Here is a 55071-nt window from a genome sequence, read left to right as displayed (position 1 = left end):
TCCCAGCGCTGGATGGTGCAGTGTGGCTCCTTCAAAGGCACGGACCAGGCCGAATCGGTACGCGCTGGCCTGGCATTTGAAGGTTTTGAAAGCCGGATTACCACCGGCGGTGGCTGGAATCGCGTGGTGATTGGTCCCTATAAAGATCGCGCCACCGCTGACAGCACCCTGAAACGCCTGCGCAGTTCCGGTCACTCCAGCTGCATTCCGCTCTCCGTCGGGGGTTGAAACCCGTCAAACCCGCCCCATATCTGTTTGCATGAACCTCCGCGCCCGGTGCGCGGAGCCTTTTTCCGAATGCAACAAGGGGTCTGCCCGTGACAACAATAGTAAGTGTACGACGCAACGGCCAGGTAGTGATTGGCGGTGATGGCCAGGCTACGCTGGGCAATACCGTAATGAAAGGCAACGTTAAAAAAGTGCGTCGTTTATACAACGATAAAGTGATCGCTGGCTTTGCTGGCGGCACTGCAGATGCCTTCACCCTGTTTGAACTCTTCGAACGTAAACTGGAAATGCATCAGGGTCACCTGGTGAAAGCGGCGGTTGAGCTGGCCAAAGACTGGCGTACTGACCGTATGCTGCGCCGCCTTGAAGCATTACTGGCGGTCGCCGATGAGTCCGCGTCGCTGATCATCAGCGGCAACGGTGATGTCATCCAGCCTGAAAATGATCTGATCGCCATCGGTTCCGGTGGTCCTTTCGCCCAGGCAGCAGCTCGTGCGCTGCTGGAAAATACCGAAATGGGCGCACGCGACATCGTCGAGAAATCGCTGAACATCGCGGGTGATATCTGCATCTACACTAACCATAACGTTAATTTCGAAGAATTAACTTCCAGGGCGTAAGGATTAAAACATGTCTGAGATGACTCCACGCGAAATCGTCAGCGAGCTGAACCGTTTTATCATTGGCCAGGACAGCGCTAAGCGCGCCGTGGCTATTGCGCTGCGCAACCGCTGGCGCCGCATGCAGCTTGACGAAGAGCTGCGCCATGAAGTGACACCTAAAAACATTCTGATGATCGGTCCGACCGGTGTCGGTAAAACCGAGATCGCCCGTCGGCTGGCTAAACTGGCCAACGCGCCGTTTATCAAAGTCGAAGCGACGAAGTTCACCGAAGTGGGCTATGTCGGTAAAGAAGTGGACTCAATCATCCGCGATCTGACTGACTCAGCGATTAAAATGGTGCGCAGTCAGGCGATTGAAAAGAACAAATACCGTGCTGAAGAGATGGCGGAAGAGCGCATTCTTGATGTGCTGATCCCACCGGCAAAAAATAACTGGGGCCAGCCAGAGCAGGCACCGGAGCCGTCAGCCGCTCGTCAGTCTTTCCGCAAAAAACTGCGTGAAGGCCAGCTGGATGATAAAGAGATTGAGATCGACCTGGCCGCCAGCGGTCCGGGCGTTGAGATCATGGCCCCTCCGGGCATGGAAGAGATGACCAGCCAGCTGCAGTCGATGTTCCAGAACCTCGGCGGTCAGAAACAGAAACCACGCAAGCTGAAGATCAAAGAAGCGATGAAGCTGCTGGTGGAAGAAGAAGCGGCCAAACTGGTGAACCCGGAAGAGCTGAAGCAGGAAGCGATTGAGGCGGTCGAGCAGCACGGTATCGTGTTTATCGATGAGATCGACAAAATCTGTAAGCGCGGCGGCCAGAATGCCGGCGGCCCGGATGTCTCACGCGAAGGGGTTCAGCGCGACCTGCTGCCGCTGGTTGAAGGCTGTACGGTTTCAACCAAACACGGCATGGTGAAAACTGACCACATTCTGTTTATTGCTTCAGGGGCTTTCCAGGTGGCCAGTCCATCCGATCTGATCCCGGAACTGCAGGGTCGTCTGCCCATTCGTGTCGAACTGCAGGCGCTGACGGTGAATGATTTCGAGCGCATCCTGACTGAACCCAACGCGTCTGTCACCGTGCAATATAAAGCGCTGATGAACACCGAAGGCGTTAATATCGACTTTACCGACGACGGTATCCGTCGTATCGCTGAAGCGGCCTGGCAGGTCAACGAAACCACCGAAAACATCGGTGCGCGTCGTCTGCATACGGTGCTGGAACGTCTGATGGAGGATATCTCCTATGACGCCAGCGATCGCCACGGCGAATCGGTCACCATTGATGCTGACTATGTTGGTAAGCATCTGGATGAACTGGTGGCGGATGAAGACCTGAGCCGCTTCATCCTGTAATCGAGCCGATCAGTATTTTTCTACAGCCCAGCCATCCGGTTGGGCTTTTTTATGCATGCTCTTGATGCAACGCTGCTTTTTTCCACTGATGATTTTGCCAACAATCAGCATAAAGCGATATACTTACCGCTCCTGTGGCAAACAGACGAAACCCTTATGAAATACGATACATCTGAACTCTGCGACATCTACCATGAAGAAGTGAATGTTGTTGAACCGCTTTTTTCAAATTTTGGTGGGCGCACTTCATTCGGTGGTCAGATTACCACAGTGAAATGCTTTGAAGACAACGGTTTACTTTACGACCTGCTGGAAGAAAACGGCCGTGGTCGGGTGCTGGTGATTGATGGTGGCGGCTCGGTACGTCGCGCACTGGTCGACGCACAACTGGCGCGTCTGGCAGCCACCAATGAGTGGGAAGGCCTGGTGATCTACGGTTCAGTCCGTCAGGTTGATGAGCTGGAAGAGCTGGAGATCGGCATCCAGGCCATCGCGGCGATTCCGGCGGGCGCAGCCGGTGAAGGGATTGGTGAGAGCGATGTGCGCGTCAATTTCGGCGGCGTTACCTTCTTCTCTGGCGACCATCTCTATGCCGATAACACCGGCATCATCCTGTCAGAAGACGCGCTGGACCTCGAATAACGCCAGCAATGAAAAACGGGTGCCTTAGCACCCGTTTTTCACGTCAGTTGAGGCTTCAAACCTCTTCCATTTTTCCCAGCAATGCACGCAGACGTTCCTGCCATACGTGTTGCTCTTCTTTCAGGTGCTGATTTTCACGCATCAGCGCGTCGTGGTTGCCCGCGACTTGTTGCGCATCGTTACGCAGTGAGTTGTTCTGCTCTTTCAGCTCTTCGATTTCCATCTGCAACAGGGTGATGGTATCAATCGCCTGCTGTACTTTCGCTTCCAGTTTCTCAAACACTTCAAATGACATCTTTCTGACCTCTCCTAAATTCCTGCAAGGCGTTGATGATGCCAGCGTAAGCCAGCAACGTTGTCCCGATTGTATGTAGCCTCACCCCGCAAGTCCAGCAACGCGGGCGCACCGGGCGCAGTCTGTAACACTTTTCAGCCAATCCCTAAGATTCCGCTGCGCTTATTGCGGCTGCGCTTTTGCTGCCCGTGCCCACTACCGCAATCCGGGCCGAATGATGATTAAGGAAAACCGAAACACGCGAAAACGCGCATTTTTATGACACAGTACACAAAAAATGATTTCGCTATTTCTCGTTTATGTTCGTTAACGATAAATTCACATTAGCCCTACAATAAAGCTGGGTGACTCATGGACTGAGAACAAAAACTGATAAAATTTAACCTCGCTTCAGGAACAATTATTATGAGTCAGACAACTAACACGCTTAAAGGTCAGTGTATTGCCGAATTCCTGGGGACCGGCTTGATCATTTTCTTTGGTGCAGGCTGTGTGGCTGCGCTGAAACTCGCCGGTGCCGCCTTCGGTCAGTGGGAAATCTGTATTATCTGGGGCCTGGGTGTTTCCATGGCTGCCTACCTTACCGCTGGCATTTCAGGTGCGCATCTGAATCCGGCGATTACCGTTGCACTGTGCTTGTTCGCTAATTTTGAAGGACGTAAAGTCGTACCCTACATCGTTTCACAGGTGGCCGGAGCCTTCTGTGCTGCGGCGCTGGTCTACGGCCTCTACTACAGCCTGTTTATCGACTATGAGCAGAGCCATCAGATGGTGCGCGGCACCGTTGAAAGTCTCGACCTGGCAGGCATCTTCTCTACCTACCCTAACCCGCACATCGGCGTGGGCCAGGCTTTCCTGGTTGAGATGGTGATCACCGCAGTATTAATGGCGGTCATCATGGGCCTGACGGATGACGGCAACGGCATTCCACGCGGTCCGCTGGCGCCGCTGTTGATCGGCCTGCTGGTGGCGATTATTGGTGGCGCGATGGGTCCCCTGACCGGCTTCGCCCTCAATCCGGCACGTGATTTCGGACCCAAGATCTTCGCATGGCTGGCAGGCTGGGGTAACGTGGCCTTTACCGGCGGTCGTGACATTCCTTACTTCCTCGTGCCGATTTTTGGCCCGCTGGTTGGCGCCTGCCTGGGTGCAGTCGGTTATCGTGTACTGATTGCCCGCTACCTGCCAGGTACCGCTCAGGAACCGGCCAGTGTTCCAGCAGAAAAACCGGTTGCGCGCGCTCAGCAGCGTAAAGCGTAAGTTTCACCTTTTATCATCAGGACTGAATTTATGACTACCACCGATAAAAAATATATTGTCGCGCTCGATCAGGGCACAACCAGTTCACGCGCCGTCGTTCTCGACCACGACTCCAATATCGTCGCGGTATCGCAGCGCGAATTCACCCAGATCTACCCGAAAGCGGGCTGGGTTGAACATGATCCGATGGATATCTGGGCGTCACAAAGCTCAACGCTGGTTGAAGTGCTGGCACATGCCGACATCCGCTCTGATGAGATTGCGGCAATCGGTATCACCAACCAGCGCGAAACCGCTATCGTCTGGGAAAAAGAGACCGGCAAGCCGATTTACAACGCCATCGTCTGGCAGGATCCCCGCACCGCTGACTACTGTCACAAACTGAAGAAAGAGGGTCTGGAAGAGTATATCCAGCACACCACCGGTCTGGTGATTAACCCTTATTTCTCCGGAACCAAAGTGAAGTGGATCCTGGATCACGTTGAAGGCTCGCGTGAGCGTGCGAAACGTGGCGAGCTGCTGTTCGGTACCGTCGATACCTGGCTGGTCTGGAAAATGACCCAGGGACGGGTGCATATCACCGACTATACCAACGCCTCCCGTACTATGATGTTTAACATCCACAAGCTGGAGTGGGATCAGCGTATGCTGGATATCCTGGATATCCCGCGTGAAATGCTGCCGGAAGTGAAGTCCTCTTCTGAAGTCTATGGTCAGACCAACATCGGCGGTAAAGGCGGTACACGTATTCCTATCGCCGGTATTGCCGGTGACCAGCAGGCGGCGCTGTATGGCCAGCTCTGTGTACAGCCTGGCATGGCGAAAAACACCTACGGTACCGGCTGCTTTATGCTGATGAACACCGGCACCGAAGCGGTCACCTCCACGCACGGACTGCTGACCACGATTGCCTGTGGCCCGCGCGGTGAAGTGAACTATGCACTGGAAGGGGCTGTGTTTATCGGTGGTGCCTCTATTCAGTGGCTGCGCGATGAGATGAAGCTGATCAGTGAAGCTGCTGACTCTGAATACTTCGCCATGAAGGTGAAAGATACCAACGGCGTTTACATGGTGCCTGCTTTCACCGGTCTGGGCGCGCCTTACTGGGACCCGTATGCCCGTGGTGCTATCTTCGGCCTGACCCGTGGTGCCAACGCTAACCACATCATCCGTGCGACGCTGGAATCAATCGCTTATCAGACGCGTGACGTGCTGGAAGCGATGCAGAATGATGCTAACACTCGCCTGCAGGCGCTGCGTGTCGATGGTGGTGCGGTTTCCAACAACTTCCTGATGCAGTTCCAGTCTGACATCCTCGGCACCCGTGTTGAGCGTCCGGAAGTGCGTGAAGTCACCGCGCTGGGTTCGGCTTATCTGGCGGGTCTGGCGGTCGGCTTCTGGCAGGATCTGGATGAAGTCCGCTCGAAAGCGGTCATCGAGCGTGAATTCCGTCCAAGCCTGGAAACCACCGAACGTAACTTCCGTTATGCCGGCTGGAAGAAAGCCGTTGCCCGCGCGCAGGCGTGGGAAGAACAAGAGTAAGATCAAAGCCCGCGACCGTTGCTGTCGCGGGCCCTTTTCCCCGCCATGCTGCCCCGCTGTGTTACACTGCCTGCCTGTTTTTTGTCAGGTAGATGCCATGAAACGAGAACTTGCGATTGAATTTTCCCGCGTAACCGAAGCTGCCGCACTGGCAGGCTATCACTGGTTAGGACGAGGCGACAAAAATGCGGCCGACGGTGCCGCTGTCCATGCCATGCGCCACGTACTCAACTCGATTGAAATTGACGGTCAGATTGTGATCGGTGAAGGCGAAATCGATGAAGCGCCGATGCTCTATATCGGTGAGAAAGTCGGCACCGGTCGCGGCGATGCTGTCGATATCGCGGTCGATCCGATCGAGGGTACCCGAATGACCGCCCTTGGTCAGGCGAACGCCCTGGCGGTCATGGCGGTCGGCGACAAGGGCAGCTTTCTCCATGCGCCCGACATGTACATGGAAAAGCTGATTGTTGGTCCGGCAGCGCGCGGAGAGATCAACCTCGACCTGCCGCTGGAAACTAACCTGCGCAATATCGCGATAGCGATGAATAAACCGCTGGCGCAGTTAACCGTGTCGATTCTGGCGAAGCCGCGTCATGACGCTGTGATCGCCCAGCTGCAACAGCTGGCGTGCGGGTCTTTACCTTCCCCGATGGCGACGTGGCAGCCTCTATTCTGACCTGCATGCCGGACAGCGAAGTGGATGTGATGTATGGCATCGGCGGCGCACCGGAAGGCGTAGTCTCCGCGGCGGTGATCCGCGCGCTGGATGGGGATATGCAGGGCCGGTTGCTGGCGCGTCACCACGTGAAAGGTGACAGCGCTGAAAACCGTCTACTCGGCGAGCAGGAGCTGCAGCGCTGTGCGGAGATGGGCATTGAAGCGGGTAAAGTGCTGGTGCTGGATGAGATGGCGCGCAACGACAATGTGGTGTTTGCCGCCACCGGCATTACCAGTGGCGACCTGCTGAAGGGCATTACGCGTCAGGGCAATATCGCCACCAGTGAAACCCTGCTGATTCGCGGTAAGTCGCGCACCATTCGCCGCATCCAGTCGATTCACTACCTCGACCGTAAAGATCCGGCGCTGCATCCGTTTATCCTGTAACCGGCTGGTTGCCGCGCTCCGGCTGACGTGAGAGCGGCAACCAGCACAGCAGCATCACCAGCGCGGTAAAGAACATCAGCATACCGAGGCTGAACTGATCGCGTTGCGGCATCAGCGCCGATAACCACGCTACCAGCCCGGAGCCGAGATTCTGCATCCCGCCAATCAGCGCGCCCGCGCTGCCCGCCAGCCAGGCGTAGGGTTCCATTGCGCCCGACGTCGCCAGTGGAAACAGCATCCCTGCGCCAAAGAAGAACAGCGCAGCCGGCACCAGTAGCGTCCAGATATTCATTACGCCGAACCAGGCCGGGATCCACATCAGCACGCCCGCCAGCAGGCAGCTATTCACGCCCCACCACATCAGGCTGTGCCAGGAGCCCTGCTCGCGGCCAGCGAACCAGGCACCAAAAAAGGCGGCAGGAATCGGCAGGATAAACAGAATACTGACGGTCAGGCTGTTCAGGCCGAGCACGCCACCCAGCAACACACCACAGCTCGATTCAAACACCGCAATGCCCGCCAGCGCGCCAATCAGCAACACAATGTAGCGGACAAAATTGACGTCGCTGAGCAAGCGGACATAGCGTTTAAAGAACGGCGTCACTTCGGCACTGTAGGGTCGGGTTTCCGGCAGCCAGCGCGCCATCGAGCCGGTCACGGCCAGGCAGAGCAGCAACAGGAAGGCGAAGCAGGCATGCCAGCCAAACAGCTGAGTCAGCAGTGCGCCAATCACCGGTGCCAGCAGCGGGCTGACCAGAATCCCCATATTAAGCAGGCTGTTGGCACGGCGCAGCGCGTGTCCCTCGTAGAGATCGCGCGGCATGGTACGGGCCATCACGCCCGCAACGCCGGTTCCCAGTCCCTGCACCGCGCTGCCAAGCACCAGCATATCAAGCGACGTGGCCATCAACGCGGTGATCGCGCCGATCATAAAGATCATCATGCCCGCCAGGATCACCGGCCGGCGTCCAACGCTGTCTGACAACGGACCATAGATCAGCTGCGATCCGCCATAGGTCATTAAATAGGCCGCCATCACTCGCTGCAGCGCACCATCGCGTACGTGCAGTGCGTCAGCCATCGCGGCCATTGCCGGGACATAGATGGTCTGCGCCATCTGTCCGACCGCCACCAGCACAATCAGCATCACCAGCAAAGGGCGGTTTTCCAGTTTATTCTTCATGATTGAGTAACATATCGGTCTGAGAAAAGGGGTTAAAACAGCTGTTAACCGGCTGAATGCTTCGTTATGGCGGGAAAAATATCAGGATTAAATGACAAAGCGAGAGGATGCCAAAAAGGACCGGACTTGCGCCCGTCAAGTTTATGCGCCAGCTTGTAAAGGTAACGCAACAGTTTGTCGATTAGAGCCTTTGTCCGGAGGCAGGGTAGCAATCTCGCGGCGCAGTCGCGAAAATAGCCATCTGCCTGAATAATCAACAACCAGGGAGTGATTATGGCCGAGTGGGTCAATGCTGAAGTGAAGGAAGTGAAAAACTGGACGGATGCGCTGTTCAGCCTTCGGGTTCAGGCGCCCGTTGATCCCTTTATCGCCGGGCAATTTGCCAAGCTGGCGTTAGAAATCGACGGCGAACGTGTGCAGCGCGCTTACTCCTATGTTAATGCGCCAAAAGATGACCTGCTGGAGTTCTATCTGGTCACGGTACCGGAAGGCAAACTCAGCCCCCATCTGCACGCGCTGCGGCCGGGCGATCAGGTGATGGTCACCAAAGAGGCGGCGGGGTTCTTTGTGCTGGATGAAGTGCCCGACTGCCAGACCTTGTGGATGCTGGCGACCGGCACCGCCATCGGTCCCTATCTGTCAATGCTTCAGCAAGGCGAAGGGCTGGATCGGTTTGAAAATATCGTGCTGGTTCATGCGGCACGTTACGCGGCCGACCTGAGTTTTTTGCCGCTGATGCAGCAGTTACAACAGACTTATCACGACAAGCTGCATATTCAGACGGTGGTCAGTCGCGAACAGATCGCCGGTTCGCTCACCGGTCGCGTGCCTGCGCTGATTGAAAACGGCGAGCTGGAACGCGCAGTGGGATTATCGCTGGATGCTGACAGCAGCCATGTGATGCTGTGCGGCAATCCGCAGATGGTGCGTGATACCCAGCAATTGCTTAAGGAGACGCGCGAGATGCGTAAACACCTGAAGCGTAAGCCGGGTCATATCACCAGCGAACATTACTGGTGAGCCGCCTGCCAGTAACGCACGGGCAGCGCCGCGGCACCAAACCGGTTATCGCCGGGGGTGCCGCGAAACACGCCGAGATCGAGCAGTAATCCCGCCAGTATCACAAACGGAATGGCGCGTCCCACCAGCCACGGCAGGATGCCCTCTAACATGCTCCAGTTCCCCGCCACCAGCAGCCAGGCGACGATCAGTAAAAATCCCCAGTAGCCGCGACGGTTACGATCGTGCAGGCGCTTCACCAGCACCGCGCTGGCGGGCCACAGCAGGCAAACCACGCCAAACGCAGCCATCTGCGTATCGAGCCAGTCGTTACCTGCCAGAACGAATAATAAGGTAGTGGTCAGCAGCCACACGGCCTGCCAGATCCAGAAATCACGTCGCCCCAGCCGGCCCCGATAAGAAAAACACCATTGTTGTAACGTCATGCATTATCACCCCGGAGAAATTAAAGCCGCCGCGCTTTTGACCTCGCGGATAAAAACCGTTCTAATTTGGGCCTGAGTTTACTGGTTAGGGTCGACAAAATGAAGAATTTGCCTGGCGCATTGCTGTTATCGCTTGCGCTGACGGTTCCGGCATTTGCCGCCGATCCGCAACCGCAGGATCGTGCCGATGCACTGCCCGCGGCGCCCTATCTGCTGGCGGGCGCGCCTACCTTTGATATGACTATCGGCCAGTTTCGTGAAAAGTATAATCTGGCAAACCCGGCGCTGCCGCTGCAGGAATATCGCGCCATCGATAATCGGGGTGATAAAAGCAATCTGACGCGCGCCGCCAGCAAAATTAATGAAACCCTGTATGCCTCCACGGCGCTGGAGCCGGGTACCGGCAAAATCAAAACGTTGCAGATTACCTGGCTGCCGTTGCCAGGTCCGGATCAGAGCGCATCACAGGAGAAAGCACTGGCTTATATGACCGCCTCGCTGCGTTTCTTTGTGCCGGGATTAAGCGCGGAAGAGGGGCGTAAAAAGCTGGATGGATTGCTGAAAGAAGGTAAGGAATCGCCCTACTATGCTCACGTCGAAGGCGCGTTGCGTTTTGTGGTGGCTGACAACGGCGATAAGGGCTTAACCTTTGCCATTGAACCGGTCAAACTGGCACTCGCGACCCCCTGATGATGTGGGCAAAAATGACGAAAAGCAAAGCCATCGCCACATTTGATCTCTATACTGTCTGGCAGACAACGCTGCCAGCTGGCAGCGATTTTTCATGTATCGCGTTATGCGGAGGATAGAATGCGACATCCACTGGTTATGGGTAACTGGAAGTTGAATGGCAGCAAGCAGATGACAGCCGAACTGATCGACGGTCTGCGCAGGGAACTGTCCGGCGTTGATGGGTGTGGCGTTGCCATTGCACCGCCAGCCCTCTATCTCGAGCAGGCGAAACATGCCATCTCTGGTAGCCACATCGCACTGGGTGCGCAGAACGTAGACGTTAACCTGTCTGGCGCCTTCACCGGTGAAGTTTCTGCCGAGATGCTGAAAGATATCGGTGCGAAATACATCATCATCGGTCACTCCGAACGCCGCACCTACCATAAAGAAAGCGACGAATTCATTGCGAAGAAATATGCAGTGCTGAAGTCTGTGGGTCTGGTACCGGTGCTGTGCATTGGCGAAACCGAAGCGGAAAACGAAGCGGGTCAAACCGAAGAAGTTTGCGCGCGTCAGCTGGATGCCGTGCTGGAAACGCAGGGCGCCGAAGCGTTTAAAGACGCGGTTATCGCTTATGAGCCCGTCTGGGCTATCGGTACCGGCAAATCCGCGACCCCTGCGCAGGCGCAAGCGGTGCACAAATTTATTCGTGATCACATCGCGAAGAAAGATGCAGCGATCGCTGAACAGGTCATCATTCAGTATGGCGGTTCGGTTAACGACAAAAATGCCGCTGAGCTGTTCACCCAGCCCGACATTGATGGCGCGCTGGTTGGCGGTGCGTCACTGAAAGCCGATGCGTTTGCCGTGATTGTTAAAGCAGCCGCTGCGGCAAAAAATGCCTAAGCGTTAACGTATCCATCCTGAGGGCGGCTGATTAAGCCGCCTTTTTTATTGGCGGGATTAACTGGCAGTCATGATCCTGTACCTCTTCCGCCGAACCGCGGTTCAGCAATAGCCAGTTACGCTCAATCGCCATCAGCACCAGCCGCCCATCGGGCAAACTCGCCAGCGCCAGACCATATTTCCCCATCGCCGTTCGCGCCTGTGGCACCTCATCCGCCAGGCGGATAAAAACACTTTGCTGTGCCAGTTCTGCTGGCGTCAGCGCACGCAACCCGTAGCGATGATTTCGCAGCATGGCCGTCTGCCACTGTGCATTAAGTTGCGGTGTCAGCTGATCAAGCTGCTGGCGGATATCCGGCCGTAAACAGGAGAGGTGAATATGGAGCTGGTTCTGAGTTCGCCCATACTGCGCATTGATCGCCAGTGACAGCACCCGGTCGTTAATCGGCGAGCCGTGTCGTTGCGCCAGTAGCTGGCGCTCACGCCAGCCGAAGGCAAAATAGTTGGGCGTGGCGGCATTGATTAACTGCGGGCTTTCCATGCCGCTGATTTTATCGAGCGGGATCAGCAGATATTGCAGCGGACCGTGAATATCTTTCAGCGTGGCGTAGCGATGTTGCAGATCGACCCGCTGGCAGGGTGCCGGTTCACCACGACTCTGCTGATTGGGAAGACATTGCTCGCTGACAATGTGCCACAGCGCATCAGCGTTCTTTTTGAAATGAAGAGCGGCAATCAGCATACTTCCAATCACCACTACCAGCAGAAATGTAATCAGACCGACTGCACGATGTCCTGACTGCATAACAACGATCTCTGTGTGGTTCAGCAGCCTGCATCCTCGCCTGGCGATAAGCGAATGTCACGGAGAATTGTCGGAGTGAGCTAAAGCATGGAGGTGAGAGAGGCGGCCAGCGCTGGATGCACCGGCCGCAGAGGTCAGGGTTTCATTACCTGGTCGTAGCTGCCACCGTCGGCAAAGTGCGCTTTTTGTGCCTGCGCCCAGCCACCGAATTTATCCTGAATGGTAAACAGTTTCACGGGCGCAAAGGTGCTGGCAAATTTTTTCGCCACTTCAGCGTCACGAGGACGATAGTAGTTCTGCGCGGCGATAGTCTGGCCTTCTGGCGAGTAGAGATATTTCAGGTAGGCATCCGCCACCTTACGTGTACCCTTCTCATCTACCACTTTGTCGACCACTGACACGGTTGGCTCAGCCAGAATAGATTCGCTCGGAGTAACAATCTCGAACTTGTCCTTACCCAGCTTATTGACCGCCAGATAGGCTTCGTTTTCCCAGGCGATCAGTACATCACCGATACCGCGCTCAACAAAGGTATTGGTTGCGCCGCGTGCGCCGGAATCCTGTACTTCAACGTTTTTGAACAGCGCCCGAACGTAGGCCAGCGCTTTAGCCTGATCGCCGTTATTGTGATCCAGGGCCCAGCCCCAGGCGGCCAGATAGTTCCAGCGCGCGCCACCCGAGGTTTTCGGGTTCGGCGTAATCACCGATACGCCCGGCTTGATCAGATCGCTCCAGTCATGAATCCCTTTGGGATTGTCTTTACGTACCAGGAAGACGATGGTCGAGGTATAAGGTGCGGAGTTGTCGGGCAGCCGCTGAAGCCAGTTTTTGTCGATACGGCCGCGCTCGGCAATTGCATCCACATCGGACTGCAACGCCAGTGTCACCACATCGGCACGAATGCCGTTGATAACGGACGTTGCCTGCTTACCGGAACCGCCATGAGACTGACGGACCACGACGTTATCGCCGGTTTCCTGCTTATAGTGCGCACTGAATGCTTTGTTGTATTGCTCATACAACTCACGTGTCGGATCGTAGGAAACGTTTAATAACTGAATGTCTTTCGCCAGTACGCTGGTAGAGGCCAGCAACAGGGTGATTCCGATACTCCACTTGTTCATTACGCACTCTCCCAATGTCGTTATGGGCTAAGCGTGACATAAACCATTACAGAGCTAAAAGAATTAAAAATAAACTGTTATAACCGTGAGGAATATACTAGCGGGCAGATCGGGCGTGCTGTGCTGCACGCCCGGAGAGGGGATCAGTAGAGCTGTTTAGCGGTATCCAGCCAGTCGCGCTTGAATGGACGCTTCATATTCTCAATCGCGTCGATGATGTCGTGATGCACCATCTTCTCATTCTGGATGCCAACGCAACGTCCGCCGTAACCCTGCATCAGCAGTTCAATTGAGTAGGCACCCATGCGTGATGCCAGAATACGGTCATAAGCACAAGGCGCGCCGCCACGCTGAATGTGGCCCAGCACGGTTGAACGGGTTTCGCGTTTAGTTTCGGTTTCGATGAAGCGCGCCAAATCGTCGATATCACAGATATGTTCGGTGATCGCGACGATAGCGTGCTTTTTACCTTTGGCGATGCCAGCTTTAATTTCCGCCACCAGCTCTTCACGGGTGTAAGGAATTTCCGGCAGCACGATAAATTCGCAACCGCCCGCAATCGCTGCCGCCAGCGTCAGGTCACCGCAATAGCGGCCCATCACTTCAACAATCGAAATACGCTGATGTGATGAAGAGGTATCACGCAGACGGTCAATCGCCTCAACCACCGTTTCCAGCGCGGTGAAATAGCCGATGGTGTAATCAGTACCGGCGACGTCGTTATCAATGGTGCCAGGCAGACCAATGCACGGGAAGCCCATCTCGGTCAGGCGTTTGGCGCCCATGTAAGAACCATCCCCACCAATGACCACCAGCGCATCGATGCCGCGCTTTTTCATGTTTTCAATCGCAACCTGTCGGACATCTTCATTACGGAATTCAGGGAAACGTGCAGAACCCAGGAAAGTGCCGCCGCGATTGATCATGTCGGAGACGCTATAGCGATCGAGGTTGATCATGCGATCTTCATACAAACCCAGGTAACCGTCATAGATCCCAAAAACTTCCAGTCCTTCACTCAGCGCGGAACGTACCACTCCACGAATAGCTGCGTTCATGCCTGGGGCGTCACCGCCGCTGGTCAATACACCAATTTTTTTGATCATGACAACCTCTGGATTGTTCAAAACTAAGGGTTAATCCTGCCTGTCGATCGCTGCTGAACATCATTCCTGCGATTAGCGCGACACGTGATGGCAGATAGTATATCAAAGGCTTGCTGCTGAATTGATTCAGGTCAGACAACTTTTCACTATTTTTTGCAGCAATATTAGCGTTACGTCAGGCCTTTCGTATCAGTCTGATTCATTTAAGTTAAAAACCTAAAGAATCTTCTCTCTCAAACGGTACCACAGAACAGGGATCCTGATGGATAATTACGTCCGAACCGGGAAATTGTTTGCGTAGCGCTTTTTCAACCTGGTCGGCGATGCGATGCGCCTGCACCAGCGGCAGCTGATCCTCCAGCTCCAGGTGCAGCTGGATAAATTTGGTCGGTCCGGACTGGCGGGTGCGCAAATCATGTACGCCCTGCACCTGCGGCCAATGCGTCGCCAGGGTCAGAATCTGTTGCCGTTCTTCTTCCGGTAGCGCGCGATCCAGCAGCGACTGTACTGCCTCATACCCCATACGCAGCGCGCTGTAGAGAATGAAGACACCGATGCCCAGCGCAAACAGCGCATCAGCCCGGACGAAGCCGTAGCCGCTCAGCACCAGCGCGATCAGTATGGCACCATTCATAATTACATCTGATTGATAGTGCAGCATATCTGCCCGAATCGCCTGACTGCGGGTTTTGCGTACCACCCAGCGCTGAAATGCCACCAGAATCAGAGTCGAAGTCAGTGCCAACACGGTCACCACGATACCGACGCCAGGCGCACGGAGTACGTTTGGTGAAGCGAGATGTTGCAGACCGGTCAGAAACAGAAATAGCGCGGAGCCCGAGATAAACATGCTTTGCGCCAGCGCCGCCAGCGACTCCGCTTTGCCGTGTCCGAACGTGTGGTTTTCGTCTGCTGGCTGCAGCGCATATCGCACCACCAGCAGGTTGGTCAGCGAGGCAGCGATATCGACCAGTGAATCGACCAGCGCTGCCAGCAAACTCACTGAACCGGTGTACCACCAGGCGAAAATTTTCACGATTAGCAGTACCGAGGCAAGAATCGTCGCAGCCAGAGCAGCACGCTTTACCAGTCGGCCATAAGAGGGTTGCATGCCAGGTTCCGTATGCAGCATCAATAGTGATGCGCACCCAAATGAAAGAGTGGCTAAAGTTTAACACCGCCTTCAGAAGACCGCTTAATTGTGATCAATGGGGAGAGTATTGGTTGGGGAAGGAAACGCGATGATAAAAACAAGCCCCGGCCACAGCAGGAGGACGGGGCAAAGTGCTTAACACACCAGGGCCAGCAGTATTTCATTTGCCAGCCGCGTCAAAGGGTAGAACAGCAATTATTTTTTGCCGCCTTTTTTCCCTGCTTCTGATGCTTTTTCACGATCGTTTTTGAAATTTCCGCCGCCACTGTTCTGACCGCCTTTTTTACCGGCTTCAGATGCTTTTTGCGGATTTTCTGCGAAATTACCTGAACCACCACGATGCTCTGCCATAACTTACTCCGTTAATTGATTCATTCAGGACGACATAATGTGGTTGTTGCTCCCTGATACTTCGCGAAGACACTTCATTTCCCTGCAGTGACAGGATTAAGTGTAGTCGCTGGACCTGAGCCAGCAAGCGCAACGCGGGGAATGCAGGCCGTTGAAAAACGGAATGAATCTGGCGTCTCCAGGCGGTATATAGCTATTTTTCAATCAGTTAAATAATCTGTCTTCACGCTTAACCCTACCGTTCTGCTTAAACACAGATGCCACGCTTAAAAGCGCAAATACGGTGATGTTCGGCAAGAAAGAATGGGTAAGCGCTAACAAAATGACAGGTTTATTGCGGAGTGATGATTATTATCAAAACCAAAAAACTTAAAAAAAGATAAAAAACCCGCATCTGCGGAGTCTTGTTCAATCCTTCAGAAAGCAACTGACGCCCTGGTGTTCATCTAGCGCCCACACTCCGATGACTTCATAAAGCTTAATATCGCTTCATAATTTTTTAAGTCTATGATTCACAAGAAGGCGACGTTAATCCCGGATAAAAAAAACCCCCGCATCATGCGGGGGAAGACAGGGATGGTGTCTATGGCAAGGAAAACAGGGATACTATGTTACTGGTTACTGCTGGTACTACTCACTGCTTGCAGCGATGATGCTGACTGCAAATTTGATAAGTGGCGCAACTCGTTGAGTCGCTGCTGGTAATTCTTCTGCAACGTCGCCTGCTGGGCTGGCGTGAGCAGATGAAACATTTGATTCTGTACACGCGCCATCTCGACCTGTTGTTCAACCTGAACTCTGGCGATGTTTTCCGCCTTCTCGCGGATGGCCGTTTCGTTAAATGTGTCTGCAGTCACTAACTCATGCAGAGCGGCGATATCATCAAGACGGACCGCCGGACGTTCGTGTCGGGCCTGTTGCATCAGGTCACGCATCTGTTGACGCTGCTGTTCGGTCAACTCGATGCCCTCGAACATGTGGCTTTGCGGATTTTGCGTCATACTGCCTGTCGGTAATCCGCCATGATGCATCTCGTCAATCGTCGTCGTATCTTTAGCACCTGCGCTGGCGAGACTAAGAGCCATCGCTGAGGCAAGGACGACGGCGGTTAATGTGCGCATCGTTTACTCCAGTTCGTTCCGTTTTGCGATTCAACGAGAGCCAGTGTACGGCGATAGCTGCAAACATCCGTCAGGGGGTGTAAAACTACGTAAAGCGATGGATGGGTGCGCCAGGAACACGCTATTTTGCCTGCGGAGGGCTACAAAAATGAATAAAATCCTGTTGGTAGATGATGACCGCGAATTAACTTCGCTTTTAAAAGAACTGTTAGAAATGGAAGGGTTTGAAGTGGTGGTAGCCAGCGACGGTGAACAAGCGCTGAGCCTGCTCGATAACTCAATTGACCTGCTTTTACTGGATGTCATGATGCCGAAAAAGAACGGCATCGACACCCTGAAAGAACTACGACAGCAACATCAGACACCGGTCATCATGCTGACTGCACGCGGCAGCGAGTTGGATCGCGTTCTGGGCCTCGAACTGGGCGCCGATGACTATCTGCCTAAGCCGTTTAACGATCGCGAACTGGTGGCCCGTATCCGTGCCATTTTGCGCCGCTCCAACTGGAGTGAGCAGCAGCAGCAGCACGACAACAGCTCACCCACGCTGGAGGTCGATTGCCTGCGCCTTAATCCCGGTCGCCAGGAAGCCAGCTTTGATGATGTGACGCTGGATCTCACCGGCACCGAATTCACTCTACTCTATCTGCTGGCACAGCACCTGGGTCAGGTGGTGTCGCGTGAACATCTGAGCCAGGAAGTGTTGGGCAAGCGCCTGACGCCGTTTGACCGGGCGATTGACATGCACATCTCCAACCTGCGCCGTAAACTGCCTGAACGTCGTGATGGCCATCCCTGGTTCAAAACCTTACGTGGACGAGGCTACCTGATGGTCTCGGCATCATGATTGGCAGTCTGACCACCCGCATTTTCGCCATCTTCTGGTTAACCCTGGCGCTGGTGCTGATGCTGGTGCTGATGGTGCCCAAACTCGATTCACGACAGATGACCTCTCTGCTGGAAAGTGAACAGCGGCAGGGTACGATGATCGAGCAGCATGTTGAAGCTGAACTGTCACAGGATCCCCCTAACGATCTGATGTGGTGGCGCCGCTTATTTCGTGCGGTAGAAAAATGGGCACCGCCGGGTCAGCGGCTGCTGTTAGTGACCAGCGAAGGCCGGGTGATCGGCGCGCAACATAATGAAATGCAGGTTATCCGCAATTTTATCGGCCAGTCCGATAATGCGGATCATCCGCAGAAGAAGAAATATGGTCGGGTTGAACTGGTCGGGCCGTTTGCAGTGCGGGATGGCGAAGATAACTACCAGCTCTACATGATCCGCCCGGCCAACAGTTCCCAGCTCGATTTCGTCAACCTGTTGTTTGACCGTCCCTTACTGCTGCTGATCGTGACGATGCTGATTAGCTCGCCGCTGCTGTTGTGGCTGGCATGGAGCCTGGCGCGTCCGGCACGTAAGCTGAAATACGCCGCCGATGAAGTGGCCAGCGGTAACCTGCGTCAGCATCCGGAACTGGAATCAGGCCCGCAGGAATTTCTGGCCGCTGGCTCCAGCTTTAATCAGATGGTGAGTGCGCTGGAGCGAATGATGACCGGTCAGCAACGCCTGCTGTCAGATATCAGCCATGAACTTCGCACCCCGCTTACCCGCCTGCAGCTGGCGACAGCGCTGTTGCGTCGTCGTCAGGGCGAAGGCAAAGAGCTGGAGCGCATTGAGATGGAAGCGCAGCGTCTGGATGGCATGATCAACGACCTGCTGGTGCTGTCACGTACTCAGCATAAGAATGCGCTGGTCAGCGAGGCGATGAAGGCCAATCAGCTGTGGAATGGGGTGCTGGAAGATGCCCGCTTCGAAGCCGAACAGATGGGCAAGAAGATGGACATTCCTTATCCACCCGGTCCGTGGCCGCTCTACGGCAACCCGCACGCACTGGAGAGTGCGCTGGAGAATATCGTGCGCAATGCGCTGCGCTATTCGCACAACCACATCAGCGTCAGCTTCTCAGTCGATATCTCCGGCATCACGGTGCATGTCGATGATGATGGACCTGGCGTCAGCCGGAAGATCGCGAACAGATTTTCCGGCCGTTTTACCGCACGGATGAAGCGCGCGATCGTGAATCAGGTGGCACCGGCCTGGGTCTGGCGATCGTCGAAACGGCAGTGCAGCAACATCGTGGCTGGGTCAAAGCCGACGATAGCCCGCTTGGCGGTCTGCGCCTGACGATCTGGTTACCGCTCTACTCCTCCGGACGACAATAATTTGCTATGCTTCGGCCCTCGTTATCGGGGGCCTTATGCTTAACATTGTGTTGTTTGAACCTGAAATCCCGCCGAATACCGGCAATATCATTCGTCTGTGTGCCAATACCGGCTTTCAGCTTCACCTGATTGAGCCGCTCGGCTTTGCCTGGGATGATAAGCGCTTACGGCGCGCGGGTCTGGATTACCACGAATTTACCGCTATCAAATTCCATGCTGACTATCAGGCATTTCTGACAGCAGAGTCACCTGCGCGCCTGTTTGCGCTGACCACCAAAGGCACGCCCGCGCACAGCGCAGTGCAGTATCAGGCCGGGGATTATTTACTGTTTGGTCCGGAAAGCCGCGGGCTGCCAGCTGAGATTTTGCAGGCCTTGCCAGCGCAGCAGAAGATTCGTATACCGATGCAGGCCGAAAGCCGCAGCATGAATCTGTCGAATGCAGTCTCGGTGGTGGTGTATGAAGCGTGGCGCCAGCTGGGTTACGCTGGCGCACTGATTAAAGATTAGATGCCGTCGCCAAACTGAAAGCCCGCCAGGCTGCCATTAAAATGCTGATCCATGTCCATTGATGGCTTATCACTGCCTGGCTTACCGACGATGCGTGCAGGCACGCCGGCGGCAGTGGTGTGCGGTGGCACAGGCTGCAATACCACCGAACCGGCACCGATTTTCGCGCCGCGTCCGACTTCAATGTTGCCGAGAATTTTTGCCCCGGCACCAATCATCACCCCTTCACGGATTTTTGGATGGCGATCGCCGCTGGTTTTGCCAGTTCCGCCGAGCGTCACCGACTGCAGGATCGAGACATCATTCTCAACCACCGCGGTTTCACCAATCACAATGCCGGTCGCATGGTCGAGCATGATGCCGTGACCAATATTGGCCGCGGGATGAATATCGACCGCAAACGAGACAGAAATTTCATTCTGCAGATAGACTGCCAGCGCCCGACGCCCTTCGTTCCATAGCCAGTGGCCGATACGATACGCCTGCAGGGCATGGAAGCCCTTAAGATAGAGCAGTGGCGTCGAGTATTTATCGACGGCCGGATCGCGCTGACGCACTGCCTGAATATCACAGGCAGCGGAGAGGATCATTGAAGGGTCCTGACGATAGGCTTCTTCAATAATTTCCCGGATGGCGATAGCGGGCATAATCGGGTTAGCCAGCTTGTTGGCCAGCATATAACTCAACGCACTACCGAGATTCTCATGCTTAAGCAATGTCGCGTGGTAAAAGCTGGCCAGCATCGGCTCACAATCAGCCAGGGCTCGCGCTTCAGCTTTAATATTATTCCAGACCAGTTCTAACTCATCAGACGACATTGCTGTTTTCTCCCGATAAAAAAAGCGCCTGAATGGGCGCTACAGGTGATGACGCTACGCTTCCTGCTTTAGCTATTGCTGTTTTCGTCCTTCCTTGTCCGCCCCAGCAGGCTTAATGCTGCATCCCGCGCGGGTTTTTCGCAATACAGCACCTGATAAATCTGCTCGGTAATGGGCATTTCCACGCCAACTCGTGCAGCTAATGCTTTGACTTCTTTAGTGTTTCGGTAGCCTTCTACAACTTGTCCGATAATGCGTTGTGCGCTATCTACATCCTCGCCTTGTCCCAGCATCATGCCAAAACGACGGTTGCGTGACTGATTATCGGTACAGGTCAGCACCAGATCGCCCAGACCCGCCATGCCCATAAAGGTGGTGGGATCGGCCCCCAGTGCAGCGCCTAAGCGGCTCATCTCTGCCAGACCGCGGGTAATTAATGCGGTACGCGCATTAGCGCCAAACCCTATGCCATCGGAGATACCGGCACCGATGGCAATGACGTTTTTCACTGCCCCGCCCAGCTGTACGCCGATAAAGTCAGGGTTGTTGTAGACGCGGAAACTTTTGCCACAGTGCAACTTCTGCTGCAGGTCGTCAGCAAACTGCGCATCGGTGGCGGCCAGTGCAATCGCGGTAGGCAAACCTGCCGCCAGCTCTTTCGCGAAGGTCGGGCCGGAGATCACCGCCAGCGGAATCGACTCGCCAACGATCTCTCGTGCCACATCCTGCAGCAGGCGTCCGGTCTCTTTTTCCAGCCCTTTGGTGGCCCAGACAATGCGCGAATCCGCACGTAATTCCGGCTTAATCTGTTGCAGCACATCACCAAAGACGTGACTCGGCACCACAATCAACAGATCGCGGCTGGCCGCAATGGCTTTTGCCAGGTCAGGTTCAAGGGAGAGATTGTCGGGGAACGGCACGTCGGGCAGGAAAGCGGTGTTACAACGGTCAGACTCAAGTTGCGCCAGATGCGCCGGGTTATGTCCCCACAGCAGCACCGGATGGCCGTTACGGGCCAGGGTAATCGCCAAAGCGGTGCCGTACGAGCCGGCACCGATGACGCTAATCGAAGCGTGAGTAGTCATCAGGCATCCTGATGTGGTTCAGCGCCTTCTTCACCTTGCTGCTGCTGCAGGTAGTTCATAAACAGCGCATCAAAGTTAACCGGCGCCAGGTTCAGCTGCGGGAAAGTACCACGAGAAACCAGGCTGGTAATGCATTCACGTGCATACGGGAACAGAATGTTCGGGCAGTAAGCGCCCAGGCAATGTGCCATCTGCGTGCCTTCGATACCGCTGATGGTGAAAATACCGGCCTGCTGAACTTCACACAGGAAAGCGGTCTCTTCACCCACGGTCGCGGTTACAGTCACACGCAGCACGACTTCATAGACTTCGTCAGCCAGTTGAGAAGATGCAGTATCCAGATCCAGTTTGACGTCCGGCTCCCACTCTTTCTGGAAAACCTGCGGCGCGTTAGGCGCTTCAAACGAGATATCTTTGGTGTAGACGCGCTGAATCTGGAATTGCATTTCGTTAGTGTTGTGTTCTGACATGTGACCAGGTCCTATAAGTGAGAATATCCGGCGTAAACTTACGCCTGCAGTAAGGGATCTAAACCTTCGCGATTATCGAGTGCGAATAAGTCATTGCAGCCGCCAATGTGCTGCGCATCAATGAAAATCTGAGGCACGGTCGTGCGGCCGCTGCGCTTGATCATCTCTTCACGTTTCGCCATGTCGCCATCGATGGGGATCTCCTGGAACGAAACGCCTTTTTGCGTCAACAGCGCCTTTGCCCGGTGGCAGTAAGGACAGGTTGCTTTGGTGTACATCTCAACATTTGCCATGATTAGCACCTCAGTAAGATTATTTACCGCGAATTAACGGCAGATTTTCACCGCTCCAGCCGCTGATGCCGTCTTTCAGCACCGAAACCTGAGTGAAGCCAGCGGCACTCAGATGGGCAGCAGGATCGGCCGCGCTTTGTCCGGTCGCACATACCACAATGATGGGCTGCGCTTTATGCTTTTCCAGCTCGCCTAAGTTGCCTTTTTAATCTCTGCGGCTGCCACATTCAGCGCACCAGAGATATGCCCTCTGCGAAAATCGTCGCGCGAACGCACGTCTACAACTACCGCGTCCTCTTTGTTAATCAGGCGGGTTGCTTCACCGCGGCTGATGGTTTTTACCTTAGAGAACATTCCTTTAACGGTAGTCACAATCACCAGAATGAGTAAAGCGACCCACGCCAGACTGAGGATGGGGTGATTGCTTGCAAACTGCATAATTTCTTGCATGAGGGGTAACGACTCCAGACCGGGCTAATAAGCTAAAACAAGGGTTCTGAGTATACCTGCGCCACCTCTCATGTACAGATGCTAAGCGGCGAGAGTGGCAATTTGAGTGTCATTTTCCAAAAAAATCTGGCGAAAGCGCAAAAATGACGTAACGCTTAGGCGGTGTCCTGAAAAAACCGGACATAACTGGAAAAGCAAATGCCGGTGCGGTTTGCTGGTAAGCGGCGGTTCATCGTGGAATAATCATTGGCCTATGAAGGGAAAAACAACCGTTTCGCACACAAGGACCCGTCGCAACGGCCATAACCTGCCGTTGTCCACACATCTGTCCAGTCTCTCCCTTAGCCTGCTTTGTGCGGGCGTACTGTTATTGCCAGCCGCTGCGCAGAGTGCAGATGACAGCAAATCTCAGCTGCAGTCTATTCAGCAAAACATCGCCGAAAAAGAAAAAAGCGTCAAAGCGCAAAAGCTGCAGCGCAGCAAGCTGCTGGATCAGTTACAGAGCCAGGAAAAAATTATCGCTCAGGCCAGTCGTCAGCTGCGTGAAACCCGCAATAGCCTGACAGCCCTGAATAATGAAATCACCCAGCTCGCCGCCTCGATCGCCCGGCTTGAAAAACAGCAGGGACAACAGGAAAAGCTGCTTTCGCAACAGCTCGATGCTGCATTTCGCCAGGGTCAGCATAATGGCCTGCAACTGCTGCTCGGTGGCGAAGAGAGCCAGCGCAGCGAGCGCATCCTGGCCTATTTTGGTTACCTGAATGCCGCGCGCCAGCAAAGCATTGAGGCACTACAGCAGACACGGCAGGATTTGAATCAGCAGCGTGCCTCGCTGGAGCAGAAACAGCAGCAGCAGAAGAGCCTGCTGACCCAGCAGCAAAGCCAGCAGCAGAAACTGCAGCAGGCGAGCGCAGCACGTAAGAAAACCCTGACTTCTCTGGAAAGCGCACTGGAAAAAGATCAGGCCGATCTGGTGGAGATGCGCCAGAACGAAACCCGCCTGCAGGACAAAATCGCCCGGGCAGAACGTGAAGCACGCGAACGTGCCGCCCGCGAAGCGCGTGAGGCGGAAAAAGTCCGTCAGCGCCAGGCGCAGGCGAAAGCCAAAGGCTCGCGTTATCAGCCCACCCAGAGTGAACGTGAACTGGTCGCCCGGACTGGCGGCTTAGGTCGCGCCGGCGGCCAGGCCTTGTGGCCGGTACGCGGGCGTATCGAACATCGCTTTGGCGAACAGTTACAGGGTGAACTGCGCTGGAAAGGGCTGGTGATTGATGCGCGGGAAGGCACCGAGGTGAAAGCCATCGCCGACGGTCGCGTGCTGATGGCCGACTGGTTGCAGGGCTATGGTCTGGTGGTGGTACTGGAGCATGGTAAAGGCGATATGAGTCTGTATGGCTATAACCAGAGTGCGCTGGTCACGGTAGGTGCCCAGGTGAAAGCCGGTCAGCCGATCGCGCTGGTCGGCACCAGCGGTGGCCGTGGCACCCCATCGCTCTATTTTGAAATCCGACGTCAGGGCCAGGCCGTCAACCCACTGCCGTGGTTAGGAAAATAAGTTTTGCTGCAACTTCGAAAAATCTCCGTACTGCTGAGTAGCCTGCTGCTCAGCTACGCTGCCCACGCGGGCAAACTCGCGATTGTGATTGATGATGTCGGCTATCGCCCGACCGAAGAAAATAAGGTTCTGCAGATGCCACAGGCGATTTCGGTTGCCGTGCTGCCCAATGCGCCGCACGCGCATGAAATGGCCAGCAAAGCGCATCAGATGGGGCATGAAGTGCTGATCCATCTGCCGATGGCGCCGCTCAGCAAGCAGCCGCTGGAGAAAGATACCTTAACGCCGGAGATGAGCAGCGAAGAGGTGGCGCGCATCATGCGCAATGCGGTTAACAACGTGCCTTATGCGGTGGGTCTCAATAACCATATGGGCAGCAGAATGACTTCCAGCCTGCCCGGCATGCAGAAGGTGATGCAGGCGCTTAACCACTACAACCTCTACTTCCTCGATAGCATGACGATTGCTAACAGTCAGGCTGTCCCGGCCGCAGTGGGGACCCAGGTCAAAGTGCTGAAACGCAGAGTGTTTCTTGATGACAGCCAGGATATTAACGCCATTCGTCAGCAGTTCAGCCGTGCGGTGAGACTGGCGCAGCGTGATGGATACGCCATCGCGATTGGTCATCCGCATCCCAACACGGTACGCGTGCTGCAACAGATGTTACCGACGCTGCCAGCGGAGATTACCTTAGTCCGGCCCAGCCAGTTGCTGAACGAACCGTTGCATAACGGCTCTCGCACGCCAGTCACGCCGCAAAAGCCCACCACACCGCGCTTCCAGCCGCCTGGGCTGTGTAAGCCAAAGCAGCCGCTGACGCCGGTCCCGGCGATTCATGCACTGAATGTCGTCAGCGAAAGCGTGGCCCGGAGTCCGTTGTTTAAGCAGGTAAAAAGTCTGTTCTGAATGTGCGATGAATGCTAAGTCTGCAGCTTAGCGTTCAATTCTATGCAGAAATTACTATAATCCCGGGTCGGGCCATGAGCTGCTGTGTGGAATATTGAGACGGATGACGATTAATAAACAAAAAATTCTGCTGCTGGATAACGGCAGAGAATGGGGTGGCGGCACCAACAGTATGCTGGAGCTGCTGAAGCGTATTGATCGTCAGAAATTCGATATCACCTGCTGCTTTTACCACAACTACAGCCGTGGCAACGACGAAACCATTGAGTCCGCGTTGCTGGCCCTGGATATTCCGGTATTTTTCATTCCGCAGATTAAACAACCGCGCTGGGCTAAAGTCGTCAAAGAAGTGATGCGCGCCCTGCTGTTTTTTAATAAAAAATTCAAGAAGCGTGCTATCGACCTGGTTGATGAGCGCTGGCGCGTCATCCCCAACGCCAGCAAAATCAATTCGCTGCTACAGCTGGGTAATTACGACATTCTTTACATGAACAACCAGCCCAGCACCAACGTTGAAGGCTATCTGGCAGCACGTGGTCTGAATGTCGCCGTGGTGCAGCACTGCCGTATCGATCCGCTACTGGAGCCGCGACTGGTCAGCATGGTAAATCAGGATTGTCAGGCGGTGATCGCGGTATCTGAGGGTGTGAACGCCACGTTACGCAAGCACGGCGTCAATGCGGCTCGCTGTTTTACCGTCAGCAACGCCATCGATATTCACCAGCCGCTGCCCGACCGCCTTGAAGTGCGTCAGCGCTTTAAACTGGCGCCCAACACCTTTGTGTTTGGCTCGATTGGCTCGCTGATATTACGTAAATCTAATCATCATATCCTGCAGGCGCTGGGACGTTTCAAACGCGCTCATCCGGACGCTGACTGGAAAATGATGATTGTTGGCGCCGGTCCCGAACTCCAGCAGCTGTTGCAGCTGGCGACGGCGGAAAATATTCAGCACCATGTAGTGTTTACCGGTTTTCAGAATAACGCGCTGGATTATCTCACCGCCCTCGATACTTTTATCCTGGCGTCGCGCAGCGAAGGCCTGCCCCGCGTGGTGCTGGAAGCGATGCTGGTGAACACCGCCGTGGTCGGTTCACGCGTGGTCGGCACTGCCGAATTGATCAGTCATGATGAAACCGGGTTGCTGTTTGATTACGGCAATGTGGTGCAACTGACCCAGCATCTTACGGCGCTGTGGCAGGATGCGGATTTACGTCAGCGACTGATCAATGCGGCAGGCAAGCGCGTGCGTGAACAATACGCTATTGAAACCTATGTCAGCGGCGTCGAGACTATTCTCCAGAGCGTCGTCAGAGAAAAACCCCATGTTTAATTTTTTAAATCCTCGCTATCGCCATATCCGGGCGCGCCATAATCTGCCCTACGATCAGGCGGGCGTTCAGGGTGATGTCACGGTCACCTCGGTAGTGATCCCCTGCACCGGCGCGGATTACATCGAAGAAGCGAAGCTGAGCGCCTCGTTTGCCGCGCGCTTTGCGACCCAGGCGGAAGAGATTGTGATCGTCAGCGATCAGCCCGCCGCCGCCTTTGGCGAGCTGCCTGCGAAAACCCGGATTGCCACGCTGGAAGTGCCGCATCGCGAAGAAAACTATCGCTATAAGCAGATCTATCGCAGCCGGTTAATCAAGCTGCAGGCGCCGCTGCAGGCCAGAGGCGACGGTATTCTGATGATCGATTCTGACCTCAACCTGCTTAAGATGCCTGACATCCGGATGAGGCCAGGCCATCTCTACTCCAGCTTCCGCCAGGGAAAAATGATTGCCAAGCTGGAAGGCGCGCCTGAAGAAGCGATCCCGGCTTATTACCTGCCCAGCATCCGACCTTACCTGGTCGACCACGTCAATGGCGCTTATCTGGCGGCAACGCGTGCAGTCTGGCAGCGTATTTCTCCTCTGTGGCTGACCCTGTTCAATGACACCTGGAACTTAATGAATGACAGCCAGCCGCCCACTGACCAGCTGCCGCTGGCGGTGTTGCTGGACATGCTGGATCTTAAAACCGTGAATCTGGGTGAATGGGCCAACTGGCCGGTTTCGAAGAAAATGGGCGGCCAGTCCGCCGTGATCCCGGCGGAAGTGGTCGGCGCGCATGGCGGCTTTCCGCTGTCGGAATGGCAAAAATACCTTCGTGATCCCCGTCAGCCGCTGACGTTCAAAGGTCAGGATTACACCCGTAAGGTGCGCTACCTGACCGACGAAGAGAAAAAGCAGGCATAACAACGCGGCCGCAACACGGCGGCCGTTTTTTTAATCCCAGTTCAGGATCACTTTTCCTGAACGCCCGGAACGCATTTCATCAAAGCCCTGCTGAAAATCATCAATCCCATAGCGATGGGTAATAATCGGCGTTAAGTCGAGGCCGGACTGAATCAGCGCCGCCATTTTATACCAGGTCTCAAACATCTCACGGCCATAGATCCCCTTAATGAACAGCCCCTTAAAGATCACCAGATTCCAGTCGATGGCCATTTCACCCGGAGGGATACCCAGCAGCGCGATGCGTCCGCCGTGGTTCATCACCTCCAGCAGCGAGCGGAAAGCAGGCGGTGCGCCTGACATCTCCAGTCCGACATCAAATCCTTCGGTCATCCCCAGCGACTGCATCACCTCACGCAGATCCTCTTTCGCCACGTTCACTGCCCGGGTGACGCCCATTTTTTGCGCCAGCGACAGCCGGTATTCATTGATGTCGGTAATCACCACATTGCGCGCGCCAACATGACGACAGACCGCCGCCGCCATAATGCCGATCGGGCCGGCACCGGAGATCAGTACATCTTCGCCGACCAGGTCAAACGACAACGCGGTATGTACCGCATTGCCGAACGGATCAAAAATCGCCGCCAGCTCATCGGAAATGTTGTCAGGAATTTTGAACGCGTTAAATGCCGGGATGACCAGATATTCAGCAAAACAGCCCTGACGGTTAACGCCCACGCCGACGGTATTGCGGCAAAGATGAGTCCGTCCGGCGCGGCAGTTACGGCAGTGACCACAGGTGATGTGGCCTTCGCCTGACACCCGATCACCCACCGTAAAGCCTTTAACTTCCTGCCCGATCGCGACCACTTCACCGACATACTCATGACCCACAATCATCGGCACCGGAATGGTTTTACGCGACCAGTCGTCCCAGTTGTAGATATGCACGTCAGTGCCGCAGATAGCCGTTTTGCGGATCTTTATCAGCAGGTCGTTATGGCCCGGCTCAGGAATGGGCGCGTCGGTCACCATCCAGATGCCCGCTTCTGGTTTGAGTTTGGCGAGTGCTTTCATGGTTGATTCCTCAGGCGATGACGCCCAGTTGTTTGCCGATACGGGTAAACGCCGCCACTGCGCGTTCGAGCTGCTGCTGGCTGTGCGCCGCAGAAATCTGGGTGCGGATACGCGCCTGGCCTTTGGGTACCACCGGATAGAAGAAGCCGGTGACATAGATGCCTTCCTGTTGCAGCAGGCGGGCAAACTCCTGTGCCACGCTGGCTTCACCCAGCATCACCGGAATAATGGCGTGGTCGGCACCGGCCAGCGTAAAGCCCGCCGCGCTCATCTGCTCACGGAAGAAGCGGGCGTTGTCCCACAACCGCTGACGCAGCCCGTCGCCTTCACTTAACAGATCAAGTACCCTCAGTGACGCAGCAACAATTGCCGGTGCCAGCGAGTTGGAAAAGAGATAAGGCCGCGAACGCTGACGCAGCCACTCCACCACTTCCGCTTTCGCCGCGGTGTAGCCGCCTGACGCGCCGCCCAGCGCTTTGCCCAGCGTGCCGGTGATGATGTCGACACGGCCCATTACCTCGCAATATTCGTGAGTCCCGCGGCCGGCATTGCCGACAAAGCCCACCGCATGCGAATCATCCACCATCACCAGCGCCGAGAATTCATCGGCCAGGTCGCAGATTGCCCGCAGGTTAGCAATCACGCCATCCATTGAGAACACGCCATCTGTCGCAATCAGAATATGACGGGCACCGTTAGTACGCGCCTCCTGTAAACGTGCACGTAGCTGCGCCATATCGTTATTGGCGTAGCGATAGCGCTGCGCTTTGCAGAGCCGGACGCCGTCAATGATTGAGGCGTGGTTCAGGGCATCAGAAATAATGGCATCCTGGGCATCCAGCAGGGTTTCAAACAAGCCGCCATTGGCATCGAAACAGGAGGAGTAAAGGATCGCATCCTCCATACCGAGAAATTCCGCCAGCCGTTTTTCCAGCAGCTTGTGGCTGTCCTGAGTACCGCAGATGAAGCGCACCGAGGCCATGCCAAATCCGTGCGAGTCCATACCCTCTTTCGCCGCCTGAATCAGTGCGGGATGGTTGGCTAATCCCAGGTAGTTGTTGGCACAGAAGTTAATCACCGCCGGGTCGCTGCCGACCGCGATTTCCGTCTGCTGGGCAGAGGTGATAATCCGCTCCTGTTTAAACAGGCCTTCCTGACGTGCAGTATCGAGTTGCTGACGAAGTTGTTGATAAAATTGCGCGGGCATTATTGCTCTCCTCAGATGGCAAAAATTTGGCACATCTTACTGAAGAGACAGCTTCACCACGATAAATCACCCAACAGAATGTCATTTTTGCAGGATAGTTCACGCCCTGGCGAATACCGCACAAATCGTTACAGAGTCATCTGGCTGTCTGCACCCTGATGAAATGTTATGATGTGAAGTATTCGTGTGTGAAACCTCCTGTTTCACCCCACAACGTTGAAGGTAACAACATGATTATCGTAACTGGCGGCGCAGGAATGATTGGCAGCAACATCGTCAAAGCGCTGAACGATCGCGGTCACACCGACATTCTGGTGGTGGATAATCTGAAGGATGGCACCAAGTTTGCCAACTTAGTCGATCTGGATATCGTCGACTACATGGACAAAGAAGAGTTCCTGATGAGCGTGATAGCGGGCGATGATTTAGGCCCGATCGAAGCGGTGTTTCATCAGGGTGCCTGCTCTGCCACCACCGAGTGGGATGGCAAGTACATGATGGAGAATAACTATCAGTACTCGAAAGAGCTGCTGCACTTCTGTCTTGAGCGCGAGATCCCGTTCCTTTATGCCTCTTCAGCAGCCACCTACGGCGGCCGCAACGAGAATTTTATCGAAGAACGCCAGTATGAGCAGCCGCTTAACGTTTACGGCTACTCGAAAATGCTGTTCGATCACTATGTCCGTCAGATGCTGCCGGAAGCCAATTCTCCGGTGTGCGGTTTCCGCTATTTCAACGTCTACGGACCGCGTGAAGGCCACAAAGGCAGCATGGCAAGCGTCGCCTTCCATCTCAATACGCAAATCAGCAACGATGAAAATCCAAAACTGTTCGAAGGCAGCGACGGTTTTAAACGTGATTTTATCCATGTGGATGATGTGGCAGCAGTTAATCTGTGGTGCTGGGAGAACGGCATTTCCGGCATCTATAACTGCGGTACCGGCCGCGCTGAGTCCTTCCAGGAAGTGGCGGATGCGGTGCTGAAGTTCCATCAGAAAGGCCAGATTGAGTACATTCCGTTCCCGGAAAAACTTAAAGGCCGCTATCAGGCCTATACCCAGGCGGATCTCACTAAGCTGCGTGCCGCTGGCTACGATAAGCCATTTAAAACGGTGGCACAGGGCGTCGCTGAATATATGGTCTGGCTCAACCGTAACGCATAAAGGAAGCAGCTCCGGCGATGAAAATTCTGGTAATCGGCCCATCGTGGGTCGGCGATATGATGATGTCGCAAAGTCTCTATCGCACCCTTAAGGCCGAACATCCCGATGCGGTGATTGATGTGATGGCTCCGGCCTGGTGTCGTCCCCTGCTGTCACGTATGCCGGAAGTGAATCAGGCGCTGGCGATGCCGCTTGGACATGGTGCGCTGGAGATTGGCGAGCGTCGTCGATTAGGCAAAACGCTGCGCGCCAGTCACTACGACCGTGCCTATGTGCTGCCGAACTCCTTCAAGTCGGCGCTGGTGCCGTTCTTCGCCGGGATAAAACGTCGCGTCGGCTGGCGCGGCGAAATGCGCTATGGCCTGCTCAACGATCTTCGGGTGCTCAATAAAGCGGCCTTTCCGCTGATGGTTGAGCGCTACGTCGCGCTGGGCTACGACACGCCAGTCGAATCGGCACAGCAGCTGCCGCAACCGCTGCTGTGGCCGAAGCTGCAGGTAGAGGAGCAGGAAAAGATAGAGACCGCCGCGCAATTTCAGCTGTCGGCGTCGCGTCCGATCATCGGTTTTTGCCCAGGCGCCGAATTTGGCCCGGCAAAACGCTGGCCGCACTATCACTACGCTGCGCTGGCACAGCAGCTGATCGCGGAAGGTTTTCAGATAGTACTGTTTGGTTCGGCCAAAGATCGGCCGACCGGTGAAGAGATTATCGCTGCGCTGCCGGAAGAAGCTCGCGCGCATTGCCGGAATCTGGCCGGGGAAACCCAACTGGAACAGGCGGTGATTCTGCTGGCGCAGTGCCGGGCAGTAGTCAGTAACGACTCCGGCCTGATGCACATCGCCGCCGCGTTGGATCGTCCGCTGGTGGCCCTGTATGGTCCCAGCAGCCCGGACTTTACGCCCCCCCTTGCCCGACAGGCGCGGGTGATCCGCCTGATTAGCGGCTATCACAAAGTGCGTAAAGGTGACGCTGAGCAGGGCTACCATCAGAGCCTGATCGACATCCAGCCCGAACGTGTGCATCAGACCCTTACCGAATTACTCGACGCACCGCAGGAGGTGCCATGCACGTCCTGATCGTTAAAACGTCCTCAATGGGCGACGTGCTGCATTCGCTGCCGGCGCTGACCGATGCAATGCACGCCATTCCCGGCATCCGCTTTGACTGGGTGGTGGAAGAGAATTTTTCCCAGATCCCTGGCTGGCATCCCGCCGTGGATAAGGTGCTGCCGGTCGCGATTCGTCGCTGGCGTAAACACTGGTTTGGCAGTCAGCAGCGTGAAGAGCGCGTGCAGTTTAAGCGCGCGTTACAGTCACGTGAGTACGATATCGTGATTGATGCGCAGGGGCTGATTAAAAGCGCGGCGCTGGTGACCCGGTTGTCAAAGGGTATTAAGCATGGCCTGGATAGCCGCAGTGCGCGTGAACCGTTTGCCAGCTGGTGGTATGACGTCCGCCATGAGGTCAGCAAGCAACAGCACGCCGTCGAGCGTACGCGCGAACTGTTTGCCAAAAGTCTCGGCTATGAGAAACCGCCCAGCCAGGGCGACTATGCAATAGCCGGGCACTTCCTGCATCATCTGCCGGCCGATGCGCAGCACTATCTGGTGTTTCTGCACGCCACCACGCGTGACAATAAGCACTGGCCCGAGTCGCACTGGCGGCAGCTGATTGAATGGGCGCAGCCGAGTGGATTGCGGGTGAAGCTGCCGTGGGGCGCGGAGCATGAGCATCAGCGTGCGCTGCGACTGGCGGAAGGGTTTGAGCATGTCGACGTGCTGCCTAAGCTAACGCTGGAAGCGATCGCTCAGCAACTGGCTGGCGCGCGTGCGGTGGTATCCGTCGATACCGGACTCAGCCATCTGACCGCGGCGCTGGATCGCCCTAACCTGACGCTGTATGGTCCGACCGATCCGGGGTTGATTGGCGGTTACGGGCAGAACCAACAGGCGCTGAGCGCCCCGAATCATAATCTGACGGAGCTGACTGCCGACGCGGTGGCAGAGAAACTGCAGGCCGTTATTACGGAAAACAGGCCATGAACTATGTGTTGATCTATCTGCTGCTGGTGCCGTTTCGCACGCTGATGCGGCTGTTTTACCGGCCGACCGGGCGTAATCTAATCATCCAGACGGCAAAAATCGGTGATTTCATTAATATCACGCCGATGCTGCGCGCGCTGGGTCAGTCCGAATTATTAATCAGTAAGGCGGTAGAACCGCTGGTGCGCCATGATGATACCGTCAGCCGCTATTTTCTGATCGAAGAGGCGAAGCGCAGCTTCTTTGCCAAGCTTAAACTGGCGTTCACCCTGATGAACCGCTACGACAATGTTTATCTGGTGCAGCCCAACAGCGTAAACCTGTTTTTGCATCGCTGTGTAACGCGCCGAACAAACAGTTTCTGCGCACCTATGTGCGTAAGTCCTACCACGCGGTGTTCTATCGCCGCGCCAGCGGCATTGTGGATCATGCTAAAACCGATTTAACCCTCGACAGCTACCTGAAACTGATTAATCGCGAGTACCGCTATACCGATTTTCCTAAGCACGCCACGTCGCCGCTATGGCAACCGCCCGCGCCGCCTGCTGCGCTGCTGACTCCGCGTGAAGGCATTAAAATCGGCATCAGTATCTCCGCTGGCAACCGGGCGAAAACTATTCCCGCCAGTGTCTGGCGGCAGCTGATGGAAGCGCTGGCCGACCTGCCCTGTACCTTTTATGTGTTCGGGCCGCCTGCTGAACAGCCGTGGCTGGATGAATTGCTGAGCTTAACCGGCCCGAAAGAAAATATCGTGAGCCTGATTGGTGAGCTAAAACTGGAAGAGGTGCCCTGGGCCATCGCGCAGATGGATTTCTATATCTCTTCTGATTCTGGTAATGCTTATATTGCTGACGCCCAGCAGATACCGTTAATCGTGCTTTACGGCCCGTGTGATATCAGAGAACAGCGCCCGGTTCATAATGCACTGTTTATCGGACCCGATAATATTGCTGCAACGTCGTTCATTTTTGCCGCCCCTTATGCGTTTGATCAGCCAGCTGAAAAATTATTCGGGCTGGATCACGATAAACTGACTAGAATACAAACGTTTATTACTCATAATCTGGAATAGTGAAGCGTAATGGCAATTACCCCTGTTGCTGATGCTGTTCAGCAAAGTAAGCTTCTGGTCAACACGCTCTCTGATACGGATGTAAATCCCGTGCACGTTGCCTTTGGCATCAACCACGCCTATGCGCGTGGTCTTGGCATTACGTTATATTCACTACTCAGCCATCATCCTGATACCGCTTTCCACGTCCATATCTTTTCAGACTCGCTAAGCGAACAGGATGTTGAAAAATTACGCTCGCTGGCAGTCGGTCATCGGCTGGCGATTACGCTGCACATTTTCAATAGTGTCTGGGTCGATCAGTTGCCGGCGGTCGGACGCTACCCAAAAAGCATCCATTATCGTTTTCTGATCCCCGAAACCGTGGCGCACTTCAGCGATCGGGTGATCTACATCGACGCCGATACGCTGGTGGTGGGTGACTATTCGCCGTTATTCACCCTGGATATTGCCGATTACACGCTGTGTGCCTGTAACGACACGCCACGGGCGCGACAGAATCAGTGTCCGAAGCTCGGTCTCCAGGGCAACAACTACTTCAACTCCGGCTTTATGCTGATCAATATTCCACGCTGGATGGCGCGTCAGACCACGGCCCGCATTACCGAGGTGCTCGTCACCCGCGGAGGGGAGTTTGGTTTTCCCGATCAGGATGCGTTGAACATTGTGCTGGAAGATGAAGTACTGATCCTGCCGGAGCGTTATAACCACATTTACGACATCATCGCGAACAAGGTATGGCACCGCTTCCAGGTTCCGAACGATACCGTGATGATTCACTACACCGGTAAATGCAAACCCTGGCATGCCTGGGGCGGTAGCGATCTTTCGTTGCTCTATTACGACTATTACCAGCGCTCACCCTGGGCTTCACAGTCGCTTGATTTACCAGAACATTATAAAGAGATGAAGCGGTTCGCGCAGATTAAGTGGTATCAGAAGCAATATGCGGAAAGCGTCAGCTGGATGATGAACTATGTCCGGCACAAGTTTCTCGGTTAGCGCGGCGCGGTCATTTTTTGATACCGGTTGTGTCACCTGTCGTATCTGTGGCGTGACGGGCGTTCGCTATTCCACGTTTCAGGCATACCGCTTCAGGGAAAAAGGGATTCTGCGTGCGTTTTTGTTAACAATTCCGGTGATTTACTTCAGCATGGGCGACAGACAGTTTTATAATCGTCAATCACCCTATTTTATTTTGCTGGCCTGGACCTGGTTATGATGATGAGGCAAACCCCTTTCGCTTTTCACTCTGCGCGAGTACAAACGCTGTCATGAGTGCCCTTCCCCTGTTGAGTATCATTACCCCGATGTATAACGCGGGCAGCATGTTTGATCAGTTCATGCAATCGCTGCTGGCGCAAACGCTGACGTCGCTGGAGATCATCATTGTCGATGACGGCTCTACCGACGGTTCCGGTGAGCGCGCCGACTATTACGCCCAACATCACTCGCAGGTTCGCGTCATTCATCAGGAAAACGGCGGCGTCTCACGCGCGCGTAATGCCGGCCTGGCGATCGCGCAGGGGAAATATGTCACCTTTCCGGATGCGGATGACACCATGAACCCGGAGATGTATCAGACGCTGGTGACACTGGCGGAAACTGACGATCTGGATGCCGCACAGTGCAATGCCGAATGGTATTTCAAACATAGTCAGCGGGTGAAGCCGCTGATTCCGCTGGACCGTTTGCGCAGTACCCCGGTACTAAGCGGTCCCGACTGGCTGAACACCGCGCTGAAAACCCACCGCTACATGCATGTGGTCTGGCTGGGCATTTACCGTCGTGCGCTGATTGAACAGCATCAGCTACTGTTTGAACCGGGTCTGCATCACCAGGATATTCCCTGGACGACCGAATTCATGCTGCTGGCAAAACGGGTGCGTTACACCGACGCAGTGCTCTATCGCTACTACATGCATGACGCCTCAATCAGCAACCGCAAGCGCACCGGCCAGCGTAACGTCGAATATCAGCGCCATTATCTGAAGATTGCCCGTTTGCTGGAGGATCTGAATCACCGCTATCGTGGCCGGGTAAAGATCTACCCATCATTCCATTATCAGGTGACGCACGAAGCACTCAGCGTCTGTCATAGCGTACGACGTGAGCCGGATAACGAGGCACGTCAGGCGATCATCACCGATCTGTTCGCCAGCCAGACGCATCGGCGGATGTTGCGCAATGCCCGCGGGATTAAGCAGTGGTACCAACTGCTGTTGTGGCTGAGTCGCCTCTATCGCTGGCGTAACAAATAACCCTTGAGGCTGGCTTTATCCTAAAAAGGGTTTGCCCTACAATCGGTTCACTAAAATTTGAGAACAATTGTTTATGGCCAGTCCGACTCCAGCAAACGTCTCTCCGCAAAACATATTGCTTATTAAGCTGCGCCATCATGGCGACATGCTGCTGACGACGCCGGCGATTAACGCGCTTCGTCAGCGTTATCCGCAGGCCAGTATCGACGTGTTGCTCTATCAGGAAACGCGCCCGATGCTGGAAGCGCATCCGGATATCCGCCATCTGCACGTCATCGACCGTAAATGGAAGCAGCAAGGCGGCTGGCGCAAGCTGGGTCATGAAATTGACCTGATTCGTGCGGTACGGGGTTGTCATTACGATCTGGTAATTAATCTTGCCGATCAATGGCGTGCCGCCCTGATTACCCTTCTTTCTGCTGCGCCGCTGCGCATCGGTTTCGCCTTTAAAAAGCGCGATAACCTGCTGTGGCGCCTGTGCCATAACCGGCTGGTGCCCACTCACGATCACAACAAGCTGCACACCGTGGAGCAGAATATGTCCGCGCTGGCACCGCTAGGCATCAGCAGCGAGGGGGCCCGGGTATCGATGCACTACAGCGCTGCCGATCAACAAAACGTGCTCGCCAGACTGGCGGAGAAGCAGATCGCTTCACCGTTTATCGTGGTGCAGCCGACGTCACGCTGGGGTTTCAAATGCTGGGAAGAAGAGAGCGTTGCCGCCACCATCGATCTGCTGGCGCAGCCACAACGTCCGGTCATCCTGACCGCCGGGCCGGATAAACACGAACTGGCGATGATCGCGCGCATTCAGGCGCTGTGTACCTCGCCGCATGTGGTGTCACTGGCAGGCCAGTTCACCCTGCCGCAGCTGGCGGCGCTGATCGACCATGCCAGGTTGTTTATTGGCGTCGACTCTGCCCCGATGCATATGGCGGCAGCACTGGATACGCCCTGCATCGCGCTGTTTGGTCCGACCAAACTGCAGCACTGGCGTCCCTGGGGCGACAATAATCATGTCATCTGGGCGGGCGATTATGGTCCACTGCCTTCACCGGATTCGATTGATACCAAAACTGATCAGCGTTATCTCTCTGCTATCCCGGTTAAGGATGTAGTCGCGGCGGCAAGGAGCTATCTGAATGAGTAAGTTACGGCTGGCGATTGTCCGGCAAAAATACCGGCCTGACGGCGGAGCAGAGCGCTTTATCTCACGCGCGCTGGAGGCGCTGGGTAGCGAGCAGCTCGATCTCAACATCATTACCCGTAGCTGGCAGGGCACGCCAAATCCGGACTGGCATCTGCATATCTGTAACCCATCGAAGCTGGGCCGTGTCTCTCGCGAGCGCGGTTTTGCCCTTGCGGCACGCGCCTGCTGGGAACGGGAAAAGTTCGATATCGTGCAAAGCCATGAGCGTATCGCTGGCTGTGACATCTTTCGCGCTGGTGATGGCGTTCACCGTGTCTGGCTGGAGCAGCGAGCACGCATTGTTTCACCTATGCAGCGCCTGAGCGCCCGTCTCAGCCCGTACCATCGCTATGTGCTGCAGGCGGAAGCAGAGATGTTCAATTCACCGACGCTGAAAGCGGTGATCTGTAATTCAGAGATGGTGAAACGCGACATTTTGCGTTGCTTCTCGCTCGGCGCCGAAAAAATCCACGTCATTCATAACGCCATCGACGCCAGCCGTTTTCAGCCCGCGACGGAAGCCACACGCCACGCGACTCGTCAGCAGTTATCGCTGCCCGATAGCGCGACCGTGCTGATCTATGTTGGCTCCGGGTTTGAGCGTAAAGGGCTGAAAGCGGCGATTGAAGCGCTGGCTGGCAGCAATCGTTATCTGATTGTGGTCGGTCAGGATAAACAGCTGCAGCGCTATCAGCAGCTGGCGAATCAGCACAACTGCCTGGATCGTCTGCGGTTTGTCGGCGTGCAGCAGGATGTGCAGCCGTTTTACCATGCGGCCGATGGGCTACTGCTGCCTACGCTCTACGATCCTTTCCCGAATGTGGTGCTGGAAGCAATGGCCTGTGGCTTGCCGGTGATCACCAGTACCGGTTGCGGCGGCGCGGAATTTATTACTGCCGGTCAGGAAGGTTTCGTTTGTGATGCGCTGGATATCGATGGACTGCGTCAGGCGATTCAGGCAATACCGGCGCTTTGTGACGACTCACGTATGGGTGAAGCCGCGCGGCGCAGAATTGAGCCTTATGGGCCACAGCGACTGGCAGAGTCGCTGACATCGTTGTATCAGCACGTGCTGCGAAGCAACTGACAATGTGGGATGAGTGGATGCAGGGTTTCTGATAACATGCCGCCATCTGATTTTAATCTGTTTTTAGACGCGAACATGTCGTAACGGTAACTATGACGACTATTTACACCGCACTGCTCTATCTTATTCAGCCACTGATTTGGCTGCGCCTGTGGCTGCGCGGTCGCAAAGCGCCCGCCTACCGCAAACGCTGGGCGGAGCGTTACGGCTATTGTGTCGGCAAAGTAAAGCCAGACGGCATTGTGTTGCACTCGGTCTCGGTCGGCGAAACGCTGGCGGCGATCCCGTTAGTGCGTGCGTTGCGTCATCGTTATCCTACTCTGCCCATCACCGTGACGACCATGACGCCAACCGGTTCAGAACGAGCGCAGTCTGCGTTTGGCAAAGATGTGCACCATGTTTACCTGCCCTATGATCTGCCGGGCTCGATTAATCGTTTCCTTGATACGGTCAACCCAAGACTGGTGATCATCATGGAAACCGAGCTGTGGCCCAATATCATCCGCATTCTCCACCAGCGCAATATTCCGCTGGTGATCGCCAATGCCCGTCTTTCGGCCCGTTCCGCCAAAGGCTACCGTAAGCTGGGCAAATTCATGCGCAGGCTGTTACAAAGCATCACCCTGATTGCGGCGCAGAATAGCGAAGATGGTGACCGGTTCCTCGAACTGGGCCTCAAGCGCTCCCATCTGGCGATTACCGGCAGCCTGAAATTTGATATTTCGGTGACGCCAGAGCTGGCGGCCAGAGCCGTCACCCTGCGCCGTCAATGGGCGCCGCGCCGCCCGGTATGGATTGCGACCAGCACTCATGAAGGCGAAGAGGCGATCGTGCTGGATGCGCACCGCCGGTTACTGCAGTCTTTCCCGGACCTGCTACTGATTCTGGTACCCCGTCATCCTGAGCGCTTCAACGATGCCCGTGAACTGACGCAACAGCGCAACTTCAGCTTCATCCTGCGCAGCAGCGGCGAGATTCCGTCCGGTTCAACTCAGGTGGTGATTGGCGACTCAATGGGCGAACTGATGCTGCTGTATGGCATTGCCGACCTGGCATTTGTCGGTGGCAGCCTGGTTGAACGAGGCGGTCATAACCCTCTGGAGCCCGCCGCACATGCGATTCCGGTACTGATGGGACCGCACACCTGGAACTTCAAAGATATCTGCAGCAAACTGCAGGAAGGCCAGGGGCTGATTACCGTCACCGACGTGATTTCGCTGGAAAAAGAGGTCACCAACCTGCTGCAGGATGATGATTATCGCCGCTACTACGGACGTCACGCGGTGGACGTGTTGCACCAGAATCAGGGCGCATTGCAACGCCTGCTACAGTTACTCGAACCTCATCTGCCGCCACGGTCCCACTGATGCCAACTCGCCAACGTCTCTCGGTAGTGATGATCGCCAAAAATGAAGCGGAACTGTTGCCTGACTGCCTGGCGTCGGTCAGCTGGGCCGATGAAATTGTGGTACTGGATTCCGGCAGCGAGGATAACAGCGTGGCGATTGCCACTCAGGCTGGCGCTAAGGTGTACCGCAACGATGACTGGCAGGGTTATGGCGTACAGCGCCAGCGCGCCCAGCAGTATGCCAGCGGCGACATGATATTGATGATCGATGCCGATGAGCGCGTCACGCCTGAACTGCGCGCGGCCATTGAGCAGGTATTGATCGCCCCACCCAGCCGCACGGTTTACAGTCTGGGCCGCAGCAACCTCTTCCTCGGGCGTTTTATGCGCCATAGCGGCTGGTATCCTGACCGTGTCATGCGGCTCTATCCGCCAACGCTGCATTACAACGGCAATCTGGTGCATGAATCGCTCAACGCCGAAGACGCGCCAGTGGTGGCACTGAAAGGGGATTTACAACACCTCACCTGTCGCGATTTGGTCGCCTTTCAGCGTAAGCAGCTAGCCTATGCGGAAGCCTGGGCGACTGAGCGTCACCAGCGCGGTAAACGCTGCGGCCTGTTTTCTATCTTCAGCCATACGCTGGGAGCATTTGTGAAAACCCTGCTGCTGCGCGCCGGTTTTCTGGATGGCAAACAGGGCTGGATCCTGGCAGTGGTTAACGCACAATATACCTTTAACAAATATTCGGCGCTGTGGGCGCTGAATCACGCTTCGGCAGAAGGGCGAGCATGACCACTAAAGCCATCTATCCCGGCACCTTTGATCCTATTACGCTGGGACACCTTGATATTGTCACCCGGGCCGCACAGATGTTTGATCGGGTCGTTCTGGCGATTGCCGCCAGCCCCAGCAAAAAACCGATGTTCAGCCTGGACGAGCGCGTAGCGCTGGCGAGCCAGGTTGTGGCGCATCTGCCTGGGGTTGAGGTGGTCGGATTCAGTGATTTAATGGTGAATTTTGCCCGCGAACAGCAGGCTAATGTGCTGGTCCGTGGACTGCGCGCGGTGTCAGATTTTGAATATGAAATGCAGCTGGCGCATATGAATCGTCACCTGCTGCCGACGCTGGAGAGCGTGTTCCTGATGCCGTCGGAAGGCTTCTCTTTTGTCTCCTCTTCGCTGGTTAAAGAGGTGGCGCGTCACGGCGGTGATGTCACTGCCTTCCTGCCCGCGCCAGTCCATCAGGCGTTGCTGGCGAAATTAGCTTAGTGCTGACAGTTCGGGCACCAGTAAGTGCTGCGTTGCCCGTGTCTGCCGCTGACTATCGGCGTGCCACACGCCCGGCATGGCTCCCCGGCCCGGCCATAAACCTGCAGCTGCTGCGCAAAATAGCCCGGTTTACCGTCGCTTTGCAAGAAGTCACGTAGTGTGGTTCCGCCCTGTTCGATTGAACGCAATAACACCGCCTTAATGGTATTTGCCAGCAGCTCAGCCTCTGGCTGCGACAGACTTCCGGCCGGTCGATCGGGCAGGATCCCGGCGGTAAACAGTGACTCGCTGGCGTAAATATTGCCGACGCCGACCACCACTTTATTATCCATCAGCCATTGCTTGATCAGCGTGCGTTTGCCACGCGACTTTTCGAACAGATACGTTCCATCAAACTGGTCACTGAGCGGCTCCGGTCCAAGATGCGCCAGCACGTTGCTGCCGGCCAGATCGCTGCTCCACAGCCAGGCACCGAAGCGGCGCGGATCGGTATAGCGCAACACTTTGCCGTTGCTCATCACCAGATCAACATGATCATGCGTGGCGGCAGGCAGCTCTTCGGGCAGCACGCGTAAACTACCGGACATGCCGAGATGGATGATGATCCAGCCATGTGGCAACTCCAGCAGCAGGTATTTTGCGCGGCGCTGCACACTGAGCACCGGCTGATCGCTCAGCGACAGGATCTCCTGCGATACCGGCCAGCGCAGACGTGAATTACGCACCACGGCGTGAAGGATGGTTTCACCGACCAAATGCGGCTCGATACCGCGACGGCTGGTTTCAACCTCTGGTAACTCTGGCATAACCTCTCCTCAGCGTATTGCACAAACAAAAAACCCGGCCGGAGCCGGGTTTTTAGCAGAACACTAAAATTACTTAATTTTAGCTTCTTTGTAGATCACATGCTGACGTACAACCGGATCGAACTTTTTCAGTTCCAGCTTCTCTGGTTTAGTACGTTTGTTCTTCGTGGTGGTATAGAAGTGACCTGTACCAGCAGAGGAAACCAGCTTGATCTTCTCACGAATACCTTTAGCCATGATTCAGTTCCTTAGTACGATTAGTACTTCTCACCACGGGCACGCATGTCGGCTAACACCGTATCAATGCCCTTTTTATCAATAATACGCATACCTTTTACAGATACACGCAGAGTAACGAAGCGCTTCTCGCTCTCAACCCAAAAACGGTGTGAGTGCAGGTTCGGAAGGAAACGGCGTTTCGTCGCGTTCATTGCGTGGGAACGGTTGTTACCGGTCACCGGACGCTTTCCAGTTACCTGGCAGACTCGTGACATGTCTATTCTCCAAAAATCAAATCAGCTCGAGCTTTAAAAATTAGGTTTTGGCCGCCTCGTCAGGCTTGCAGCCCGCCAGGCGAGTTCCATGGAACCCGCTAAGCTGGCCTAACCGCCAAACCCGAGATTCTCAAAGGTGGCGTAGTATACGCCGCTCAGCCCAAGTGCTCAAGTCCCGAACAGATAAAGATCCCGAATGATCGGGTAAAAAGCCGCCACCTGGCGCGATTTTTTCCTGAGTTAAAGCCAGCCTCGCTCAGCAAAGGAGACATATTGGCCATGACCTATCACCAGATGATCGAGCAGACGAATGTCGAGCAACTGGCAGGCTTCACCCACTTTTCGGGTGACATCGCGGTCTGCCCGGCTCGGTTCTGCCATACCGGAAGGGTGATTGTGCGCCAGAATCAGGGCGGCGGCATTCGCTTTGAGCGCCTCACGCACAATCTCGCGCGGGTGGACCTCAACACTGTTAATTGAGCCCGAGAACATTTTTTTCGCCACCAGCACGCGATGCTGATTATCAAGAAACAGCACCATAAAAATCTCACGTTCCTGATGCGCTAACAGACTCTGCAGATAGTGTCGCGTGATCTGAGGATTCTCCATGGTGCTCTCACGAGCCAGCTGGCTGGCGAAAAAGCGCTTCGCCAGTTCTGCAATGGCGTGCAGCTGTGCCAGCTTGGCATCACCCACACCCTTGATACCGCGGAAGGCCTCTTTGCTGGCGGTCATGATGTGATAGAGCGAGCCAAACTCCTGCAGTATCTGTTGCGCCAGCGCCATTACATTCTGCCCCGGCGTGCCGGTGCGCAGAAATAAGGCCAGCAGCTCAATGTCACTCAGCGCCGGTGCGCCTTGTTGCTGCAGCTTCTCCCGCGGTGCCATATTTTTCATCTGCAATCTCCCTGAAGCGAACCTTAGGGTGACGTATCCGGCAGCACGCCACCATCGGCAGCGTGACTTTTTTCGAGATGGCTCGCAAACGCAGGCAGTGAAAAGGCGTGTCACCGGTTTTGTGATAAAGTCCGTGCATTCGCCGCCGCAGGCGGCAGACAGCTTAGTGAGGCCAGCATCATGATGGGATTAGCCGGTAAAAAAATTCTTCTTGGCGTGAGCGGCGGTATTGCTGCCTATAAAGCACCTGAGCTGGTGCGGCGCCTGCGCGATCGCGGCGCCGATGTCCGCGTGATGATGACGGACGGGGCGAAAGCCTTTATTACGCCGCTCAGCCTGCAGGCTGTGTCCGGCTATCCGGTATTTAACGATCTGCTCGACCCGGCAGCAGAAGCGGCAATGGGACATATTGAGCTGGCGAAATGGGCTGATTTAATCGTGCTGGCTCCGGCCACCGCCGACCTGATTGCCCGAATTACCGCCGGCATGGCCAACGATCTGGTGACTACCGCCGTGTTAGCGACTGCGGCACCGGTTGCGGTGGTGCCAGCCATGAATCAACAGATGTATCGCGCAGCCGTCACCCAGCACAACCTGCAGGTGCTTCAGCAGCGTGGCGTATTGATTTGGGGACCGGACAGCGGCAGCCAGGCCTGTGGCGATGTCGGACCAGGCCGGATGCTGGACCCGCTGGCGATTGTGGACCATGCGGTAGAGTGGGCCGCTCCCGTCAACGATCTGCAACATCTCAACATTATGATTACCGCCGGACCGACCCGCGAGGCGCTGGACCCGGTGCGTTATATCTCTAACCACAGCTCCGGTAAGATGGGCTTTGCTATTGCGGCGGCAGCGGCGCGTCGCGGGGCAACGGTCACGCTGGTCAGCGGACCGGTGACGCTGTCTGCGCCGGCTGGCGTAAAACGGGTTGATGTCACCAGCGCGCTGGAGATGCAGGCGGCGGTGATGAGCGAGATAGACAGACAACATATTTTCATTGCAAGCGCAGCCGTGGCAGACTACCGGGCAGCCGATATTGCGGCCGAAAAAATCAAGAAACAGGGCGGCGATGATAACGTCACGCTGCAACTGATAAAGAATCCCGATATTGTTGCCGGCGTCGCCGCGTTACAGGAGCACCGGCCCTTCGTGGTTGGATTTGCCGCTGAAACCCAGAATGTGGAAGAATACGCCCGGCAAAAACGGGTGCGCAAGAATCTGGATCTGATCTGCGCTAACGACGTTGCTAAAGCCGGACAAGGGTTCAATAGCGACACCAATGCTCTTCACCTTTTTTGGCAGGATGGAGAAAAGCGCTTACCGCTCAGCGATAAGACTCTCCTTGGCCAACAATTATTAGACGAGATTGTCAGCCGTTATGATGAAAAAAATAGACGTTAAAATCCTGGATGCGCGCGTCGGCAAAGAATTTCCGTTGCCGACCTACGCCACCTCGGGTTCCGCTGGGTTAGATTTACGCGCCTGTATCGACGATGTTCTCGACATCGCGCCAGGCACCACCACGCTGGTTCCAACTGGCCTGGCCATTCACATTGCCGATCCCGACCTGGCTGCGGTGATTCTGCCTCGCTCGGGCCTTGGCCATAAGCACGGCATTGTACTGGGTAACCTGGTGGGACTGATTGACTCCGATTATCAGGGACAGCTCATGGTCTCGGTCTGGAATCGCGGTCAGGAAAGCTTCTCGCTGCAGCCGGGCGATCGCATGGCACAACTGGTCTTTGTACCGGTGGTGCAGGCCGAATTTAATCTGGTTGAAGACTTCGACGCCAGCTTGCGCGGCGAAGGCGGCTTCGGTCACTCAGGCCGTCAATAACCAACGCTACCGATTTTCACTTACGCCAATTATTTTTTTCTCATCGCCATAAGACCTGTGCTTATGGCAGATGCGTAGGTGTTGCCTGTTTAAGGTGAATTTCAGGGGTCTTTAAGGTCATGGCAGAAAAAAAAGTCGCGAAGCGAAATCGTCGCGAAGAGATTTTGCAGGCGCTGGCGCAAATGCTGGAGTCGGGTGATGGCAGTCAACGCATTACCACGGCCAAACTGGCAGCCACGGTCGGCGTGTCAGAAGCGGCGCTCTATCGTCACTTCCCCAGTAAAACACGGATGTTCGACAGCCTGATTGAGTTTATCGAAGACAGTCTGATTACCCGCATCAATCTGATCCTGAAAGATGAGAAAGAGACCATGACGCGCCTGCGTCTGATCGTGCAACTGATTCTGGGATTTGGTGAGCGTAATCCGGGGCTGACGCGGATACTGACCGGCCATGCGCTGATGTTTGAGCAGGATCGCCTGCAGGGTCGCATCAATCAGCTGTTCGAGCGGATTGAAGTGCAGCTGCGTCAGGTGATGCGTGAGCGCAAAATGCGTGAAGGCGAAGGCTTTCAGGCTGACGAAACGCTGCTGGCAAGTCAGCTGCTGGCGTTTTGTGAAGGCTTGCTGTCGCGCTATGTCCGTTCGGAGTTCCGCTTTAGTCCGACCGCAGACTTCGAGGCTCGCTGGCCGCTGATTGCCGCTCAGCTGGCATAACGAGAAGGCGGGCATCGCGCCCGCCTTCTGTGTCAGATACCGTAGGCTTTTTGATATGCCCGAACCTGGGCCAGGTGGTCGGCCATCTCCGGTTTCTCTTCCAGCCACGTAATCAGGTCAGTCAGGGTAATGATCGCCGTCACGGTACAGTGATAGTCGCGCTCCACTTCCTGAATCGCTGACATCTCTCCGCGCCCACGTTCCTGGCGATCAAGCGAAACCAGCACGCCGGCCAGCGTCGCCTTGTGCGCATTGATAATATCCATCGACTCACGAATCGCGGTCCCGGCGGTGATCACATCATCTACCAGCATCACTTTGCCCTGCAGGGGACTGCCGACCAGTAACCCGCCTTCACCGTGATCTTTGGCCTCTTTACGGTTAAAGCAGTAAGGCACGTCGCGGTCGTGATGATCGGCCAGCGCCACCGCCGTGGTAGTGGCAATCGGAATTCCTTTGTAGGCCGGACCAAACAGCAGATCGAAATCGACGCCGCCATCCACCAGCGCCTGCGCGTAGAAGCGTCCCAGCAGCGCTAAATCCCGTCCGCTGTTAAACAGACCGGCATTAAAGAAATAGGGGCTTTTACGCCCGGACTTTAAAGTGAACTCACCGAACTTCAGCACCTGCTTGTTCAGGGCGAATTCAATAAACTGACGCTGCCAGGCTTTCATTTCTCACTCCTCAAATAAAGAAAAGGCGACTCTGTGGTCGCCTGTTACATCAATTTTCCAGTGCCGCTTTCTGCGCCTGAATTAACTCTTCAATTCCGCCGCGTGCCAGCGCCAGTAGCGTCAGCAGCTCTTCGTGGCTGAACGGCTCGCCTTCTGCGGTGCCCTGCACCTCAATCATGCGGCCATCTTCCATCATCACCACGTTCATGTCGGTTTCTGCCGCGGAGTCTTCAACGTATTCCAGATCGCACAGCGCTTCGCCCTTGACGATGCCGACTGAAATGGCCGCCACCATCCCTTTCATCGGGTTGGCCTTCAGCTTGCCGCTGGCAACCAGCTTGTTCAGCGCATCGGCCAGCGCCACGCAGGCACCGGTAATAGAGGCGGTGCGGGTGCCGCCATCGGCCTGAATAACGTCACAGTCGAGTGTAATGGTAAATTCACCCAGCGCTTTTAAATCCACTGCGGCACGCAGCGAACGGGCGATCAGGCGCTGAATTTCCAGCGTACGTCCACCCTGTTTGCCTTTTGCGGCTTCACGCGCCATGCGGCTGTGGGTCGAGCGCGGCAGCATGCCATACTCGGCGGTAACCCAGCCCTGGCCCTGGCCTTTAAGAAAACGCGGAACCCCTTCGTCTACGGAGGCAGTGCAGAGCACTTTGGTTTCGCCGAATTCCACCAGAACGGAACCCTCTGCGTGTTTGGTGTAATTGCGGGTCAATGTGACTGGGCGCACCTGTTGTGCGCTACGGCCTGCTGGACGCATGGGTAATCTCCGGCTTGCTAATGATTGGCTGCGCATTATACGGACTTCCTTGCCCGCTGTCTCTTACGCCTGCCCGCCGCATCATCAGATGAAATTCACCGCTGACTGTGGCTAAATGCGCGTTCCTTTCATTCTGATTAAAAAAACTATGGCCGCCATTCTTCATTTCCTGCTGGCGCTGGGGGTGATTTTCGCCCTTGCGCTGCTGGTCAGTCATGACCGTAAACAGATTCGCCTGCGCTTTATCATTCAGCTGATTGTGGTGGAAGCCGCGCTCGGTTGGTTCTTTCTTCATTCGGCCAGTGGTCTGGCGCTGGTGGGTTCGGTGGCGGGTTTCTTTGAGACGCTGCTCGGCTTTGCCGCTCAGGGTACAGAGTTCGTGTTTGGCGGAATGAGCAAACAGGGACTGGCGTTTATTTTCCTTGGCGTCCTCTGCCCGATTGTCTTTATCTCCGCCTTAATCGGGATATTGCAGCACTGGCGCATCCTGCCGCTGCTGATTCGACTGGTCGGTACCCTGCTGTCGAAAATTAACGGTATGGGTAAGCTGGAGTCGTTTAACGCCGTCAGTACGCTGATCCTCGGCCAGTCGGAAAACTTCATCGCTTATAAAGGGATTCTGGGCGATATTCCGCCGCGCCGGCTTTACACCATGGCGGCGACCGCGATGTCCACCGTCTCGCTGTCAATTGTCGGTGCTTACATGTCGATGATTGAACCAAAGTATGTGGTTGCAGCATTGCTGCTTAACATGTTCAGCACCTTTATTATCCTGTCGATCATCAATCCGATGAAAAACCAGGATGAGCAGCCTATCGCGCTGGATAAACTGCATGAAGAGCAGAGCTTCTTTGAGATGCTGGGCGAGTACATTCTGGCAGGGTTTAAAGTTGCGATGATCATTCTGGCAATGCTGATCGGTTTTATTGCACTGATCGCGGCCGTGAATGCGCTGTTTGCCGCCCTGTTCGGTTACAGCTTCCAGCAACTGCTCGGCTATCTGTTCTATCCTTTTGCCTGGCTGATTGGCATTCCGAAGGCCGACGCGCTGCAGGCAGCCAGCATCATGGCGACCAAACTGGTGGCCAATGAGTTTGTGGCGATGATTGAGCTGCAGAAAGTGGCCTCAGGCATGAGCGCGCGCGGACTGGGTATTCTGTCGGTGTTTCTGGTCTCTTTCGCTAACTTCGCCTCTATCGGCATTGTCGCGGGTGCCATTAAGGGGCTGAACGAGCAGCAGGGCAACGTGGTATCACGTTTTGGCTGGAAGCTGGTCTACGGCTCGACGCTGGTGAGCCTGCTGTCGGCCGCTTTTGCCGGTCTGTTTATCTGATCATCAACGGCGGCACCCTGCCGCCGTTTCCCGCCTCAGAATCCCACGCATACCGGCGCATCGATCCGCATGACCGACTCCTGACCAAAGCGCTTTTTATACAGCGTACGTAACGCTTCGATATGATTATTCACGGCCGGATCAAAACGGTGGATCAGCATCAGCGCTTTGCTGTTTTCCCGTGCCAGCTGGCCATTTTCGCCCAGCCACTGACCTTTAGCATCATAGACTGACAGCCCGTCCCTGAAGCGCGGCGTGACCTCTTTATCGACGAAATTCATCCACTCAAGTGAACTCACTGTCCCGCCTTGTGGCTTACTCAGACCAAACCACAGCGTGGTCTGCATCATAACGTCGCCACCGGCACAAATGGGTTGGGGTTTGGTTGGCGGGGCAGGCGGTGTCTGGCAACCCGCCAGCACCAGCACCAGCGCAACAGGAAAAGCAATAACGCGAGACATCGATCCGCCTCCTCAGAAAATGGGCCAGCCGCCATCATAAGTGCCTGTCGGATAAAGCGGAAATGATTCGTTATTCCGCTGTCAGACGCTTATGCCTGTTATGCCGTGGCTGCCCTCGCTATACTTCACCCCATCTTTCCGAAAATGAGTATCGCTTATGATCCGCAGTATGACCGCTTATGCCCGCCGCGAAGCCAAAGGCGAATGGGGCAGCGCCGCCTGGGAGCTGCGTTCCGTGAACCAACGTTATCTGGAAACCTACATCCGTCTGCCGGAGCAGTTCCGCGGGCTGGAGCCGGTGATCCGCGAGCGCATTCGCCAGCGTCTGACGCGCGGCAAGATTGAGTGCAACCTGCGTTATGATGCCGATCCCAGCGCCCAGGGCGAACTGATGCTGAACGAAGCACTGGCGAAGCAGCTGGTGCAGGCGGCTAACTGGGTGAAGATGCAAAGTGATGAAGGCGCGATTAATCCGCTGGATATTCTGCGCTGGCCGGGCGTGATGTCTGCTCAGGAGCAGGACCTGGACGTGATCAATCAGCAGTTACTGCAGGCGCTGGATGGCGCGCTGGATGATTTCATTGCGGCACGCGAAAGCGAAGGTACGGCACTGAAAGAGATGATTGAGCAGCGTCTGGAAGGCGTCTCACAGGAAGTGAGTAAAGTTCGCGCGCAGATGCCTGAAGTGATCAAATGGCAGCGTGAGCGGCTGGTCGCCAAACTGGAAGACGCCGAAGTGCAGCTGGAAAATAATCGCCTTGAGCAGGAACTGGTGATGATGGCGCAGCGTGTTGATGTCTCTGAAGAGCTGGATCGACTGGATGCTCATGTGAAAGAGACCTACAACATCCTGAAGAAGAAAGAGGCGGTGGGTCGCCGTCTGGACTTCATGATGCAGGAATTTAACCGCGAGTCGAATACGCTGGCATCGAAGTCAATCAATGCAGAAATCACCACCTCCGCGATTGAGCTCAAGGTGCTGATTGAGCAGATGCGCGAGCAGATTCAGAATATCGAGTAATTTCTCACTTACTTTCATATGATGTCATAACAACAATAAAACCCGTGACTTACGGGTTTTATTGTCTCATTAAGAATCATCACTTCTCGCAAAACCTCGCGCTTTTACTGTACCATCTGATGTACCAATTACCCTTTTACCGTTATCGGTTTGGTACAAGCAGGCAGAATGGGAAAGCTAACAGACATACAGATAAAAGCCTGGCTCAAGTCTCAGGAACGGTTTGAAGGACGCTCTGACGGAAACGGATTGTACCTTTGCTACCGCAAAGAGTTCTCAATACCCAAATGGCGCTTTCGCTACAGCTACGGAGGCAAAGCCCGTGCGATGTGGATCGGTTCGTATGGGGATCTATCCTTAGCAAAAGCGCGCGAACGGGCCAGAGAACTATCGGCAAGAGTAGCTTTAGGCTATGACGTCGCCGGAGAGAAGCAGGAGCGTAAAGCCTCCACGCTTGCCAAAATCGAGAAAGAGAAGAACGCTCGTCGTGTTTCTGACCTTGCGATTGAGTACTACGAGAAACAAATTGTTGGACGCTGGAAACACCCCGATATCCTTCGCAGGCGCATTGAAAAAGATATCAATCCTCACATAGGCAACATAAAGGTTGAAGACGTTAAGCCTGTTGATATTGATAAAATGTTGCAGAGCATTGTTCAACGCGGCGCGCCAACTATCGCTAATGATGTATTACGTTGGATAAAGCGCATATTCAACTATGGTATAAAACGTCACTATTTGAGTGTTAACCCAGCGGCAGCCTTTGATAACAATGATGCAGGTGGCCAGGAAAAACCCAGAGATCGTTTTCTTTCAAAAGAAGAAATTACGTTACTTTTCCGCGCGATGAAAATAGCTAAAGGATTTAGCCGACAGAATGAAATAACTTTTAAATTACTTTTACTTCTTTGCTGCCGGAAAATGGAACTGTGCTCAGCCAAATGGGAAGACTTTAATCTTGAAGAGGGTGTGTGGCATTTGAAAAACACTAAAAATGGCGACAACCTGGATATCCCTCTTCCTGAATTATCTTTGGTTTGGCTGAATGAGCTTAAGCAACTGTCTTTAGGCAGTGAATGGGTTCTCCCTGCAAGAAAGATGCAAAATAGGATGATACCTCACATTGCAGAAAGCACTCTTCCCGTAGCGCTGGCAAAGCTTAAACCGCATATGGAGGAAGTTGAAGGCTTTACTATCCACGACTTCAGGCGAACCGCCAGAACACATCTGGCCTTTTTAGGTATCGACCCAGTGGTGGCAGAGCGTTGTCTTAACCATCGCATTAAAGGCGTTGAAGGTATCTACAATAGACATAATTACTTTAATGAAAGAAAATTAGCGCTTAATAAACTAGCTGATTTTCTGGCTAAAATAGAGGCGAAGTTATAATGCATTTTAGTTTCTCAAAAGGTAGCTCCATTGAAAGGCTAGTCCACTACCCTCAAGTTGAAATAAAGGAATTGGCTAGAGCATTAGCCAATGTTGATCCTAACCTTAGAAACGATGAGTTACCGAAAGATAAAAACAGTATTATCAGTGATTATTGTGTATATCTAATTAGAGTTAACAGGAATTTACACGCTATCCTTAAATCACAAGGAAAGCAAAAGGAACTGGATATACTTTATCCTAAAACAATCGCGACCAATAGCCCCATAGAGGCAAACATCCTTTTCTCATCTTGTTTCATTCTTCTTGAAAAAGATGTAACTCCCGATGTTTTGATTGAAAGATGCACTCAAGCCTTGAGTCAAACATATAAAAAGTATGGTGAATCACTCATTTTTCAGTGTGGCGGCGAAAAGGCAGTTTTAATCGCTAAAGAAAATGCTCAGGACAAGCGTGGTGCCCACAAGAAAAACGAGGAGAATGCATCTCTTCATAAAATTATAGGTTTGCTCGCGATCAATCTCGCTATGGAAAAATCAGCCAGTGGATCGACAAAGTGGATTAACAATGCTGGTTCCCCAAGCATCGAACCTTTGCACAGATTGTTGAGCGATTATGCGAAATCTAATGGCATAAGCCAAAAAGGAATGGGTAAATCTTCTTTTTACGACAAGCTGAGAGCATCTCTTAACTCACTTTATGATGAGGAGTGATGTTTTGTTGCCTGCTCTTAAGATGCATTGATATCTCGTCCGGTATCGAAATGTGCCAAACCATGCCTAGACAATACCTTCAGCTGCCCTTCAGTTACCAATAATGGCTAATAATGTCGAACTTAAGAATTTATAAAGGGTAATGAAGGGCAACGAAGTGCAATGAGGTGTAATAAAAACCCCCTTAAAATTAATCACTTATAAGTCATAAGTTTAAAATCCCTCACCTTCCCTCTCCAACAGTAATGAATCGATGGAATTCTTTTTTTTAAATGGAATTTTCATCTTCTTGATGGAATTCCACTTTTAGTGGAATTCATCAATGTGTCTCCATTAATCTCATCCCACACCACTTGTACTCATTGAGATAGGAGATCCTAATTTGAAGCACACACCTTACGGAATCATCCCTGAAACCGGATTTATCAGACAAAAACAGTTGATGCATTGCCTGCCGTTTTCGTCAGCAACGCTATGGCGACGGGTTGCATCTGGATCATTTCCGAAGCCAGTAAAAATTTCCGCTCGTATTACTGCCTGGCGCGCTGAGGAGGTAAAAGCATGGATAGGGCAGCAGCGTGCACATTGATAAATATGCGGCGACGAGTCACCGCAAAAATCAACCTTTAGGTTCAATGCCACGACGCTTAAGTTCTTCTCTTGCAACCTCCTTGAACCAGTTGCCGAGAGTGGTTTGGTCTTTGGCAGCTTCAAGATCGAGTTGCTCTCTTAGCTCTGGATTGATGCGGATCTGGAAGGTGGGCGATTTGCCACCGGTTTTAGGAGTGCGATCTTTAACTCTTGACATTGTACGTACCTTTAACTTTAATAAGAACGGTAAGGTACGTACCTTATATAACAAAGCATTTGAAAACAAGCGGCTCTGCAAGGTACTCGCAATACCTCGCAAAGCCTGACCATAAATGAACTTGGGAGACCCCCTATGGCTGCATCAAAGTCTACCTGGATCTTCGCGGCAATCAACCGTTCTCAGTTGTCCTGCCGCCCCGTCATGCTGCGTATTACTGCCATTGACGAGCGCAGCGCACGCAGCCGAATGGCGGCTGATTACATCCTGCTCTTTGCGGGCCGCCTACCCTGCCGCGGAGGTCTTTATGCGTGAATATCCTCAGAGCGGCGAACGCTGGCAGCATTCGCAGGGCTGGACGGTGACGATACTGCGATTTACCGATGCACCTGCGTCAGTCGCATCCGTTAACCCTGAGTTCAGTCACGAGGTTCTGTATCGCTACGACAGCGACGGTCAGGTGACCTCCTCCCCACTGGCGTGGTTTCAGGAAAACTATACCCGGCTTGCCGGTGCGCCGCATCGCCTCACCGCCCTGACCGGAGGCAGCGGAGGGTTCAGCCCGTTTAATCTGCATCCCACGGTGAAGTATGAGCGCTGGCGGGAGCGGGCTGCACAGCAGCCTGCGGAGCCTGACGACGGCCACTACTCAAAATTCCTCTGACACACAGCCAGCTTTAACGGAGTAAATCATGACAGTTTCAATCGGGCACAACGGTGCTCAGGGCATCCCCTTGCCTGAAAACGGTACTTTTGCCGCCTTTACCTACGGCCTGCCGGAAGACGCTTTTGAGAAGCTGACCCGTGCAAAGGAAGCCTGCGACCTCCTCCAGCTACTGTTTTCCGAGCATTCCTGTCCGGGTTCATTAACCACGCATAGCTTGCCCGGCGTAGCCGCACTGATGGATTACCTGCGCGCCGACCTGACCGACGTTACGCGCTGCTGTGCACTGATTGAGGAGGCCCGCGAATGAAGAAGCCACAGGTATCCGTGTTCCCGCCCGAGCTGACAACGGCACTGTACCGTCGCGCCATCGCTTCCGCATGGCGGGCCAGGCATCTGGCCGACACCGGCAGCGAAATGCGCGGCCCGCACCGCATGACGGTGGAGCGTATCGAGATGGCCATCGCCCTGCATATTGAGAGCGCGATGGTTAACGAGTATGGCGAAGCGCACGGCGCTGCGGCGGCGCTGGCACTGCTTACCGACATGGTGGAGCCGACGCTCCTGACCGCACCGCCCGCTCTGACGGCGCGCGGGTATGAGGTAATGGAAGGGCTTTACGCCACGCTTCCGGCGGCGTTTGAATCGTTCTGCGACACCGGCGCGTCGCTGTACCGGCATTAAGGAGGCGTTATGACAGTACAGTCAGTATCACACATCACAGCCGCCGCACGCGGCCGCTGGCCGGTCATTCTTCAGATGCTGGGCGTGGACGTGCCGGACGGCGGCAGGCACGGCCCCTGCCCTAAGTGTGAAGGCAAAGACCGTTTTCGCATGGATGACCTTGAGGGCCGGGGTACGTGGATTTGCAGCCACTGCGGCCACGGTGACGGCCTTGACCTGGTGAAGCTGGTGACGGGCAAAGGCGTAAAGCAGGCTGCGCAGGCAGTGGCAGAGGTGCTGGACGTGCGTGACGTGCAGTCCCTGTCGGTTAAGCCTGCCAGAGAAAAAGCCCCGAAACGCAGCATGGCCGCCGCCGTCGGTGCGCTGGTGAAGGCCAGCCACAGCGGTGAAAGTGCCTATCTCGCAGGCAAAGGCTTTGCCGGTTATCCGGCCTGCCTGACCGGCAGTGCGCATCGCATCGGCGGCACGGCCTTTCCGGCAGGCTCCCTGCTGCTGCCGTTGACCACGGCAGACGGCGCGGTGACCGGCGCGCAACTGATTGCCCCTGCGGGGGAGAAAAGCCTGCTGCCCGGCAGCACCATGAAGGCTGCGTTTGTGGCGCTCAGCCCGCTGCCGCCTGAGCCGCCGGTGCAAGTAGTCATCACCGAGGGCTACGCC

Annotated in this window: 61 protein-coding genes and 4 pseudogenes (1 of these 65 only partly in view); 41 read left to right on the top strand and 24 right to left on the bottom strand. The window is 54.9% G+C overall.

What is annotated here, in order from left to right; translation table 11 throughout:
• The 4 genes from ftsN to rraA all read left to right on the top strand — a co-directional run.
• Nucleotides 1-228, top strand: the final stretch of a protein-coding gene (gene ftsN / locus HA41_RS05575) for a cell division protein FtsN (RefSeq protein ID WP_094119935.1). It extends 750 nt beyond the left edge of the window; only the last 228 of its 978 coding nucleotides appear in the window; its start codon lies off the left edge, out of view; its stop codon occupies nt 226-228.
• Between the two features lie 89 nt (nt 229-317).
• On the top strand, nt 318-848 hold the full coding sequence (gene hslV / locus HA41_RS05570) for an ATP-dependent protease subunit HslV (protein ID WP_094119934.1): 531 nt from the start codon (nt 318-320) through the stop codon (nt 846-848).
• A 10-nt stretch (nt 849-858) separates the two neighbouring features.
• A complete protein-coding gene (gene hslU, locus HA41_RS05565; protein ID WP_094119933.1) occupies nt 859-2196 on the top strand; it encodes an HslU--HslV peptidase ATPase subunit in 1338 nt (445 codons plus the stop codon).
• A 156-nt stretch (nt 2197-2352) separates the two neighbouring features.
• Complete coding sequence (rraA, locus tag HA41_RS05560) at nt 2353-2838, top strand: ribonuclease E activity regulator RraA (protein ID WP_009088032.1); 486 nt, start codon at nt 2353-2355, stop codon at nt 2836-2838.
• 55 nt (nt 2839-2893) lie between these two features.
• On the opposite strand, the gene zapB is transcribed toward rraA, so the two are convergent.
• A complete protein-coding gene (zapB, locus tag HA41_RS05555) occupies nt 2894-3133 on the bottom strand; it encodes a cell division protein ZapB (RefSeq protein ID WP_003851242.1) in 240 nt (79 codons plus the stop codon).
• A 405-nt stretch (nt 3134-3538) separates the two neighbouring features.
• Between zapB and HA41_RS05550 the strand changes: the two genes are divergently transcribed.
• From HA41_RS05550 to glpX, 3 genes and pseudogenes are all read left to right on the top strand, one after another.
• Complete coding sequence (locus HA41_RS05550; protein WP_094119932.1) at nt 3539-4393, top strand: MIP/aquaporin family protein; 855 nt, start codon at nt 3539-3541, stop codon at nt 4391-4393.
• Nucleotides 4394-4423: 30 nt separating this feature from the next.
• Nucleotides 4424-5935, top strand: a complete 1512-nt coding sequence (glpK, locus tag HA41_RS05545; RefSeq protein ID WP_010672072.1) for a glycerol kinase GlpK — start codon at nt 4424-4426, stop codon at nt 5933-5935.
• A 97-nt stretch (nt 5936-6032) separates the two neighbouring features.
• Nucleotides 6033-7042: pseudogene (gene glpX / locus HA41_RS05540) on the top strand (class II fructose-bisphosphatase).
• Here glpX and emrD read toward each other — a convergent pair.
• Nucleotides 7032-8225 (bottom strand): multidrug efflux MFS transporter EmrD, encoded by a 1194-nt coding sequence (gene emrD, locus HA41_RS05535; RefSeq protein WP_094119931.1) that lies wholly within the window; start codon nt 8223-8225, stop codon nt 7032-7034. The pseudogene glpX and the gene emrD overlap by 11 nt on opposite strands.
• A gap of 273 nt (nt 8226-8498) precedes the next feature.
• Here emrD and fpr point away from each other — a divergent pair, with 273 nt between their 5' ends.
• Nucleotides 8499-9245 (top strand): ferredoxin--NADP(+) reductase, encoded by a 747-nt coding sequence (fpr, locus tag HA41_RS05530; RefSeq protein ID WP_094119930.1) that lies wholly within the window; start codon nt 8499-8501, stop codon nt 9243-9245.
• Here the strand turns inward: fpr and HA41_RS05525 are convergent.
• Nucleotides 9236-9670 carry a DUF805 domain-containing protein gene (locus HA41_RS05525; RefSeq protein ID WP_094119929.1) on the bottom strand — a complete coding sequence of 145 codons (435 nt, stop codon included), beginning with the start codon at nt 9668-9670 and terminating at the stop codon, nt 9236-9238. The two genes, fpr and HA41_RS05525, sit on opposite strands and share 10 nt — an antisense overlap.
• Nucleotides 9671-9769: 99 nt before the next feature.
• Between HA41_RS05525 and HA41_RS05520 the strand changes: the two genes are divergently transcribed.
• Together HA41_RS05520 and tpiA are read left to right on the top strand one after the other, a co-directional pair.
• A complete protein-coding gene (locus tag HA41_RS05520) occupies nt 9770-10360 on the top strand; it encodes a DUF1454 family protein (protein ID WP_094119928.1) in 591 nt (196 codons plus the stop codon).
• Between the two features lie 120 nt (nt 10361-10480).
• Nucleotides 10481-11248 carry a triose-phosphate isomerase gene (tpiA, locus tag HA41_RS05515; RefSeq protein ID WP_094119927.1) on the top strand — a complete coding sequence of 256 codons (768 nt, stop codon included), beginning with the start codon at nt 10481-10483 and terminating at the stop codon, nt 11246-11248.
• A 31-nt stretch (nt 11249-11279) separates the two neighbouring features.
• Here the strand turns inward: tpiA and HA41_RS05510 are convergent, their stop codons facing one another.
• The 6 genes from HA41_RS05510 to cpxP form a co-directional block, all read right to left on the bottom strand.
• The gene (locus HA41_RS05510) at nt 11280-12053 is read right to left on the bottom strand and encodes a CDP-diacylglycerol diphosphatase (RefSeq protein WP_094119926.1); all 774 of its coding nucleotides are present in this window, start codon (nt 12051-12053) and stop codon (nt 11280-11282) included.
• A gap of 134 nt (nt 12054-12187) precedes the next feature.
• On the bottom strand, nt 12188-13177 hold the full coding sequence (locus HA41_RS05505) for a sulfate ABC transporter substrate-binding protein (protein WP_094119925.1): 990 nt from the start codon (nt 13175-13177) through the stop codon (nt 12188-12190).
• Between the two features lie 143 nt (nt 13178-13320).
• A complete protein-coding gene (gene pfkA / locus HA41_RS05500) occupies nt 13321-14283 on the bottom strand; it encodes a 6-phosphofructokinase (protein WP_046289520.1) in 963 nt (320 codons plus the stop codon).
• Between the two features lie 208 nt (nt 14284-14491).
• Nucleotides 14492-15394, bottom strand: coding sequence for a CDF family cation-efflux transporter FieF (gene fieF, locus HA41_RS05495; RefSeq protein WP_094119924.1), 903 nt, complete (start codon nt 15392-15394; stop codon nt 14492-14494).
• Nucleotides 15395-15631: 237 nt separating this feature from the next.
• Entirely contained in the window at nt 15632-15787 is a 156-nt protein-coding gene (locus HA41_RS05490) for a con-10 family general stress protein (protein WP_031375603.1), read from the bottom strand.
• A 611-nt stretch (nt 15788-16398) separates the two neighbouring features.
• Complete coding sequence (gene cpxP / locus HA41_RS05485) at nt 16399-16908, bottom strand: cell-envelope stress modulator CpxP (protein ID WP_094119923.1); 510 nt, start codon at nt 16906-16908, stop codon at nt 16399-16401.
• 148 nt (nt 16909-17056) lie between these two features.
• Here cpxP and cpxR point away from each other — a divergent pair, with 148 nt between their 5' ends.
• The 3 genes and pseudogenes from cpxR to trmL all read left to right on the top strand — a co-directional run bounded on the left by cpxR (nt 17057) and on the right by trmL (nt 19639).
• On the top strand, nt 17057-17755 hold the full coding sequence (cpxR, locus tag HA41_RS05480) for an envelope stress response regulator transcription factor CpxR (protein WP_094119922.1): 699 nt from the start codon (nt 17057-17059) through the stop codon (nt 17753-17755).
• A pseudogene (gene cpxA / locus HA41_RS05475) lies at nt 17752-19052 on the top strand (envelope stress sensor histidine kinase CpxA); the annotation flags it as partial. The gene cpxR and the pseudogene cpxA, both read left to right, overlap by 4 nt.
• A 113-nt stretch (nt 19053-19165) precedes the next feature.
• Entirely contained in the window at nt 19166-19639 is a 474-nt protein-coding gene (gene trmL / locus HA41_RS05470; protein ID WP_094119921.1) for a tRNA (uridine(34)/cytosine(34)/5-carboxymethylaminomethyluridine(34)-2'-O)-methyltransferase TrmL, read from the top strand.
• On the opposite strand, the gene cysE is transcribed toward trmL, so the two are convergent.
• The 5 genes and pseudogenes from cysE to HA41_RS05445 all read right to left on the bottom strand — a co-directional run bounded on the left by cysE (nt 19636) and on the right by HA41_RS05445 (nt 22755).
• Nucleotides 19636-20457 carry a serine O-acetyltransferase gene (cysE, locus tag HA41_RS05465; protein ID WP_094119920.1) on the bottom strand — a complete coding sequence of 274 codons (822 nt, stop codon included), beginning with the start codon at nt 20455-20457 and terminating at the stop codon, nt 19636-19638. The genes trmL and cysE overlap by 4 nt on opposite strands.
• Before the next feature lie 68 nt (nt 20458-20525).
• A complete protein-coding gene (gene gpsA / locus HA41_RS05460) occupies nt 20526-21542 on the bottom strand; it encodes an NAD(P)H-dependent glycerol-3-phosphate dehydrogenase (RefSeq protein WP_208612745.1) in 1017 nt (338 codons plus the stop codon).
• Nucleotides 21542-22012 (bottom strand): protein-export chaperone SecB, encoded by a 471-nt coding sequence (gene secB / locus HA41_RS05455; protein WP_031375597.1) that lies wholly within the window; start codon nt 22010-22012, stop codon nt 21542-21544. The genes gpsA and secB overlap by 1 nt, the downstream gene beginning before the upstream one ends.
• A 38-nt stretch (nt 22013-22050) precedes the next feature.
• Nucleotides 22051-22305, bottom strand: a complete 255-nt coding sequence (gene grxC, locus HA41_RS05450; RefSeq protein WP_094119918.1) for a glutaredoxin 3 — start codon at nt 22303-22305, stop codon at nt 22051-22053.
• 19 nt (nt 22306-22324) lie between these two features.
• Nucleotides 22325-22755 (bottom strand): annotated as a pseudogene (locus HA41_RS05445) (rhodanese-like domain-containing protein).
• Between the two features lie 253 nt (nt 22756-23008).
• On the opposite strand from HA41_RS05445, the gene envC reads away from it, so the two are divergent.
• The 4 genes from envC (at nt 23009) to HA41_RS05425 (ending at nt 27453) form a co-directional block, all read left to right on the top strand.
• On the top strand, nt 23009-24310 hold the full coding sequence (gene envC / locus HA41_RS05440) for a murein hydrolase activator EnvC (protein WP_094119917.1): 1302 nt from the start codon (nt 23009-23011) through the stop codon (nt 24308-24310).
• A 3-nt stretch (nt 24311-24313) separates the two neighbouring features.
• Entirely contained in the window at nt 24314-25216 is a 903-nt protein-coding gene (locus tag HA41_RS05435; protein ID WP_094119916.1) for a divergent polysaccharide deacetylase family protein, read from the top strand.
• A gap of 103 nt (nt 25217-25319) precedes the next feature.
• Nucleotides 25320-26549, top strand: a complete 1230-nt coding sequence (locus tag HA41_RS05430) for a glycosyltransferase (RefSeq protein ID WP_094119915.1) — start codon at nt 25320-25322, stop codon at nt 26547-26549.
• Nucleotides 26542-27453, top strand: coding sequence for a hypothetical protein (locus tag HA41_RS05425; RefSeq protein ID WP_094119914.1), 912 nt, complete (start codon nt 26542-26544; stop codon nt 27451-27453). The genes HA41_RS05430 and HA41_RS05425 overlap by 8 nt, the downstream gene beginning before the upstream one ends.
• Before the next feature lie 30 nt (nt 27454-27483).
• On the opposite strand, the gene tdh is transcribed toward HA41_RS05425, so the two are convergent.
• On the bottom strand, nt 27484-28512 hold the full coding sequence (gene tdh / locus HA41_RS05420) for an L-threonine 3-dehydrogenase (protein WP_094119913.1): 1029 nt from the start codon (nt 28510-28512) through the stop codon (nt 27484-27486).
• 10 nt (nt 28513-28522) lie between these two features.
• The gene (locus HA41_RS05415; RefSeq protein ID WP_094119912.1) at nt 28523-29719 is read right to left on the bottom strand and encodes a glycine C-acetyltransferase; all 1197 of its coding nucleotides are present in this window, start codon (nt 29717-29719) and stop codon (nt 28523-28525) included.
• Nucleotides 29720-29949: 230 nt separating this feature from the next.
• Here HA41_RS05415 and rfaD point away from each other — a divergent pair, with 230 nt between their 5' ends.
• From rfaD to coaD, 11 genes and pseudogenes are all read left to right on the top strand, one after another.
• Nucleotides 29950-30882, top strand: a complete 933-nt coding sequence (gene rfaD, locus HA41_RS05410) for an ADP-glyceromanno-heptose 6-epimerase (protein WP_094119911.1) — start codon at nt 29950-29952, stop codon at nt 30880-30882.
• Between the two features lie 17 nt (nt 30883-30899).
• Nucleotides 30900-31958, top strand: a complete 1059-nt coding sequence (gene rfaF / locus HA41_RS05405; RefSeq protein ID WP_094119910.1) for an ADP-heptose--LPS heptosyltransferase RfaF — start codon at nt 30900-30902, stop codon at nt 31956-31958.
• Complete coding sequence (gene rfaC / locus HA41_RS05400; protein WP_094119909.1) at nt 31946-32923, top strand: lipopolysaccharide heptosyltransferase RfaC; 978 nt, start codon at nt 31946-31948, stop codon at nt 32921-32923. Before rfaF ends, rfaC begins: the two co-directional genes overlap by 13 nt.
• Nucleotides 32920-33995, top strand: a pseudogene (locus HA41_RS21580) (glycosyltransferase family 9 protein). Before rfaC ends, HA41_RS21580 begins: the two are co-directional and overlap by 4 nt.
• 9 nt (nt 33996-34004) lie before the next feature.
• A complete protein-coding gene (locus tag HA41_RS05390) occupies nt 34005-34997 on the top strand; it encodes a glycosyltransferase family 8 protein (RefSeq protein ID WP_094119908.1) in 993 nt (330 codons plus the stop codon).
• Nucleotides 34998-35269: 272 nt separating this feature from the next.
• Nucleotides 35270-36256, top strand: coding sequence for a glycosyltransferase (locus tag HA41_RS05380; RefSeq protein ID WP_094119906.1), 987 nt, complete (start codon nt 35270-35272; stop codon nt 36254-36256).
• 73 nt (nt 36257-36329) lie between these two features.
• Nucleotides 36330-37406 (top strand): putative lipopolysaccharide heptosyltransferase III, encoded by a 1077-nt coding sequence (gene rfaQ, locus HA41_RS05375; RefSeq protein WP_094119905.1) that lies wholly within the window; start codon nt 36330-36332, stop codon nt 37404-37406.
• The gene (locus tag HA41_RS05370) at nt 37399-38532 is read left to right on the top strand and encodes a glycosyltransferase family 4 protein (protein WP_094119904.1); all 1134 of its coding nucleotides are present in this window, start codon (nt 37399-37401) and stop codon (nt 38530-38532) included. The genes rfaQ and HA41_RS05370 overlap by 8 nt, the downstream gene beginning before the upstream one ends.
• Before the next feature lie 92 nt (nt 38533-38624).
• Nucleotides 38625-39899 (top strand): lipid IV(A) 3-deoxy-D-manno-octulosonic acid transferase, encoded by a 1275-nt coding sequence (gene waaA, locus HA41_RS05365; protein WP_094119903.1) that lies wholly within the window; start codon nt 38625-38627, stop codon nt 39897-39899.
• Nucleotides 39899-40675 (top strand): glycosyltransferase family 2 protein, encoded by a 777-nt coding sequence (locus tag HA41_RS05360; RefSeq protein ID WP_094119902.1) that lies wholly within the window; start codon nt 39899-39901, stop codon nt 40673-40675. Before waaA ends, HA41_RS05360 begins: the two co-directional genes overlap by 1 nt.
• Nucleotides 40672-41151 (top strand): pantetheine-phosphate adenylyltransferase, encoded by a 480-nt coding sequence (coaD, locus tag HA41_RS05355; protein ID WP_094119901.1) that lies wholly within the window; start codon nt 40672-40674, stop codon nt 41149-41151. Before HA41_RS05360 ends, coaD begins: the two co-directional genes overlap by 4 nt.
• Here coaD and mutM read toward each other — a convergent pair.
• The 4 genes from mutM to radC all read right to left on the bottom strand — a co-directional run bounded on the left by mutM (nt 41148) and on the right by radC (nt 43348).
• A complete protein-coding gene (gene mutM / locus HA41_RS05350) occupies nt 41148-41957 on the bottom strand; it encodes a bifunctional DNA-formamidopyrimidine glycosylase/DNA-(apurinic or apyrimidinic site) lyase (RefSeq protein ID WP_094119900.1) in 810 nt (269 codons plus the stop codon). The two genes, coaD and mutM, sit on opposite strands and share 4 nt — an antisense overlap.
• A 69-nt stretch (nt 41958-42026) precedes the next feature.
• Complete coding sequence (gene rpmG, locus HA41_RS05345) at nt 42027-42194, bottom strand: 50S ribosomal protein L33 (protein WP_001051798.1); 168 nt, start codon at nt 42192-42194, stop codon at nt 42027-42029.
• Nucleotides 42195-42214: 20 nt separating this feature from the next.
• Complete coding sequence (gene rpmB, locus HA41_RS05340; protein WP_006121249.1) at nt 42215-42451, bottom strand: 50S ribosomal protein L28; 237 nt, start codon at nt 42449-42451, stop codon at nt 42215-42217.
• A gap of 240 nt (nt 42452-42691) precedes the next feature.
• Entirely contained in the window at nt 42692-43348 is a 657-nt protein-coding gene (radC, locus tag HA41_RS05335) for a RadC family protein (protein WP_094119899.1), read from the bottom strand.
• Nucleotides 43349-43528: 180 nt separating this feature from the next.
• Here radC and coaBC point away from each other — a divergent pair, with 180 nt between their 5' ends.
• The 3 genes from coaBC to slmA all read left to right on the top strand — a co-directional run bounded on the left by coaBC (nt 43529) and on the right by slmA (nt 45901).
• Entirely contained in the window at nt 43529-44749 is a 1221-nt protein-coding gene (coaBC, locus tag HA41_RS05330; RefSeq protein ID WP_094119898.1) for a bifunctional phosphopantothenoylcysteine decarboxylase/phosphopantothenate--cysteine ligase CoaBC, read from the top strand.
• Nucleotides 44727-45185, top strand: coding sequence for a dUTP diphosphatase (gene dut, locus HA41_RS05325; protein ID WP_031375149.1), 459 nt, complete (start codon nt 44727-44729; stop codon nt 45183-45185). Before coaBC ends, dut begins: the two co-directional genes overlap by 23 nt.
• A 119-nt stretch (nt 45186-45304) precedes the next feature.
• A complete protein-coding gene (slmA, locus tag HA41_RS05320) occupies nt 45305-45901 on the top strand; it encodes a nucleoid occlusion factor SlmA (protein WP_094119897.1) in 597 nt (198 codons plus the stop codon).
• 32 nt (nt 45902-45933) lie between these two features.
• Here slmA and pyrE read toward each other — a convergent pair whose 3' ends face one another.
• Together pyrE and rph are read right to left on the bottom strand one after the other, a co-directional pair.
• Entirely contained in the window at nt 45934-46575 is a 642-nt protein-coding gene (pyrE, locus tag HA41_RS05315; protein ID WP_094119896.1) for an orotate phosphoribosyltransferase, read from the bottom strand.
• A 49-nt stretch (nt 46576-46624) separates the two neighbouring features.
• Complete coding sequence (rph, locus tag HA41_RS05310; RefSeq protein WP_003851334.1) at nt 46625-47341, bottom strand: ribonuclease PH; 717 nt, start codon at nt 47339-47341, stop codon at nt 46625-46627.
• Nucleotides 47342-47489: 148 nt separating this feature from the next.
• On the opposite strand from rph, the gene HA41_RS05305 reads away from it, so the two are divergent.
• Entirely contained in the window at nt 47490-48674 is a 1185-nt protein-coding gene (locus HA41_RS05305; RefSeq protein WP_094119957.1) for a NupC/NupG family nucleoside CNT transporter, read from the top strand.
• A gap of 35 nt (nt 48675-48709) precedes the next feature.
• Here HA41_RS05305 and HA41_RS05300 read toward each other — a convergent pair whose 3' ends face one another.
• A complete protein-coding gene (locus tag HA41_RS05300) occupies nt 48710-49135 on the bottom strand; it encodes a DUF3574 domain-containing protein (protein ID WP_094119895.1) in 426 nt (141 codons plus the stop codon).
• A gap of 157 nt (nt 49136-49292) precedes the next feature.
• Between HA41_RS05300 and HA41_RS05295 the strand changes: the two genes are divergently transcribed.
• The 4 genes from HA41_RS05295 to HA41_RS05280 all read left to right on the top strand — a co-directional run bounded on the left by HA41_RS05295 (nt 49293) and on the right by HA41_RS05280 (nt 52847).
• Nucleotides 49293-50156 (top strand): YicC/YloC family endoribonuclease, encoded by an 864-nt coding sequence (locus tag HA41_RS05295; RefSeq protein WP_094119894.1) that lies wholly within the window; start codon nt 49293-49295, stop codon nt 50154-50156.
• A 168-nt stretch (nt 50157-50324) separates the two neighbouring features.
• Nucleotides 50325-51545, top strand: a complete 1221-nt coding sequence (locus HA41_RS05290; protein ID WP_094119893.1) for a tyrosine-type recombinase/integrase — start codon at nt 50325-50327, stop codon at nt 51543-51545.
• Nucleotides 51545-52258, top strand: coding sequence for a hypothetical protein (locus HA41_RS05285; RefSeq protein WP_094119892.1), 714 nt, complete (start codon nt 51545-51547; stop codon nt 52256-52258). The genes HA41_RS05290 and HA41_RS05285 overlap by 1 nt, the downstream gene beginning before the upstream one ends.
• 382 nt (nt 52259-52640) lie before the next feature.
• Nucleotides 52641-52847, top strand: a complete 207-nt coding sequence (locus HA41_RS05280) for a helix-turn-helix transcriptional regulator (RefSeq protein WP_072171281.1) — start codon at nt 52641-52643, stop codon at nt 52845-52847.
• A gap of 30 nt (nt 52848-52877) precedes the next feature.
• On the opposite strand, the gene HA41_RS05275 is transcribed toward HA41_RS05280, so the two are convergent.
• On the bottom strand, nt 52878-53066 hold the full coding sequence (locus HA41_RS05275) for a hypothetical protein (RefSeq protein WP_060681334.1): 189 nt from the start codon (nt 53064-53066) through the stop codon (nt 52878-52880).
• A 135-nt stretch (nt 53067-53201) separates the two neighbouring features.
• On the opposite strand from HA41_RS05275, the gene HA41_RS05270 reads away from it, so the two are divergent.
• The 5 genes from HA41_RS05270 to HA41_RS05250 form a co-directional block, all read left to right on the top strand.
• Nucleotides 53202-53381: a host cell division inhibitor Icd-like protein gene (locus HA41_RS05270; RefSeq protein WP_094119891.1), complete on the top strand. Its 180-nt coding sequence runs from the start codon at nt 53202-53204 to the stop codon at nt 53379-53381.
• Nucleotides 53374-53730, top strand: a complete 357-nt coding sequence (locus HA41_RS05265; protein ID WP_094119890.1) for a hypothetical protein — start codon at nt 53374-53376, stop codon at nt 53728-53730. Before HA41_RS05270 ends, HA41_RS05265 begins: the two co-directional genes overlap by 8 nt.
• 28 nt (nt 53731-53758) lie before the next feature.
• Complete coding sequence (locus HA41_RS05260) at nt 53759-54040, top strand: hypothetical protein (RefSeq protein ID WP_094119889.1); 282 nt, start codon at nt 53759-53761, stop codon at nt 54038-54040.
• On the top strand, nt 54037-54414 hold the full coding sequence (locus HA41_RS05255) for a DUF5375 family protein (RefSeq protein ID WP_094119888.1): 378 nt from the start codon (nt 54037-54039) through the stop codon (nt 54412-54414). Before HA41_RS05260 ends, HA41_RS05255 begins: the two co-directional genes overlap by 4 nt.
• 9 nt (nt 54415-54423) lie before the next feature.
• On the top strand, nt 54424-55071 hold a 648-nt coding region (locus HA41_RS05250; RefSeq protein ID WP_279627058.1), incomplete at its 3' end, for a primase-helicase zinc-binding domain-containing protein.

This window comes from Pantoea conspicua, from assembly GCF_002095315.1.
GTDB classification, from domain to species: domain Bacteria; phylum Pseudomonadota; class Gammaproteobacteria; order Enterobacterales; family Enterobacteriaceae; genus Pantoea; species Pantoea conspicua.
The sequence above is the reverse complement of the archived record's forward strand: the minus strand, read 5'-3'. Positions and strand labels throughout refer to the sequence as shown.

What these genes read in the sequence shown, in the direction of transcription:
- rfaD (WP_094119911.1), top strand. Translation starts at nt 29,950, where the DNA reads ATGATTATCGTAACTGGCGGCGCAGGAATGATTGGCAGCAACATCGTC.
- mutM (WP_094119900.1), bottom strand. Translation starts at nt 41,957, where the DNA reads ATGCCAGAGTTACCAGAGGTTGAAACCAGCCGTCGCGGTATCGAGCCG.
- tpiA (WP_094119927.1), top strand. Translation starts at nt 10,481, where the DNA reads ATGCGACATCCACTGGTTATGGGTAACTGGAAGTTGAATGGCAGCAAG.
- HA41_RS05370 (WP_094119904.1), top strand. Translation starts at nt 37,399, where the DNA reads ATGAGTAAGTTACGGCTGGCGATTGTCCGGCAAAAATACCGGCCTGAC.
- cpxP (WP_094119923.1), bottom strand. Translation starts at nt 16,908, where the DNA reads ATGCGCACATTAACCGCCGTCGTCCTTGCCTCAGCGATGGCTCTTAGT.
- hslU (WP_094119933.1), top strand. Translation starts at nt 859, where the DNA reads ATGTCTGAGATGACTCCACGCGAAATCGTCAGCGAGCTGAACCGTTTT.
- cysE (WP_094119920.1), bottom strand. Translation starts at nt 20,457, where the DNA reads ATGTCGTCTGATGAGTTAGAACTGGTCTGGAATAATATTAAAGCTGAA.
- gpsA (WP_208612745.1), bottom strand. Translation starts at nt 21,542, where the DNA reads ATGACTACTCACGCTTCGATTAGCGTCATCGGTGCCGGCTCGTACGGC.
- tdh (WP_094119913.1), bottom strand. Translation starts at nt 28,512, where the DNA reads ATGAAAGCACTCGCCAAACTCAAACCAGAAGCGGGCATCTGGATGGTG.
- zapB (WP_003851242.1), bottom strand. Translation starts at nt 3,133, where the DNA reads ATGTCATTTGAAGTGTTTGAGAAACTGGAAGCGAAAGTACAGCAGGCG.
- HA41_RS05305 (WP_094119957.1), top strand. Translation starts at nt 47,490, where the DNA reads ATGGCCGCCATTCTTCATTTCCTGCTGGCGCTGGGGGTGATTTTCGCC.
- HA41_RS05295 (WP_094119894.1), top strand. Translation starts at nt 49,293, where the DNA reads ATGATCCGCAGTATGACCGCTTATGCCCGCCGCGAAGCCAAAGGCGAA.
- fieF (WP_094119924.1), bottom strand. Translation starts at nt 15,394, where the DNA reads ATGCAACCCTCTTATGGCCGACTGGTAAAGCGTGCTGCTCTGGCTGCG.
- rph (WP_003851334.1), bottom strand. Translation starts at nt 47,341, where the DNA reads ATGCGTCCAGCAGGCCGTAGCGCACAACAGGTGCGCCCAGTCACATTG.
- HA41_RS05380 (WP_094119906.1), top strand. Translation starts at nt 35,270, where the DNA reads ATGAGTGCCCTTCCCCTGTTGAGTATCATTACCCCGATGTATAACGCG.
- grxC (WP_094119918.1), bottom strand. Translation starts at nt 22,305, where the DNA reads ATGGCAAATGTTGAGATGTACACCAAAGCAACCTGTCCTTACTGCCAC.
- rpmG (WP_001051798.1), bottom strand. Translation starts at nt 42,194, where the DNA reads ATGGCTAAAGGTATTCGTGAGAAGATCAAGCTGGTTTCCTCTGCTGGT.
- HA41_RS05525 (WP_094119929.1), bottom strand. Translation starts at nt 9,670, where the DNA reads ATGACGTTACAACAATGGTGTTTTTCTTATCGGGGCCGGCTGGGGCGA.
- HA41_RS05260 (WP_094119889.1), top strand. Translation starts at nt 53,759, where the DNA reads ATGACAGTTTCAATCGGGCACAACGGTGCTCAGGGCATCCCCTTGCCT.
- HA41_RS05550 (WP_094119932.1), top strand. Translation starts at nt 3,539, where the DNA reads ATGAGTCAGACAACTAACACGCTTAAAGGTCAGTGTATTGCCGAATTC.
- glpK (WP_010672072.1), top strand. Translation starts at nt 4,424, where the DNA reads ATGACTACCACCGATAAAAAATATATTGTCGCGCTCGATCAGGGCACA.
- coaD (WP_094119901.1), top strand. Translation starts at nt 40,672, where the DNA reads ATGACCACTAAAGCCATCTATCCCGGCACCTTTGATCCTATTACGCTG.
- HA41_RS05430 (WP_094119915.1), top strand. Translation starts at nt 25,320, where the DNA reads ATGACGATTAATAAACAAAAAATTCTGCTGCTGGATAACGGCAGAGAA.
- cpxR (WP_094119922.1), top strand. Translation starts at nt 17,057, where the DNA reads ATGAATAAAATCCTGTTGGTAGATGATGACCGCGAATTAACTTCGCTT.
- radC (WP_094119899.1), bottom strand. Translation starts at nt 43,348, where the DNA reads ATGAAAAATATGGCACCGCGGGAGAAGCTGCAGCAACAAGGCGCACCG.
- HA41_RS05505 (WP_094119925.1), bottom strand. Translation starts at nt 13,177, where the DNA reads ATGAACAAGTGGAGTATCGGAATCACCCTGTTGCTGGCCTCTACCAGC.
- envC (WP_094119917.1), top strand. Translation starts at nt 23,009, where the DNA reads ATGAAGGGAAAAACAACCGTTTCGCACACAAGGACCCGTCGCAACGGC.
- HA41_RS05300 (WP_094119895.1), bottom strand. Translation starts at nt 49,135, where the DNA reads ATGTCTCGCGTTATTGCTTTTCCTGTTGCGCTGGTGCTGGTGCTGGCG.
- HA41_RS05490 (WP_031375603.1), bottom strand. Translation starts at nt 15,787, where the DNA reads ATGGCAGAGCATCGTGGTGGTTCAGGTAATTTCGCAGAAAATCCGCAA.
- emrD (WP_094119931.1), bottom strand. Translation starts at nt 8,225, where the DNA reads ATGAAGAATAAACTGGAAAACCGCCCTTTGCTGGTGATGCTGATTGTG.
- trmL (WP_094119921.1), top strand. Translation starts at nt 19,166, where the DNA reads ATGCTTAACATTGTGTTGTTTGAACCTGAAATCCCGCCGAATACCGGC.
- HA41_RS05520 (WP_094119928.1), top strand. Translation starts at nt 9,770, where the DNA reads ATGAAGAATTTGCCTGGCGCATTGCTGTTATCGCTTGCGCTGACGGTT.
- coaBC (WP_094119898.1), top strand. Translation starts at nt 43,529, where the DNA reads ATGATGGGATTAGCCGGTAAAAAAATTCTTCTTGGCGTGAGCGGCGGT.
- rraA (WP_009088032.1), top strand. Translation starts at nt 2,353, where the DNA reads ATGAAATACGATACATCTGAACTCTGCGACATCTACCATGAAGAAGTG.
- slmA (WP_094119897.1), top strand. Translation starts at nt 45,305, where the DNA reads ATGGCAGAAAAAAAAGTCGCGAAGCGAAATCGTCGCGAAGAGATTTTG.
- fpr (WP_094119930.1), top strand. Translation starts at nt 8,499, where the DNA reads ATGGCCGAGTGGGTCAATGCTGAAGTGAAGGAAGTGAAAAACTGGACG.
- pyrE (WP_094119896.1), bottom strand. Translation starts at nt 46,575, where the DNA reads ATGAAAGCCTGGCAGCGTCAGTTTATTGAATTCGCCCTGAACAAGCAG.
- HA41_RS05265 (WP_094119890.1), top strand. Translation starts at nt 53,374, where the DNA reads ATGCGTGAATATCCTCAGAGCGGCGAACGCTGGCAGCATTCGCAGGGC.
- rfaF (WP_094119910.1), top strand. Translation starts at nt 30,900, where the DNA reads ATGAAAATTCTGGTAATCGGCCCATCGTGGGTCGGCGATATGATGATG.
- dut (WP_031375149.1), top strand. Translation starts at nt 44,727, where the DNA reads ATGATGAAAAAAATAGACGTTAAAATCCTGGATGCGCGCGTCGGCAAA.
- HA41_RS05390 (WP_094119908.1), top strand. Translation starts at nt 34,005, where the DNA reads ATGGCAATTACCCCTGTTGCTGATGCTGTTCAGCAAAGTAAGCTTCTG.
- HA41_RS05290 (WP_094119893.1), top strand. Translation starts at nt 50,325, where the DNA reads ATGGGAAAGCTAACAGACATACAGATAAAAGCCTGGCTCAAGTCTCAG.
- secB (WP_031375597.1), bottom strand. Translation starts at nt 22,012, where the DNA reads ATGTCAGAACACAACACTAACGAAATGCAATTCCAGATTCAGCGCGTC.
- HA41_RS05270 (WP_094119891.1), top strand. Translation starts at nt 53,202, where the DNA reads ATGGCTGCATCAAAGTCTACCTGGATCTTCGCGGCAATCAACCGTTCT.
- pfkA (WP_046289520.1), bottom strand. Translation starts at nt 14,283, where the DNA reads ATGATCAAAAAAATTGGTGTATTGACCAGCGGCGGTGACGCCCCAGGC.
- HA41_RS05360 (WP_094119902.1), top strand. Translation starts at nt 39,899, where the DNA reads ATGCCAACTCGCCAACGTCTCTCGGTAGTGATGATCGCCAAAAATGAA.
- rfaC (WP_094119909.1), top strand. Translation starts at nt 31,946, where the DNA reads ATGCACGTCCTGATCGTTAAAACGTCCTCAATGGGCGACGTGCTGCAT.
- waaA (WP_094119903.1), top strand. Translation starts at nt 38,625, where the DNA reads ATGACGACTATTTACACCGCACTGCTCTATCTTATTCAGCCACTGATT.
- HA41_RS05275 (WP_060681334.1), bottom strand. Translation starts at nt 53,066, where the DNA reads ATGTCAAGAGTTAAAGATCGCACTCCTAAAACCGGTGGCAAATCGCCC.
- rfaQ (WP_094119905.1), top strand. Translation starts at nt 36,330, where the DNA reads ATGGCCAGTCCGACTCCAGCAAACGTCTCTCCGCAAAACATATTGCTT.
- HA41_RS05415 (WP_094119912.1), bottom strand. Translation starts at nt 29,719, where the DNA reads ATGCCCGCGCAATTTTATCAACAACTTCGTCAGCAACTCGATACTGCA.
- HA41_RS05255 (WP_094119888.1), top strand. Translation starts at nt 54,037, where the DNA reads ATGAAGAAGCCACAGGTATCCGTGTTCCCGCCCGAGCTGACAACGGCA.
- HA41_RS05425 (WP_094119914.1), top strand. Translation starts at nt 26,542, where the DNA reads ATGTTTAATTTTTTAAATCCTCGCTATCGCCATATCCGGGCGCGCCAT.
- HA41_RS05285 (WP_094119892.1), top strand. Translation starts at nt 51,545, where the DNA reads ATGCATTTTAGTTTCTCAAAAGGTAGCTCCATTGAAAGGCTAGTCCAC.
- rpmB (WP_006121249.1), bottom strand. Translation starts at nt 42,451, where the DNA reads ATGTCACGAGTCTGCCAGGTAACTGGAAAGCGTCCGGTGACCGGTAAC.
- HA41_RS05510 (WP_094119926.1), bottom strand. Translation starts at nt 12,053, where the DNA reads ATGCAGTCAGGACATCGTGCAGTCGGTCTGATTACATTTCTGCTGGTA.